Raw genomic sequence first — 56,281 nt, forward strand, 5'->3', positions numbered from 1 at the left:
TGGCTGGCTGAAAGAAAGCCGAAGAATCGGCACCCGCTACGACAAGCTCGCCAGGAGTTTTAGTGCGATGGTCACGCTGGCCTGCGCACTACGATGTCTACGGCATTACTTTTCGTACAAAACCTAGAAGCCTCCGCTTGCTGTCGGTCATGGGCCGGTGTTTCACCTTGGGCCGGCTGAGACAATGGGGCCTGAACCATCACCGCAACTCGCGGTTACTCCAAATAGTCCGTTTTTGCGCCGACGCCCATTAGGGTCTGTTGACGTTTCACGCACGGCCGCGCCGGAGCCCGTTTTGCCGCGAGGCAAGGCATGAGCCGCGAAGTTTAGCGGGCTAAATGAGCCGGCGAGAAACGCAGCATTCGCGGCAAAACGGGCCCGGCCCTGCGGGTTGCGCGAAAAATCTCGCCATGCGTTGTTGGAGGACTTGGCAAGGGAACGCCATTCCCTGCGTCCTCCGCCTAGCCTGGCGAGATTTTGCGCGGCAACGCGGCTCGCGCTGAAACGTCAACAGACCCTAGGGTCTGTTGACGTTTCAGCGCAAATTCCGCGTTCTTGCCGACCGTTCCAGTCCCTCCGTGATGGTCAAACACATGCGGCGTGTGCACCGCTTCGCTGCGCTGCTTGATTCAAGCGTTGAATACTTCGTCCCACCACCCGGCATCCGCGCTTGCCGCAGCGAATACCATGTAATACATTGCATTCGACTGTATGGAGGATATCCACATGAGCGTTACGACCGTCCGGCTGCACCCTGAACTCGAAGAAAGCCTTGGAGCCATGGCCGAGAAGCTGCATCGCAGCAAGAGCTGGCTTATCAATCAAGCACTTAGAGAGTTTTTCGAGCGTCAGGATCTGGAACAGATTCGCTGGCAAGAAACGCTGCAGGCCATGGAGTCGGTGGCACAAGGCCGGATCGTGTCCAGCGAAGCAGTGAATACCTGGCTGCAGAGCTGGGGTAGTGCCGATGAGCAGTTACCACCCAAGGCAGGTCAATGAAGCTGGTCTACTCGGAGGAAGCCGTGGCAGATCTGCTTCGCCTGCGAACATTCATCGCCGAGAAAGATCCTCTCGCTGCTGCGCGCGTCGCAACAGAACTTCTTGCACGTATCGAAAACCTTCGCCTATTCCCGACCATGGGCCGTAGGGTTGAAGCCGCTCCGGATCCAAAAGCCATTCGCGACGCCATCTTCGGCAAGTACCTGATCCGCTACACAACGCATAGCGAAACCGTCGTCATTCTGCGCATATGGCATCACTATGAAGACCGGGTGCAAAGCACCTGAGCAGCGTCAAGAGCCGTCGCTGGACTCACCCGGCATGGGCTGAAGCACGCCCCCTCCCCCGTAGCCGGGAGAGGGGTGACCATCCCCATGACTGAACGGCATGACCGCACGAGCGGGGCCGAGGCCGGTCAGTGCCAGTTGCGCAGATCCCTGTCCTTGGTTTCCGGCATCAGGAACAGGCCGATGAAGAAGGTCATCACCGCCACGATGATCGGGTACCAGAGGCCGTAGTAGATATCGCCGGTCGCGGCCACCATGGCGAAGGCGGTGGTCGGCAGGAAGCCGCCGAACCAGCCGTTGCCGATGTGATAGGGCAGCGACATGGCCGTGTAGCGGATGCGCGTCGGGAACAGCTCGACCAGCAGCGCCGCGATGGGGCCATAGACCATGGTCACGAACAGCACCAGCACGGTCAGCAGCACCACCAGCATCGGCTTGTTGATGCGCTCCGGATCGGCCTTGGCCGGATAGCCGGCGTCACGGATCGCCTCGGTCATGCCGGCGTTGAAGGCATCGGTCTGCGCCTTGAACTGCTCGGCCGGCAGGCCGGCGCCGGAGAACGACTCGATGGTGCGCTCGCCGACCCTGATGCTGGCGACGGTGCCGGCCGCAGCGGCCTCGTTCGAGTAGTTAACCGAGTTGCGCGCCAGGAAGCTCTTGGCGATATCGCAGGAGCTGACGAATTGCGAGGTGCCGACCGGGTTGAACTGGAACGAGCATTCGCTCGGGTCCGCCACCACGGTCACCGGCGCCGAAGCCTGCGCCTGTTCCAGCGCCGGGTTGGCATAGTGGGTGAGCAGGCCGAACAGCGGGAAGTAGGTCAGCGCCGCGACCAGGCAGCCGCCGAGGATGATCGGCTTGCGCCCGATCTTGTCGGACAGCCAGCCGAACACGATGAAGAACGGCGTGCCGATCAGCAGCGAGAGGGCGATCAGGATATTCGCCGTCGCCCCGTCCACCTTCAGCGTCTGGGTCAGGAAGAACAGCGCATAGAACTGGCCGGTGTACCACACCACCGCCTGCCCGGCGGTACCGCCGAACAGCGCGATCAGCGCCACCTTGGCGTTATCCCAGCGGCCGAAGGCCTCGGTCAGCGGCGCCTTGGAGGTCTTGCCCTCCTCCTTCATGCGCTTGAACACCGGGCTCTCGTTCAGCGTCAGGCGGATCCACACCGAGATGCCCAGCAGGACGATGGACAGCAGGAAGGGAATCCGCCAGCCCCAGGCAGCGAAGGCTTCCTCGCCGAGCCAGGTGCGGGTGCCGAGGATCACCAGCAGCGAGAGGAACAGGCCGAGGGTCGCGGTGGTCTGGATCCACGAGGTGTAGAAACCCCGTCGGCCGTGCGGCGCATGTTCGGCGACGTAGGTCGCCGCGCCGCCGTACTCGCCACCGAGCGCCAGGCCCTGGAAGAGTCGCAGAATGATCAGGATGATCGGCGCGGCGATCCCCCATTGCGCGTAGGTGGGCAGGATGCCGACGATGAAGGTCGACAGGCCCATGATCAGGATGGTGATGAGGAAGGTGTACTTGCGTCCGACCAGATCGCCCAGCCGGCCGAAGAAGATCGCACCGAACGGACGCACCGCGAAACCGGCGGCGAAGGCCATGAGGGCGAAGATGAAACCGGCGGTGGGGTTGACCCCGGAGAAGAACTGCATCGCGATGATCGCCGACAGCGATCCGTACAGGTAGAAGTCATACCACTCGAAAACGGTACCGAGGGAAGAAGCGAAAATGACTTTTCGCTCCTCCGACGTCATGGGCCGGGCCGGTTCATGTCCGCCGTCTGTCGTTGCTACGCTCATGGCTGCCTCCATGACGCCCTGTCGGCAAGCGCGCTCATCGCCCTGTACCCGGACGTCTTTCTTGTGATTGTTGTGTCAGCAAGGCTAGACGGGCGGATGGCCGGCAGCATTAGACATTAGTCTAATGTCCCTTGAAATCATGGAAAGCGTCATAAGGAGGCTATGTCCCAGCGATGTATTGCAGGAGCCGTAGGGTGGGTGAGGCGCCTGTTACCGACCGCAAGCCAGGTACGATTTCCCGCTGCGCCGTAACCCACCATGGCCGCAATGCCGGCTATCGCCCGGCGGGTTACGCGACGTGCCAAGGGAGTAGTGCCTGAGATTGCGAGGCATGACACCGCTAACCTGCGCGCGCCCTGCGGTTTGGCCGATGAATGCAACACATGTGTGGGACATCGCCATGGAAAAGGCTCTGGAGCCGTTTCCGGATAAGCAAATGCCAAAGCGCTGACGAAAGCAGGCGCCCGCGAGCACTGGCGCTTCCCGCCTGCAAACGGAACCGCGTCTAATCGTCTTCGGACGACGCCATCAGGTAGTCCAGCAAACGCGCGGTCAGCCTCTGCCCCGGCACGTAGGCCGAAGCGTCGGCGGCCAGTTGCGCCGGGCTCTGTACCCAGGTGCCCGGACGCAGTTCGGCGGCGCATTCGTCGAGCAGGGCGGTGACGATTTCCGGGGTCATCTCCGGGTGGCATTGCACCCCGATCACCCGCCGCCCGAGCTGGAAAGCCTGATGCCGACAGGCTTCGCTGGAGGCCAGCAAGGTCGCCCCGGGAGGCAGTTCGAAGGTTTCGCCGTGCCAGTGCAGCAGCTCGATCCGTTCGGGAAAGGCGAAGCGATCTTCGGCCACGCCGTCCGCTCGCCAGAGCGGAAACCAGCCGATTTCCGCCTCGGCGTTCGGCTGCACACGGGCGCCCATGGCACTGGCGATCAGCTGTGCGCCGAGGCAGATGCCCAGCACCGCGATACCGGCCTCGACGGCCTCGCGCAGAAAGGCCTTTTCCGCCACCAGCCAGGGCAGGGAGGCCTCGTCGTTGACACTCATCGGCCCGCCCATGGCGACGATCAGGTCGCAATCCGCCACGGCGGGCAGCCGCGCATCGGGCAGAAAGAAGCGGGTGTAGCTCACCTCGGCAGCGCGCCGGGCGAACCACGACGCCATGCTGCCGACATCTTCGCAGGGAACGTGCTGCAGAACCCGTATACGCATGCCCATGCTCCTTCGCCGTCCGACACTCAGCCCTTGGCGGTGCGCTTGGTCTTCTGCGGGTCGTCGAACGGCAGGCTGTGGGCGATGGCGTTCAGCGCCAGGCTGCCCTTGACCTCCAGCTTCACCCCCTGCTCGGCATAGGGCACCTCGAGACGGGCGATGGCCATGGATCGGCCGCTGAGGCGCGAGTACATGGCGCAGGTGATCACACCGACCTGCCGGCCATCGGCCCACAGGGTGTCGCCGCCCGCGGCGGCCTTGTCGCCCTCCAGCAACACGCCGAAGATCTTGAAGCGCTCCTTGCCCGCGAGCCGGTAGTGCTCGCCCGCGCCGCGGAAATCCTTCTTGCCCGGCGACACGGTGAAGTCCAGGCCCAGTTCCCACAGGGTGTCGCCGGCCGGCTGGTCGGCGAAGGGATACATCTCGGAGTTGTCGTAGGGGAAGAACAGCAGGTAGCTCTCCACCCGCAGCCAGTCGAGGGCGGTGAAGGCGCAGGGGATGATGCCCAGGGCCTTGCCCTTGTCCAGGATGCTGTCCCAGATGAAGGGCGCGTCGGCGGCCTTGCAGAAGATCTCGTAGCCGCGCTCGCCGGTGTAGCCGGTGCGCGAGATCATCACCGGGCGCTCGAACAGCCGGGTCTGGATATGGTGGAAGTAAGGCAGCTCGCGGATGCCCGGCACGTGCTCGGCGAGGAAGTCCACCGCCAGCGGGCCCTGCAGCGACAGGTCGTGGAGGTCGTCGTCGAACAGCACGGCGACCTGGCGGCCCTGGGCCGAGCGCAGCAGCGACTCGTAGCCGCTGCCGGAACCGTGCACCACCATGAAGGCATTGGGGCCGGTGCGGTAGATCACGCAGTCGTCGATCAGCTTGCCGGCCTCGTTGAGGAAGGTGGCGTACACCGACTTGCCCGGATAGACCTTGGCGATGTCGCGGCTGGTGGCGTAGTCGAGCAGGCTTTCGGCATGGGGGCCGACGTAGTGCACCTTCTTCAACCCGGAGACGTCCATCAGGCCGGCCCGGGTACGGATCGCCTCGTGCTCGTCGGCGAGGTCGCTGGCATAGGTCCAGGCGGTGCCCATGCCGCTCCAGTCCTCGAGCAGGGAGCCCAGTGCGCGATGACGCTCGGCAAGGGCGGAAATGCGCCAGGAATTGGCCATGGTGATGCTCCTTTTCGCTGATTCGGTGGGCCCACGCAGGCGCGGGAGGGACGGACGGTTTCAGGCGGCGCAGGCCAGGGGATCGAACTGGCGCAACCAGTCGACGGCGGTCTGCCGGTAACGGCTCAGGCCCTTGTAGTCGGCGATGGCCTCGGGCAGGTCGCGCAGTACCCGGTGCAGGCGACAGGCCCAGGCCGGATTGCTGGCCAGCTCCTCGAGGCTGATCAGGTAGGTGCGGATGCCGAACAGCAGCGCGTTGCTGCGCGGCAGGCGCGGCATGAACTGCAGTTCGACGCGCAGGTGCACCAGGCGGGCGACGTTCTGCGCGGTCACCTGGCCGCGCTCGTGGCCCCATTCGTGGAAGGTTTCGGACGAGGTATCCATGCGCGGATTGACGGTCATGGTCCAGTTCAGCCGGCGCACCGGATGGCCGACCTGGATGTTCACCAGGTACTTCAGGGCACGCTCGAACACCCCGAGCTGGTGGGCCACGCCCGGCACCGGCGCATGCCACTGGCTGAAACTCATGCCGGCATCGAACTTGATCGACCAGTCCGCCGGACAGGTGACCATCCCCGCGTCCATGAACAGGTCGCCGTCGCGCTGGTCGAGCACGGCGAAGTCGCCCTGGACCTGGCGGGTGATGTATTCCAGCGGCTCACAGGGCAGCGTCGCGGCATCGCCGAAGGTGAAGCGCTGCTCGATGCCCAGCGCCCGGTTGCGCCACGTCCAGCGGTCGCCATCGCGCTGCAGGCCGAAGTGCTCGGGATAATCCGCCGCCAGGTGGCTCATCAGCATCTCCAGGGTGTCCCAGGCGGCCTGGGCCATGTGCGGCATCACCAGGCAGCGACCGGGATCGCGCTGCAGGACGTGGGCGCGTTCGGCCACTTCCGAGAGGTAATGCTCGTCGATGTCGAACCAGTGCTCGAACACCGAACCCGGCTGGCCGGCGCTGGCCGGCTCGATGTTCACCGAGTACATGTAGTTGTCCTCGGGGAACGGAAAGGGAAAGCGGGCGATGGCCTGCGCACTGTTGCTGTAGGTGAAATCGTCGCGGTAGCTTTCCAGCGCTTTGAAGGTGACGGGCATGGCAATCTCCGGGGTCTGTCGGTGTGTTCAACGGCCGGTCATAGATCCAGCAACAAGGGGCTCTCGCCAGCGCCGCGCGATACGCAGGGCATCAGCTCGCTGCAGCGCTGCTCGGCGTTGAGGAAGTGATCGCGGTGCTCCACCGCGCCGCCCAGGTAGCGCGTGACGCAGTGCCCGCATACGCCGCCACGGCACAGGTTGGGGACCTGCACGCCGGCCTGTTCCAGCGCCTCGAGCAGGCTGAAATCCCCTGGCACTTCGATGCGCCGGCCGCTGCCGAGCAGCTCGACCACGAACGGCAGGCCGGGCTCGGGCGCCGCGAAGGCCTCCCAGTGCACCCGCCTGGCGCCCCAGCCCAGCGCCGCGGCCTGGGCTCTGAGCGCATCCAGCAGGCCCTGCGGGCCACAGCCGTAGAGGTGCGCACCGAGCGGCTGCCGACGCAGCAGTTCGGCACAGTCCAGGCGTTGCCCCAGGGTCGCATCGTAGGTATGCAGACGCTGGCCAAGGCACTCGCGCAGCGTGTCGACATAGGCGTCGGTGAGTTGCCCACGGAAGGCGTAGTGCAACTCGAACGAGGCGTCGCGCGCCTGCAGTTCGGCGACATAGGAGAGAAACGGGGTGATGCCGATGCCGCCGGCCACCAGCACATGGTGGCGCGCCAGGGAATGCAGGGGAAACAGATTGCTCGGCGGCGACAATTGCAGCAGGTCGCCCGGCGCCAGCTGCTCGTGCATGAAGCGCGAGCCGCCACGCGAGTCGGCCTGCAGGCGCACGGCAATGCGGTAGCAGCCGGTGTCGGCCGGATCGCTCAGCAGCGAATAGGCATTGCGCAACACCCGCTCGCCAAGGGGCATGTGCACCTGCACGTGGCTGCCACAGGAAAAGCCCGGCAACTCGCCCTGCACGGCGGCGAAGGTGAACTCGCGCACCAGCGGCGTGAGCGGGCGGATCGCCGCGACCCGGACGGCCAGTGCCGCGCTCATGGCCGCGCCTCCCCATGGGGCGCGTCCGGATCGACGCATACGCCCATGTAGGCGCCGAGACGCTGGGAGAAATGCTCGCGCACGAAGAGCTGCACATGGCAACTGCGGCACGCCACCTCGTCGCGGCTGTCGATGGCCTGCAGGGTGCCGCAGTGCACGCAGTACAGCGTGCGCCCCTGGCCGAGGCGAACCAGCTCGATCTCCTCGCCGAGCAGGCCGGCACGCCGTCCAAGCGCCTGGATGCGCCAGAGGAAGGTCTCGTCGCCCAGCACGCACAGGCGGGTGCCGGCGCACGCCTGGTCGAGCAGCGAACGCAGATGCCGCTCCAGTTCAGGCAACTCGGCGAAGGCCTGGTGGGCCACCGCCGGCTCCAGCCCATCCCCCAGGCACAGCAGCACGTCCTGCGGTGCGAGCGCCCCGGACGGCAGCGCCTCCCCGGCACGCTGCGTGGCCTGCATCACCAGGATACGCGGGCCACCGCTGGGCGCCGCCAGTTCGCTGCGGTACACCGGTTTACTGAGCATCGCCGTGCGCTCCCGGCAGCATCGTCATGGTCGTTTTCATCCGCGCCCGCCTCCTGATAAAAATTACCCAAGGGAACTTTTTGTTCTTTTCAGGAAAGCACGGAACATGCCAGCGATTTGTCAAGAAGCTGATTTGGAAAGGATTAATTTTTTACCGGAGTCAGGCCTGCGCCCTAACGGATGAAGGCGCCCCGCCTGGTTGCACAATCGCTGAACACGGCGCTGCGGCAAGGCTCACTTTCGGAGCAGCGAGGGACTGCGCAAGGAGGGGAAAAGGTCGCCCGCCGTCTTGCACGACGGGGAAGCGTGCTCACCCCGGCCAGGATGAGCACGTTCGGCGATCAGAGCTCGTCGCCACGCAGACCGGCATAGAGACGGGTCATTTCGTTGAGCTGGCGGAACATGGAATCGGCGTTGACGGCGACGATGGTCGGCACGAATTCCTTGGAGGCGAAGGCCTTGCTGGCGAACTGCCATTGGGCGTCGGTCTTGCGCAGCGCAGCGGCGATTTCCGCGTTCGGTGCGCCAGCCGCCTGCAGCTCCCGCATGATGCTGTCGAACTCCTTGACCGCGGCCTCGAAGGTGGCATCCAGACCGGGGACGTCGACGCCCCAGGCGCGGGCCATGTAGAACATCGCGGTACGCTGGGTCAGCACGCGGTTCCAACCGCTGCGGTTGATCGCATGCGAGGCCTCGTCGCCATTGAACTGCTCGAACAGGTCGGTCACGTGCTGGCATTGCTTGACCAGTTCCTCGGCCTTGGCCAGCACGGCGGGCGCCTGGCTCTTGTCCGGGGTGGCCGCGATCATGCCGCGATAGTCGTGCCAGATGCGCTCGACCTCGGCCAGGGCGGCGCCGATCTCGGCGTTGCTCGGATAGGCCTTGAGTTGCTCGTGGTGATCCTCGAACAGGGCGATGCTTTCGTCACGCTGCTTGAGCGCCGCATCGACCTTCACGTCGGAGCCGATCATCATGTAGTCCTTGGCCAGGATCTGCCCCAGGCTGCGCTGCAGACCGGCCATGTTCATGGCTTCCAGAGGCGCCATCTGCCCCCAGCAGGCAAAGCTCAACAGGCTGCACCCCAGCAGGAGCGTACGCACACAACTTTTCATCAACACGATAATCCTTATTCGCTTCAGGGCCGACAGCCAAGGTAGGTCGCTCGCCAGCGCCGGCGGCGACAGAGCCGAGGTTCGGCCGCGGTGTAAAAACGGGCGTGCGCCGCTTGGCGGCCGCCTGCCAACATTCCGACGCCAGTGACTGGACGCCATTCTAATCGAAGCTGTCATAAATGACGCAGCGCAGCAGCAAGATAGTGGTACGTCCATCGGATCGCGACGGGAATCGGTGAATCTGGTCACACCTGTGACGTTTTTAACGTCGCGGCACCGGGCCTCTTCCCGTCACGCAAAAGACCGCTCGGGCTCACCCGCGCGGTCTTCTGGGTTCTTGCCTGGATATGTATCCGGTCTATGCCTCAGTAGCCGCCCTGCCCCGGCACCCAGTTGGTACCGGCCAGCGGCACCCGGGCCATGGCCGCGGACTCGACGGTCAGGGCCACCAGGTCCTCGGGATCGAGGTTGTGCAGGTGCGACTTGCCGCAGGCACGGGCCATGGTCTGCGCTTCCAGCACCAGCACGCGCAGGTAGTTGGCCAGGCGGCGGCCGGCGGCCACCGGATCGAGGCGCTTGGCCAGCTCCGGGTCCTGGGTGGTGATGCCGGCCGGGTCGCGGCCATTCTGCCAGTCGTCGTAGAAGCCGGCGGCCGAGCCGAGCTTCTTCAGCTCTTCGTCCAGGCGCGGGTGGTTGTCGCCCAGGGCGATCAGCGCCGCGGTGCCGATGGCCACCGCATCGGCGCCCAGGGCCATGGCCTTGGCCACGTCGGCGCCGTTACGGATGCCGCCGGAGACGATCAGTTGCACCTTGCGGTGCATGCCCATTTCCTGCAGCGCCTGCACGGCTTGCGGAATGGCCGGCAGGATCGGGATGCCGACGTGCTCGATGAACACTTCCTGGGTCGCCGCGGTGCCGCCCTGCATGCCGTCGAGCACGATCACGTCGGCACCGGCCTTCACCGCCAACTTGACGTCGTAGTACGGACGGCTGGCGCCGATCTTCACGTAGATGGGTTTTTCCCAGTCGGTGATCTCGCGCAGCTCGGCGATCTTGATCGCCAGGTCGTCCGGGCCGGTCCAGTCCGGGTGACGGCAGGCCGAACGCTGATCCACGCCGATCGGCAGGGTGCGCATGCCGGCCACGCGCTCGGTGACCTTCATGCCCAGCAGCATGCCGCCGCCGCCCGGCTTGGCGCCCTGACCGAGGACGATCTCGATGGCGTCGGCCTTGCGCAGGTCGTCCGGGTTCATGCCGTAGCGCGACGGCAGGTACTGGTAGACCAGGTGCTGCGACTGGCCGCGCTCTTCCGGGGTCATGCCGCCGTCCCCCGTCGTGGTGCTGGTGCCGGCGATGCTGGCGCCACGGCCCAGGGCTTCCTTGGCGTTGGCCGACAGCGCGCCGAAGCTCATGCCGGCGATGGTCACCGGGATCTTCAGGTGTAGCGGCTTCTTGGCGAAGCGGTTGCCGAGGATGACATCGGTGCCGCATTTCTCGCGGTAGCCTTCCAGCGGGTAACGCGACATCGAGGCGCCGAGCAGCAGTAGGTCGTCGAAGTGCGGCACCTTGCGCTTGGTGCCACCACCGCGGATGTCATAGATGCCGGTCTCGGCGGCGCGCTGGATCTCCTGGATGGTCAGGCGATCGAAGGTGGCGGACTCGCGCAGCACCGGGGGGTATTCGTTGCTCATGAGAAGCTCCTGTGGAACCGGCTATCGGTCGGTTCGGGCAATGCCTCCTGGGTATCGCGGCGCTCCACCCAGGCTACGGATAGGTAGGCCGGGTCGAGGGGCGAAGCGCCAATACCCGGCATGTCTGGATCAGTACGCCGACGCGTTGTCGACCTTGAAGTTGTACAGTTGGCGAGCCGAGCCATAGCGTTTGAAGCTGGCCGGGTCCTCGTCGAAGCCGGCGCGGTTGAGCAGTTCCCTGAGCTCGTCCAGGTGCTCGGCACGCATCTCTTTCTCGATGCAGTCCGAACCCAGGGACTCGACCTTGCCCTTGACGTAGATGCGCGTCTCGTAGAGCGAATCGCCCAGGGCGTCGCCGGCATCGCCGCACACCACCAAGCGGCCCGCCTGGCCCATGAAGCAGCTCATGTGGCCGATGCTGCCGCCGACCACGATGTCGACACCCTTCATGGAAATGCCGCAGCGCGCCCCGGCATCACCCTCGATCACCAGCAGCCCGCCGTGGGCGGTGGCGCCGGCGGCCTGGGAGGCGCTGCCCTTGACCCGCACGTAGCCGCTCATCATGTTTTCCGCGCAGCCGACGCCGACGTTGCCGTGCACGGTGATGTGGGCCTTCTGGTTCATGCCCGCGCAGTAGTAGCCGGCATGCCCCTGGATCTCGACGGCCAGGGCCTGGTCGAGGCCGACGGCGAGATTGTGCTTGCCGTTGGCATGGGTCACCCGCCACTCGCGTTCCTGCAGGTCGCGCGTCTGGTCGTGCAGCGCCTGGTTGAGGTCACGCACGCTGGCGCTGGAAAGATCGATGGTTTTCATGCGGCGTGCTCCTGCTGGCGTTCCCAGATGTACAGGGTGGCCGGCGCCGGCTCCCATACCTTGGCGTTCTCGATGCCCGGCAGCGTGGCCAGGGCCTGGTATTCCGAAGCCATGGCCACGTAGTCGTCGGTCTCGGCGAGGATCGCCGGCTTGCAGGCGATCGGGTCGCGGATCACCGCGAAGCCGTTGCGCGTGCCGATGGCGAAGGTGAAGAAGCCGTCCAGATCCTCCAGCGAGTGATCCAGGGCCTCCTTCAGAGTGTCGCCTTCCCGCAGGCGCCAGGTCAGGTAACCGGCGGCCACTTCGGTGTCGTTGTCGGTTTCGAAGGCGATGCCGTGGCGGCGCAGTTCCTGACGCAGGCGGAAGTGGTTGGACAGCGAGCCGTTGTGCACCAGGCACAGGTCCTGGCCGGTGGAGAACGGGTGGCTGCCCTCCATGGTCACCGCGCTCTCGGTGGCCATGCGGGTATGGCCGATGATGTGGCTGCCGGTCATGTTCGCCAGGCCGAAGCGCTGGGAAATCTCTTTCGGCAGGCCCATGCCCTTGAGGATCTCGATGCTCTGGCCGGCGCTCATGACGCGCACGGTCGGTGCGAACTCGGCGAGCGCGGCCCGCACCGCGGCCTCCTGCGCCTTGACCTTGAGGACCGCGGCGCTGGCATTCTGGAACCAGTCCAGGGAACAGGCCAGGCGGCCTTCCAGTTGCCCCATCAGGGCTTTCCAGTCGAAACCTTCGCTGCTGGCCTGCAGCGTCAGCTTGATCCAGCCATCGGCCACTTCATCGCCGTAGATGGCGAAGCCGGCGCTGTCCGGACCGCGGTCGGTCATGGACTCGAGCATCGGCTCGAACAGCTTGCCGAGCTGCGGCTCCAGCTGCGGGTTTTTCAGATACAGACCTACGATTCCACACATAAAAAACGTCCTCACTGCGTTCGGGGGCTGGAAGCTTGAGGCTGGACGAGAGGAGCGGACTTGCCTTGTCGTCCAGCCTCCAGCCTTTAGCCTTCAGCGGCTTCAAAAGAATTCGGTATAACGCTCGATTTCCCAGTCGCTGACATGGCGGCTGTACTCCACCCACTCCATGCGCTTGAGCTTGAGGAACTCGTCGACGATCTCGGTGCCGAGCATTTCGCGGAACAGCGGGTCGGCCTCCAGGGCGTCGCAGGCCTCCTTGAGCGATTGCGGCAGGGTGTCGATGCCGCGCGCGGCGATTTCCTCGAGGCTGAGGGTGTAGAGGTTCTCGTTGCAGGCCGTGCCCGGATCGAGCTGGCGGTCGATGCCGTCGAGGCCGGCGGCGATGATCGCGGCGCTGACCAGGTAGGGGTTGCAGCCGGCGTCCGGCAGGCGGAACTCGATGCGCCCGTAGGGGATGCGCAGCATGGCCGAGCGGTTGTTGTCGCCATAGGCGATGAACGCCGGCGCCCAGGTCGCCCCGGACAGCGAGCGCCCCACCACCAGGCGCTTGTAGGAGTTCACCGTCGGCGCGGCGAAGGCGCACAGCGCCGGGCCGTGGGCCAGCAGACCGGCGAGGAAGTGATAGGCCAGCTTCGACAGGCCCATGCCGCTCGGATCGCTGGCGTCATGGAACAGGTTCTTGTTGCTGGCGCTGGCGATGGACAGGTGGAAGTGCATGCCGTTGCCGGCGCGGCGCGGGTCGGGCTTGGGCATGAACGAGCAGATCATGCCCAGGTCGTTGGCGATCTCGCCGGCGGCCATGCGGAAGAAGGTGAAGCGGTCGGCCGACTCCAGCGCATCGCTGTAGGTGTAGTTGATCTCGAACTGGCCGCAGGCGTCTTCATGGTCGATCTGGTAGATATCGAAACCGACCGGCTGCAGCGCCTCGGTGAGTGTCTCCAGGAACACCCGCGAGCGCGACAGGCCCTTGTAGTCGTAGCAGGGCTTTTCCAGGCGATCGCTGCTGTCCACCGGCTTGAGCGTACCATCGGCGTCGCGACGGAACAGGCTGAACTCCGGCTCCAGGCCGGTGTTCAGCGTCCAGCCGCGCGCGCTCAGGCGCTGGACCTGCTGCTGCAGCACGTAGCGGGTATCGTAGGGCCAGGGCTCGCCATTGACATGACCGACGCAGACCACCCGACCATAGCCCGGCTGCCAGGGCACCGGGGTCAGCGTGGCTAGGTCGCCACGGGCCATGAAGTCGGGCCCGTGCGGCTCCATGCCCATGCCCCAGACAGCGAAACCGGCGAAACCGGCGCCTTCCTCGGCCACGGCCTGCAGGCCCGAAACCGGAACCGATTTGGTCTTGGCCGCGCCATGGATGTCGACGAACTGTGCCAGCACGTACTTGATGCCGTGCTCCTGAATGATTCGCTGGGTCTCGCTGGGCAACATGGGCGGGGGTCTCCTGTCGAGCTGCATATATTCCGCAAGGGAATTTTAATTTCCTAAAAAGAAATGCAAGCAGCTTGCCAACCCCGGCCATACCCCGACGGAGTCCTTGACGGCCCGGTTTCCTTCTATCTGTGCAGGAAAAATGCTTTCATACGGGGAAAGTGATAGCCGTCGATTGCACCAAAAAAACGCACCCTGCATTTTCCTGGTGCGAATTTTTTATTCATAAAAAGCACCCATACGAATGATCAAAAGCACCGATACCCCCCGCCTCAAGCTCGAGCAGTACCTGGGCATGCAAGTCCGCCGTCAGCGCCAGGCCCAGGAATTGAAGATCGCCGACGTGGCACGTATCGCCGGCATCAGCCAGGGCATGCTCAGCAAGATCGAGAACGCCCAGGTGTCGACCAGCCTGGATACCCTCAGCCGTCTGTGCGACGTGCTCGGCATGCCCATGTCCAAGCTGTTCAGCCAGTACGATCAGCAAGGCAGCGGCGCCCTGCTGGTCAAGGACGGCGAAGGCATGGAAGTCGTGCGCCGCGGTACCGACAAAGGCCACACCTATCACCTGCTCAACCACACCCGCGGGCCGAAGAAGAGCTTCGAGGCCTACATGGTCAGCATGGATGACGCCAGCGAGGAGTTCCCCACCTTCGCCCACCCGGGCACCGAGTTCCTGCACCTGCTCGAAGGCGAGCTGGTCTACCGCCACGGCAACCAGCTCTATCCCATGCAGGCCGGCGACAGCCTGACCTTCGACGGCGAAGTGCCCCACGGCCCGGAAAAACTGGTCAAGGTGCCGATCCGGCTGCTGTCGATCATGAACTACGGCAAGGACTGAGCGCCGGGCATGGGCTCGACCCGATATGGCCAGCGCCCGGTGGCCTGCGCCTAGCCGCCCGCCATGCCGCCTTCGAGCACCTCGGCCATCCACCGCTCCAGCTCCTCGGGGGCCAGCGGCCGGGAGAACAGGTAGCCCTGGGCCACCGGATAGCCCTGCTCGCGCAGCATCAGGTTCTGGGCTTCGGTTTCCACCCCTTCGGCGACCACGGTCAGGTGCAGGCTTTTACCGATGCCGAGAATGGCGCTGCTCAACGCCCGGGCCGCCTCGTCATGCTCGAGATCGGCGACGAAGCTACGGTCCAGCTTCAACTCGGTTACCGGCAGGCGCCGCAGGTAGCCGAGGCTGGAATAACCGGTGCCGAAGTCGTCCATCGACAGCCGTACCCCCTGTGCATGCACCTCCTCGATGGTCTTCATGGTACTGGGGTTGGTATCCAGCAGAACGTTCTCCGTCAGTTCCAGGGTCAGGTCCTCGGGCGCCAGGGCATGCCTGTGCAAGGTATCGGCGATCATCCGCGGCAGGTCGAGATTGTGGAAACTGGTGGGCGACAGGTTGACCGACACCGCCGGGATCGCCAGCCCCCTGGCCCGCCATTGCGCCAGTTGCCGACAGGCCTCGCGCACCGCCCAGCGCCCCAGTTCGGCAACCAGGCCACACTCCTCCGCCAGCGGGATGAAGCGTGCCGGCGATACCTCGCCCAGTTCCGGGTGCGTCCAGCGCGCCAGGGCCTCGACGCCATACAGGCGCCTGCCGGAAAGTTCGATCTGCGGCTGGTAATACAGCTGCAACTGACCGTTCTCCAGCGCCTGGCGCAGGGCGTTCTCCAGCGTCAGCCGCTCCTGGGCCAGCTGATTCATCTCGCTGCTGTAGAAGCTGAAACGCCCCCTGCCATGGCGCTTGGCCTGGTACATGGCCATGTCCGCCCGATGCAGCAGGGTCTCCATGTCGCGCCCATCCGCCGGGTACATGGCGACCCCGACGCTGCCGGAAACGGACACGCTGGTCCCGGCAATGGTCAGCGGTTCGGCCAGCAATGCCTGAATCCGTTCCACGCTCTCCATGACCCCTTCGCGCGCGCATTGGGGCAGCACCACGACGAACTCGTCGCCCGATTGCCGCCCGGCGATGTCCGAGGCCCGCAGCGTGCCCTCCAGGCGACTGGCGACCTGGCGCAGCAACTCGTCGCCGGCTGGATGGCCCAGGGAGTCATTGACCTGTTTGAAGCGATCCAGATCGATGAGCAGCACGGCCAGCGCCTCGTTGTGGCGGGCGGCGCCCGCGATCGCCTGATCGGCCCGGGCCTGCAGCAGACTGCGATTGGGCAGGCCGGTGAGGGCGTCGTAGAACGCCAGCTGACGTATGCGCCGGCGCGCATGTTCCTGCTCGAGCGCCAGCATGCACAGGTAGGTGCAGGCATCCACCAGGCGCTGGTGGAACAGGGTCGAGAACCTGTTGCGCGGGTGGCGGAAGTAAAACGCGAACGTGCCGATCACCCTGCCCTGGCCATTGCGCACCGGCGTGGACCAACAGCTGTTGTAGCCCAGTGGCAGAATCAGGTGACGGTAGTCCGCCCATAGCGGATCGTGGGCGATGTCATCGACCTGCACGGTTTCGTTGCGCCAGGCGGCCGTGCCACAGGAACCCACCGCGGGGCCGATGGCCACGCCCTCGAGTTTCTGGCTGTACTCGGCGGGAAGGTTGGGCGCCGCCAGTGGATGCAGCAGCCCCTGCTCGTCCACCTCGAGAATCGAGGCCGAGACATCCGGAGAGATGCGCTCCACCTCCTCGCAGATCAGCTCCAGCACTTCGCTCAGGGGGCGTTCCCGCGACATGGCCTCCAGCGCCCGTTGCTGCAGGACCTCGTACATCTTGGCGCGGGTGATGTCGGTGAGGATGGTGACCGTCAACTGCCATTGCCCGGCGCCATCCAGGATCGGATTGCTGATAGCCTTCACCCAGTAGCGCTGGCCATTCTTGCCTTCCACGATCTCCTCGCGCTCCACCGGCTGGCCGGCGCTCATGGCGTCCTTGTACGTCTGCAGGTAGGCCTCGTCCTTGCGGGCGAGCAGGGATATCGGTTTCCGCCCGCGCACCTGCTCGTCGCTCCAGCCGAACATGCGACTGAACCCGGCATTCACGTACACGATAGACGGGCTGGCATCGCTGATGATGACAGCCGAGTCGCTGGCATCCGCCACCAGCGACAGGCGTTGCAGGTGTTGCTGCCGGGCGTTTTCCCGCTGCAACCTGGCGGTGATATCCGTCGCGACCTTGAGAATCTGCAGCACCCGGCCGGACTCGTCCAGCACAGGCGCATAGGTGGCCTCCAGCCAGCAACTGCTGCCATCCTGCCGCTGCCGCTCGACCTGCCCCGAGTGGGCCCCTCCCGCGTACAGGCGCTGCCAGAACGCCTCATAGGCCTCGCTCTCGGCGAAGGCCTTCAGGCAAAAGCTGCGATGATGCCGCCCCAGCGCCTCTTCCCGGGCATAACCGAGCAGGGCCAGGTAATGGTCGTTCGCCCGGTCAAGCCGGCCATCCGGCGTGAATTCGGCGATGGCCATGACCCGCTCCAGGGCGGCTCGTTGCGCCGCCAGCGATACCGCCAAGAGAGTTTCCACGATTACCCCTCCTCCGACTCCAGAGGACACGATTGCCTGTTCGGGTTCACGCCGCCAGCATGAGCAACGCTCCCGGCCTGCAACGATCATCTACCCGCCCCATGACCACGCAATGGCATAGTGACAGCTTTCCGACAACTTTGAACCTGAACGGCATCGCCATCATCCCCGCTCCAGCCTGCCGGCGAGGCGCACCGCCTCCTCCTGCATCGCCTGCGCCAACAGCCGCCGCCGCGTCGCGCTCATGCGTGGCCGCGCCAGCGCGCAACTGAGGGCGCCGAGCGGCTGCCCGGCCACATCGAGGACAGGCACTGCCAGACCGGTATAGCCCGGTAAGCGCCGATCCACCAGGCCGCTGGCGTAACCCAGCCGCCGCACGCTGGCGAGGCTGGCGGCGAGCCGATCCGGCTCCAGCCCGTAGTCGAGGCGCAGACAGGCCGCATTGTGGCGCAGGATGTCGTTGCGCTCGGCCTTCGGCATCCACGCCAGCAGCACCTGGGAAGCCTGGCCCACGCCCATGGGAATGCGCCCGCCCACCGCGCGGCTGTAGCTCTGGACCGGCAGTTCACCCGCCAGCATGTCCAGGCACAGCACCTGGTAGCCGTCCGCCACCAGCAGGAAGAAGCTGTCGCCGAAGCCCTGCGCCAGGCGCAGCAGCACCGGGCGCGCATGCTCGCGCAGAGCGCTGGCGTTGCCGGCCTGGGCCCCCAGGGCGAACAGCTCGTAGCCCAGCACGTAATGCCCACGCCGGCGCGCCGGTCTGACGAAGCCTTCGCGGCGCAGGTACTGCAGCAGGCGGTAGGTGGTCGGCTGCGAGCAGTCGCAGAGCGCGCCCAACTGCGTCGGGGTGACGCCCTCGGCGCCGGCCGCCGCGACCCGTCGCAACAGTTGGAAGGCCCGCTCGAGGCTGTGGGTGCCGCGCAGGGTATCGGCCATTTTTCTCACCTGGTGATAAAGACTGCCCGGCGGTGACGATGCAAGTTGCGCGCCTCGACGGCACGGGCATGCTCGCCACGTGCCCAGCGAGGAACCCGCCATGTACCCACACATCGAAGCTGTCGCCAGCGCCGACCGACTGCCCGAAAGCACCGGAGTCGCCGTCATCGGCGGCGGCATCGTCGGCGTCAGTACCGCGTACTGGCTGGCCCGCCGGAACATCCCGGTGACCCTGCTGGAAAAGGGCCTGATCGGCGCCGAGCAGTCCTCGCGCAACTGGGGCTGGTGCCGCAGCATGGGCCGTGACCTCGGCGAGATCCCCCTGGCCCTGGCCAGCCTGGCTATCTGGGCGCGCTGGCAGCACGAGCTGGGCGAGGATCTCGGCTTTCGTCGCAGCGGCGTGCTCTACGCCTGCGAGAACCCACGCCAGTTGCAGCAGCAGGCCGACTGGCTGGAGGCGACCAGCGCCCATGGCGTACAGGCCCGGCTGCTGGAAGGCCAGGACCTGCGCCGCGTGCTGCCCGAAGGCGCGGCCGCCGGCTGGGCCGGCGCCCTGTACAGCCCCGGCGACGGCCGTGCCGAACCGCAGCGCGCCAGCGCCGCCATCGCCCGCGCCGCGCGCCGCCTGGGCGCGAACATCCTCACCGGCTGCGCCGTGCGTGGCCTGGATATCGAAGGCGGCCGCGTGCGCGGCCTGTACAGCGAGCGCGGGCACTTGCGCTGCAACAGCGTGGTGCTGGCCGGTGGCGCCTGGTCGACACTGTTCTGCGCCAACCTGGGTATCCGCCTGCCGCAACTCAAGGTGCTGGCCTCGGTACTGCGCACCGGCCCCATGCCCGGCGGCCCCGACATCGCGGTGGGGGCGAGCCGCTATGCCTTTCGCAAACGCCAGGATGGCGGCTACAACATCGCCCAGCGCAACGGCAACCTGGCGCCGCTCACCCCGGACAGCTTGCGCTACCTGCGCGACTTCCTGCCGGCCCTGGGCAAGCAGTTCGGCGAAGTGCGCCTGCGCCTGGATGGCCGCTTCCTGGAAGAGCTGCGCCAGCCCCGACGCTGGGCGCCCGACGCCACGAGCCCGTTCGAACGCTGCCGGGTACTCGACCCGCGGCCCAGCGCGGCGATCCTCGCCGAGGCACGCCAGGCACTGGCCGCCGCCTTCCCCTTCTTCCGCGATATCCAGGTCGAGCAGTGCTGGGCCGGGGTGATGGACGTCACCCCCGACGCCATCCCGGTGATCGGCCCGGTCGAACGCCTGCCGGGGCTGTACCTGTCCACCGGTTACTCCGGTCACGGCTTCGGCATCGCCCCCGGCGCCGGCCACCTGCTGGCCGACCTGATCGACGGCAGCACGCCACTGGTCGATCCCAGCCCCTTTCGCTTCTCCCGTCTATAGGCACGCTTGGCGCGCGCGGCAGCGGCCAGCCCAGCGTTTTTTCAAGGCGCCCCCGCTCCCCCAGCAGGCGCGCACCATGTTTCCCTTCAGGATAAAAAAATTCCCACAAGGCATAGACACGAACAATTCGTTCGCTTATAAAAATCACCAATGCGAAAGATACATTCCTGACCGTTAATTTTCTTCATTGATGAACGAAGCATTCATCGATGAACGACCGCCTGCCGCCGCCCCTCGCCGAGGACTCGACATGCAACACAGCCAGAACCAGTACGTGATCAAGATCAGCTGCCCGGCCACGTCGGGCATCGTCGCCGCGGTGGCGTCCTTTCTCGCCGAGCATCAGTGCTACATCAGCGAGATGTCGCAATTCGACGACGAGGTCAGCAGCACCTTCTTCATGCGCGCGGTGTTCCGCTTCAACACCGGCGTGGCGGATGACCTGGCGAAGGTCGAGCAAGGCTTTGCCGAAGTCGCCGACGCCTTCGCCATGAGCTGGGCGCTGTACAGCGTCAACCGACCGATGCGCGTGCTGTTGATGGTCAGCAGGTTCGACCATTGCCTGGCCGACCTGCTCTATCGCCACCAGAAGGGCGAGCTGAACATGCAGATCACCGCGCTGGTGTCCAACCACCTCGACCTGCGGCCGATGGCCGAGCGCGAGGGCATCCGCTTCATCTACCTGCCGGTGAGCAAGGACAACAAGGCCCGCCAGGAAGCCGAGCTGATGAGGATCGTCGAGGAAACCGGCACCGAGCTGGTGGTGCTGGCGCGCTACATGCAGATCCTCTCGGACGAGCTGTGCCAGCAACTGTCGGGCCGGGCGATCAACATCCACCACTCCTTCCTGCCCGGCTTCAAAGGGGCCAAGCCGTACCACCAGGCGTTCGAGCGCGGCGTGAAGCTGATCGGCGCCACCGCCCACTACGTCACCTCGGATCTCGACGAAGGCCCGATCATCGAGCAGGAAGTGCAGCGTGTGGATCACGCCCTGAGGCCCGACGACCTGGTCGCCATCGGCCGCGATACCGAAACCGTGGCCTTGTCCCGCGCGGTGCGCTACCACACGGAACACCGGGTCTTCCTCAACGGCGATCGCACGGTGATTTTCAAATGAACGGCAAATTGATCGACGGCAAGGCCGCGTCCGCGCGGGTGCTCGCCGAAGTCGCGGCGGATGTCGGCGCACTCAAGGCCCGGGGCATCGATCCGGCGCTGGCCGTGGTGCTGGTCGGCGACGACCCGGCCAGCCACGTCTACGTACGCAACAAGGTGCTGCGCGCCGGCGAGGTCGGCATTCGCTCCCTGGAATATCGCCTGCCGGCCGCAGCCAGTGCCGAGGCGGTGCTGGAGGTGGTGGCCGGGCTGAATGCCGATGCCTCGGTGCACGGCATCCTGGTGCAGCTGCCGCTGCCGGCGCATATCGACGAAGTGCGCGTGCTGCAGGCCATCGATCCGGCCAAGGACGTCGATGGCTTCCACAGCGAAAACGTCGGCGGTCTCAGCCAGGGCCGGCCGGTGCTGACGCCCTGCACCCCGGCCGGCTGCATGCGCCTGTTGCGCGACACCCTGGGCGACCTCAGCGGCAAGCACGCCGTGGTGGTCGGCCGCTCGAACATCGTCGGCAAGCCGATGGCGGCGCTGTTGCTGGCCGCCGACTGCAGCGTCAGCGTGCTGCATTCGCGCAGCGTCGAGCCGGAGAAACTCTGCGCCCTGGGCGATATCGTCATCGCCGCCGTCGGCCGGCCACGGCTGATCGGCGCCGACTGGCTCAAACCCGGCGCGGTGGTGATCGACGTCGGCATCAACCGCATCGAGGACAACGGCAGGAGCCGCCTGGTCGGCGACGTCGATTTCGACGCCGCGCTGCCACTGGTCTCGGCCATCACCCCGGTACCCGGCGGCGTCGGCCCCATGACCATCGCCATGCTCATGCACAACACCGTCCTCGCCGCCCGTCAGCAGACCGGGCAGGCCAGCCAGGAGGCGCACTGATGCCTTTCTCCCTGCTCAAGTACGGCCTGTCTTCGGAGTACCCCGTCGAGGTCGACCTGCCCGCGCCGAAGGAGCTGAAAGCCGCCTACGACGTGGTCATCATCGGCGCCGGCGGCCATGGCCTGGCCACCGCCTACTACCTGGCCAAGTACCACGGCATCAGCAATATCGCGGTGCTGGAGAAGGGCTACCTGGGCGGCGGCAACACCGCGCGCAATACCGCGGTGATCCGCTCCAACTACCTGACCAGCGAAGGCGTGAAGTTCTACATCGAGTCGGTGCGGCTGTTCGAGAACCTGTCCAACGAGTTCGACTTCAACATCATGTACTCGCACCGTGGCCAGCTGACCCTGGCCCACACCGACGCCACCGTGCGCGCCTTCCGCCAGCGCGCCGAAGTGAACAAGCACTTCGGCGGGCACACCGAGATGATCGACCGCCAGCAGATCCGCGAGCTGGTGCCGAGCCTCAACCTCGACCCCGGCCATATCCCGGTGCTCGCCGGCCTCTGGCACATCGATGGCGCTACCGCCCGCCACGACGCCGTGGCCTGGGGCTACGCCAAGGGCGCGGCCAAGCGCGGGGTGGAAATCCACCAGCTCACCGAAGTGCAGGACTTCGTCGTGGAGAACGGGCGCATCCGCGCGGTGCAGACCAACCGCGGCACCATCGCCTGCGGTTGCGTGGTGCAGGCGGTGGCCGGCACCAGCTCGCTGCTGCTGAACAAGCTGGGCATCCGCGCGCCGATCCACACCTACCCGCTGCAGGCCATGGTCACCCAGCCGTTCAAGCCGTTCCTCGACCCGCTGGTGAGCTCCTCGGCCCTGCACTGCTACGTGCAGCAGACCAGCCGTGGCGAGCTGGTGTTCGGCGGCGGCTCCGACCCCTACCCGCTGTACAACACGCGCTCGACCCTCGACCTCAAGGAAAGCCTGCTGGCCCACGCCATCGAGATGTTCCCGTTCATGGCCAACGCCAAGCTGATGCGCCAGTGGGCCGGGATCACCGACATGACCCCGGACTACAGCCCGATCATGGGCCTGTCGCCCATCGAGGGTTACTACCTCGACGCCGGCTGGGGCACCTGGGGCTTCAAGGCCACGCCGATCTGCGGCAAGACCATGGCCGAACTGGTGGCTAGCGGCGGCAAGGTGCCGGAGCTGATCGCACCGTTCGGCCTGGATCGCTTCAGCCGCTTCCAGCAGGTCAACGAAATGGGCGCCACGGCGGCCAGCCACTAAGACGGCTTGCCGGCGATCAATCCAATAGGCACTGCGCTCTTCAGACCTGATCGCCGGCAAGCCGGCTCCTACAGACAACGATCAGCTTCACCTTGCTCGCCAAGGAGTCCAGTTAAATGAAGATCATGACGTGCCCGCTCAACGGGCCACGCAACATCAGCGAATTCACCTACGGCGGCGAACTCAAGCACATGCCCGACCCGGCCACTTGCAGCGTCGCCGAATGGGCCGACTACGTGTTCAACAGCGAGAACCGCCTCGGTGTGGTCACCGAATGGTGGATGCACACACCGTCGAGCTACTGGTTCCTGGCCGAGCGCCACACCGGCAGCGACGAGATACTGCGCACCTTCGACCCCCGCGAACTGTTCGACCAGCGGGTCGATTTCGCCGCACCGGAGGCCGACCAATGAACCGCCTGCCCGCCCCCATGGGGCTGTTGATCGACCGCAACCAGCCGCTGACCTTCCGCTTCGACGGCAGCGCCTGCCAGGGTTTCGCCGGCGACACCGTCGCCAGCGCCCTGGCCGCCGATGGCCGCTGGCTGCTGTCGCGCTCGTTCAAGTACCACCGTCCGCGCGGCCCGCTGACCATGGCCGGCCAGGACGCCAACACCCTGGTGCAGTTGCCGGACGAGCCCAACGTGCTGGCCGACGAATGCCCGCTCGAAGCCGGACTCGAGGTCACCCCGCAGAACGTCAACGGCAGCCTGGAGAAGGATCGCGACGCCCTGCTCGGCAGGTTCTCCAAATTCATGCCGGTGGGCTTCTACTACCGCGCCTTCTACAAGCCCAAGGGCATGTGGAAGCGCTGGGAACCGCTGATCCGCAGGAAGGCCGGCCTCGGCGTGCTCGACCTGACGTTCGAGCCGACCTACCACGACAAGGCCTACCTGTTCTGCGACCTGGCGGTGATCGGCTCCGGCCCCGCCGGGCTGTCCGCCGCCCTGCATGCGGCCAACGGCGGTGCCAAGGTGCTGCTGATCGAACAGAACCCGGTGCTCGGCGGCTCGCTGACCTATGCCCGCTTCGGCGTGGACGGCAATGCCGCCCAGGGCCTGCGCGAAGAACTGGTCGCGGCGGTGAACGGCCACGGCAATATCCGCGTGCTCAATGAAGCGCTGTGCAACGCCTGGTTCGCCGACAACTACCTGCCGGTGATCCAGGGTAACCGCCTGTACAAGGTGCGCGCGAAACAGTGCATCGTCGCCAGCGGCTCCTTCGACCAGCCGGTGATCTTCCGCAACAACGACCTGCCGGGCGTGATGCTGACCAGCGCCGCCCAGCGCCTGATGCGCCTGTACGCGGTCAAGCCGGGCCAGCGCGCGGTGGTGCTGACCGGCAACGACGACGGCTACCTGGCCGCCCTCGACCTGTTTGACGCGGGCGTTGAAGTGGCCGCCGTGGTCGATATGCGCGAGCACGTCGACACGCCGGGCCTTGCCACCACCCTGCTGGCGCGCGGTATCGCCTGCCATGCCGGACACACCGTCTACGAAGCGCTGCCCGACAAGGGCGGGCGTCACCTGGCCCGGGTCGACGTGCGGCGCATCGTCGGCCGGGGCAAGGTCGCCGACGGCAGTATCCACATCGACTGCGACCTGCTGTGCATGTCCGCCGGCTACATGCCGGTCTACCAGTTGCTCTGCCAGGCCGGCGGCAGCCTGCGCTACGCCGACGAACACGCGGCGTTCTCGATCCAGAACCTGCCGAAGATCCTCCGCGTCGCCGGCTCGGTGAACGGTCGCCACGACCTGCAGCGGGTGCTCGCCGATGGCCGCAGCGCCGCCGCCGAAGCCCTGGCCGACCTCGGCCTGGACAGCGCCCCGGAGGAAGGCGCGGACAAGGACGACAGCCGGGTCAATTTCCCCTGGCCGATCTTCCCTCATCCGCAGGGCAAGGAATTCGTCGACTTCGACGAAGACCTGCAGATCAGGGACATCGTCAACGCCACCCGCCATGGCTACCGCGACGTACAGCTGGTCAAGCGCTTCTCCACCGTCGGCATGGGCCCGTCCCAGGGCCGCCACTCGGCGCTACCCACGGCGCGCCTGGTGGCCGACGCCACCGGGCGCAGCGTCAGCGAAACCGGGGTGACCACCGCGCGCCCGCCGTTCGCCGCGGAGAAGCTGGCCCATGTCGCCGGGCGCGCCTTCGACCCCTATCGGCAGACCGCCATGCATCGCCGCCATGTCGAGCTGGGCGCCAGGCTGATGCCCGCCGGCGCCTGGCAGCGTCCGGCCTTCTATGGCAAGGCCGAGGAGCGCGAAGCCTGCATGCAGGCCGAAGCCCGCCAGGTGCGCGAGAAGGTCGGCCTGATCGACGTATCCACCCTCGGCGGCCTCGACGTGCGCGGGCCGGATGCCGCCGAGCTGCTGGAGCGCATGTACACCTTCGGCTTCAAGAAGCTCGCCGTCGGCCGCACCCGCTATGCGCTGATGACCGCCGAGGATGGCGTGGTGATCGACGATGGCGTGGCCTGCCGCCTCGGAGAACAGCACTTCTACGTCTCGGCCACCACCAGCGGCGTGGACCGCGTCTACCGCAGCCTGCTCAAGTGGAACGCGCAGTGGCGCCTGAACGTCGACATCGCCAACGTCAGCGCCGCCTTCGCCGCGGTCAACCTGGCCGGGCCGCTGTCGCGCCAGGTGCTGGAAAAGGTCTGCACGGACGTCGACCTGTCCGCCGAGGGCTTCCCCTACCTCGGCGTACGCGAAGGCCGCGTTGCCGGTGTTCCGGCGCGGCTGCTGCGGGTCGGGTTCGTCGGTGAGCTGGGCTACGAAATCCACGTGCCGGCGCGCTTCGGCGAACACCTGTGGGACGCCCTGATGGCAGCCGGCGCAGCCTTCGGCATCCGCCCGTTCGGCGTGGAGACCCAACGCCTGCTGCGCCTGGAAAAAGGCCACGTGATCATCGGCCAGGACACCGACGGCATGACCCATCCGGTGGAGATCGACATGGGCTGGGCCATCGGCCGCAAGAAGCCGTTCTTCGTCGGCAAGCGCAGCATCGAGATCCTCGAAGCGCAGCCGCTCAAACGCAAACTGGTCGGTTTCACCCTGCCCAAGGGCAGCCGCCAGCCGCTGGAAGGCCACCTGGTGCTCAAGGGGCCGGATATCAGCGGCAACGTGACTTCCTGCGAGTACTCCGAGACCCTGGGCGCGATCATCGGCCTGGCCTATGCCGGCGCCGACCAGGCCGAGCCGGGCATGCGGATTCCGATTCGCGTGGAAGGCGGCGAGGTGGTGCAGGCCACCGTGGTGAAACTGCCATTCTTCGATCCAGAAACCCGGCGCCAGGAGCTGTGACCATGAACCTGACCCTTCGCGACCATGCCGAGCGCAGCCCGATCCACGACCTCTACGGCAACGCCGCGCTGACCCGGATCGGCGAGCGTGTGTTCGTCGCCCGTCATGCCAGCGGCGATGAAACCGAACAACTGCAACGCTGCGCGCTGATCGACCTGAGCAACCTGCCCCGCGTGGGTTTTCGCGGGGCGGACAGTGCCGGCTACCTGCAGGGCAAGGGCTACCAGTTGCCGGACGCGCCCAACCAGGCCAGCGTCCAGCCCGGCGGCGAGCTGGTGCTGCGCCTGTCGCAGAGCGAATACTGCCTGCTCGGCAGCCTGGCCGATGGCGGCGCGCGCATCGCCGCCGAGGAAACCGCCTGGCAAGCGAGCGACCAGGCCTGCTACCTGCTGCCGCGCCAGGACAGCCACGCCTGGCTGGCCCTGACCGGCGCGCACCTGCCGGAGCTGCTGGCCAAGGTCTGCGGCGTCGACCTGCGCGCCGAGGCCTTCCCGCCCGGCGCCGTGGCGCAGACCTCGGTGGCGCGCCTGAATGCCATCCTGGTCAACGCCGGCACGGACGCCCTGCCGATCTTCCACATCCTCTGCGACCGCGCCTCGGCCCACTACCTGTGGGGCGCGCTGCTGGATGCCATGGACGAGTTCGGCGGCAAGCCGGCGGGGGTCGAGGCGCTGGCCTGAAAAACATCTGTAGGAGCCCGCTTGCGGGCGATGCTTCGATGCCAGGATCGCCCGCAAGCGGGCTCCTACGGTAAACGCGCCACACAGGTGTTGTATGTAATGCGGGGGAGTCACCATGAGCGCCGACAAAGAAGAAAGCGACTACCGCGTGCCCGCGCTGCAGCGTGGCCTGAGCATCGTGCAGATGTTCAATGCCGGCGAACGCAGCCTGAGCAGCAACGTCATCGCCGAGCGCCTCGGCGTCAGCGTCTCGGCGATCTACCGCATCCTGGTGACCCTCACCGAGATGGGCTACCTGAACAAGCTCGGCAGCAACAGTTACGAGCTCGGCCCCCAGGTGCTCTGCGACGGCTTCGCCTACCTGGCCAGCCGCGACCTGGTGGACATCGCCATGCCCCACCTCAACGCCCTGCGCGACCGCACCTCGCTGTCCTGCCACCTGTCGATCCGCGAGCAGACCGACAGCCTGTACATCGGTCGCGCCTTCGCCGCCCAGCGTCTGTCGGTGAACATCCCCATCGGCACGCGCATCCCCTGCCACTGCACGGCCATGGGCCGCATGCTGCTCAGCGGCTTGATGCCCGGCGAGCTGGATGCGCTGTACCAGCATGTGCGCCTGGACGACTACCCGCCACCCGCGCCCAAGACCCTGCCGGAACTGCACCAGTTGCTCGAGCGTGACCGTGAGCGCGGCTGGGTGCTGCACCGCTCCGACTACTCCACCGCCATCGCCTGCGCGGTGTACGACCACCGCGGGGGCGTGGCCGCGGCGATCAACCTGTCCGGCCCGGAGGCGGTGATGGACAGCCCGGTGGCCCGCGAGCGCTACCGCGACAATCTGCAGCAGTGCGCCCGGGCCATCTCCCGCGAACTCGGCGCCCGGCAACCAGGCTGAGCCCCTGTGTCGCCCGCCCCGGCCTTGCAAACGGGGGGGCGGAGCCGGCCGCCAGACTTGTATTGGCAGGCTCACGGGCCTAAAGTCGCGCGCTTGTTTTCAACCAGAGAGAGCGGGAGAGGCGTGGATAGCCACGTGATCGCACCGCCGCTTCAGCACCCCATGCGGTGCTCTTCCTTCACGTCCAGAGATACGCTGCCCATGCCACACAAGCCGAACGCCTTCCTGCACCTGTTCGACCGCCTCACCCTGGTATCGCAGATCTTCATCGGCCTGGTCGCCGGCATCGCCCTGGCGGCCTTCGCGCCAGCGGCGGCGGCGGCCGTCGGTTTCCTCGGCGAAGCGTTCATTTCCGCGCTGAAGGCGGTCGCGCCGGTGCTGGTACTGGTGCTGGTGGCGGCGTCCATCGCCAACCACCGGCATGGCCAGCAGACCCATATCCGGCCGATACTGCTGCTGTATCTGATCGGCACCTTCAGCGCCGCGGTGGTCGCGGTGATCGCCAGCAGCCTGTTTCCCTCGACCCTGGTGCTGGCCACCGAGGGCGCCCAACTGGTGCCGCCGGGCGGCATCGCCGAAGTGCTCAAGAACCTGCTGCTGAGCGTGGTCGACAACCCGGTCAACGCCCTGCTCAGAGGCAACTTCATCGGCATCCTGGCCTGGGCCATCGCCCTGGGCCTGGCCTTCCGCCACGCCGCCGAGGGCAGCAAGCAGTTCCTCGGCGACCTCGCCGGCGCGGTCACCTCGGTGGTGCGCCTGGTGATTCGCCTGGCGCCGCTAGGCATCTTCGGCCTGGTCGCCGGCACCCTGGCCGCATCCGGCCTGGGCGTGCTGCTCGACTACCTGCACCTGCTCACGGTGCTGATCGGCTGCATGCTGCTGGTGGCGCTGGTGGTCAACCCGGCCATCGTCTACTGGAAGATCCGCCGTAACCCCTACCCGCTGACCCTGACCTGCCTGAAGGAAAGCGGCATCACCGCCTTCTTCACCCGCAGCTCGGCGGCCAACATTCCGGTCAACCTGCAACTGAGCCAGCGCCTGGGCCTGCATGAGGAGACCTACGCGGTATCCATCCCCCTGGGCGCGACCATCAACATGGCTGGCGCGGCGATTACCATCACCGTGCTGACCCTGGCGGCGGTGAACACCCTGGACATCCACGTCGACCTGGGCAGCGCCATCCTGCTCAGCGTGGTGGCGGCGGTCTGCGCCTGCGGGGCCTCGGGCGTGGCCGGCGGCTCGCTGCTGCTGATCCCGCTGGCCTGCGCCATGTTCGGCATCCCCAACGACATCGCCATGCAGGTGGTGGGCGTCGGCTTCATCATCGGCATCCTCCAGGACTCGGCGGAAACCGCGCTGAACTCCTCCACCGACGTGCTGTTCACCGCCGCGGCCTGCGAGGCCCAGGGCGACCTTCGCCAACCGCTGGTCTGACGCGCCAGCCGTGGCGCTCAGCGCCATGCCTTCCAGGTCTTGTCGGCGCTTGCACTGTCGCAATACAGCCTGGTAGCCCGGGTCGAGCGCAGCGATACCCGGGAGCCGTGGCCGCTTGCGGTCCCGGGTATCGCCGGCGTCCAACCCAGGCTACGGGCGGGAGGTCCTGGCCCGTCTTCGAGCCTCGCCATGGGCGGCGTTGCCAGGATTCCCTGGCTGAAATCGGCCAACCTGTTGAAAGGCATGGTGCTCAGCGCGCCACGGCGATTTCCACGGTGTCGCCATTGAGGCGCGCCGGCCACACCCGCAGGCGCTGCTCGGGGTACTCCAGGCAGGTGCCGTCGTTCAAGCGGAAATGCTGCTTGTAGAGGGGCGAGGCGACCACCAGATCGCCCTTGATCTGGCCGACGATGCCCCGCCCGATGACGTTGGCGCCGGACTTCGGGTCGCGGTTGTCGATGGCGAAGATCCGCTCGCCCGCCTCGCCGTGCGGCAGGTGGAACAGGGCGACCTGCGCGCCGTCGAGCCAGGCCACCACGCCCGAGTTGGCGATCAGATCCTGGCGGCGGCACAACGGCCGCCAGTGATGGGCGGCAGGCGCCTGGGCAGGCACGGCGCTGGACTGGCTCATCAGAGCACCTCCTCGGCAACGGCAATCAGCGGTAACTCACTGGCGGACAGGGGCCGACGCTGGCCACGCTCCCTGACGAACTGGATGTCCGGGTCGGCGCGCTGGTCGTTGACGAAGGTGCGGAAGCGCTTGAGCTTCTCCGGGTCCTTGAGCGCGCCGGCCCACTCACACTCGTAGCGGTCGACCACCCGTTGCATCTGCGCTTCCAGCTCAGTGCCGAGGCCAAGGCTGTCGTCGAGGATCACCGCCTTGAGGTAGTCCAGGCCGCCTTCCAGGGACTCGCGCCACACCGAGGTGCGCTGCAGCTTGTCGGCGGTGCGGATGTAGAACATCAGCACGCGGTCGATGGTGCGGATCAGCGCCGCGTCGTCCAGGTCGGTGGCGAACAGCTCGGCGTGCCGCGGGCGCATGCCGCCGTTGCCACACACATACAGGTTCCAACCCTTGTCGGTGGCGATCACGCCGATGTCTTTGCTCTGCGCTTCGGCGCACTCACGGGTGCAGCCGCTGACCGCGAACTTGATCTTGTGCGGCGCGCGCAGGCCCTTGTAGCGACTCTCCAGGCGCAGCGCCATGCCGACGCTGTCCTGCACGCCGTAGCGGCACCAGGTGCTGCCCACGCAGGACTTCACCGTGCGCAGCGACTTGCCGTAGGCATGGCCGGTCTCGAAGCCGGCTTCGATCAGCTCGCTCCAGATGTCCGGCAGTTCGTGCAACTGGGCGCCGAACAGGTCGATGCGCTGGCCGCCGGTGATCTTGGTGTAGAGGTCGTATTTCTTCGCCACCGCGCCGATGGCGATCAGCCCGTCCGGGGTGATCTCGCCACCGGGAATACGCGGCACCACCGAATAGGTGCCGTTCTTCTGCATGTTGGCCATGAAGGTGTCGTTGGTGTCCTGCAGCGGGATCAGCGCCGGGTCGGTGATCGGCTGGTTCCAGCACGAGGCGAGGATCGAGGCCACCGCCGGCTTGCAGATATCGCAGCCGGTATGGCCACGGCCATGCTTGGCCAGCAGCTCCTCGAAACTGAGCACGCCTTCCACCCGGACGATGGCGTAGAGCTCCTGACGGGTGTGGGCGAAGTGCTCGCACAGGCTCTTGTCCACCACCACGCCGCGGGCAGCCAGCTCATGCTCGAAGACCTGCTTGAGCAGGGCGCTGCACCCCCCGCAGCCGGTGCCGGCCTTGGTCGCGGCCTTCAGCTCGCCGAGGTCGGTGATGCCGGCGTCGACCTGGCAGCACAGCGCGCCCTTGCTGACGTTGTGGCAGGAACAGAGGGTCGCGCTGTCCGGCAGCGCATCGACGCCCAGGGTCGGCGCGCCCGAGGACAGCGGCAGGATCAGGCTCGACGGATCGGCCGGCAGCTTGATGCCGTTCTGCGCGTACTGCAGCAGGGTGTCGTAGTAGCTGTTGTCGCCGACCAGCACCGCGCCGAGCACCTGCTGGCCGTCGGCCGAGACCACCAGGCGGCGGTAGCTGGCGCTGGCTTCGTCGATATAGCGGTAGCTCTTGGCGCCCGGCGTGGCGGCCTGGGCGTCGCCGATGGAGCCGACGTCGACGCCGAGCAGCTTGAGCTTGGTCGACATATCGGCGCCGGTGAACGGCTCGTGGGCCTGGCCGGCCAGCTGCGCGGCGACATTACGGGCCATCGAGTAGCCCGGTGCGACCAGGCCGAAAACCATGCCATTCCAGGACGCGCATTCGCCAATGGCATAAATGGCAGGGTCACTGCTGCGGCAATCGTTGTCGACCACCACACCACCGCGCGGCGCTATCTCCAGGCCGGCGGCGCGGCCAAGGGCGTCCTGCGGGCGGATGCCGGCGGAAAACACGATCAGATCGGTTTCCAGGAATTCGCCGTCGGTGAAGGTCATGCGGTAGGCGTATTCCTCGCCGCTGCCGATCTGCTGGGTAGCGCGCGACAGGTGCACGGCCACGCCCAGGGCCTCGATGCGGGCCCGCAGGGCTTCGCCGCCCTCGGCGTCCAGCTGCACCGGCATCAGCCGCGGCGCGAACTCCACCACATGGGCCTCGAGGCCCAGGGACTTGAGGGCGTTGGCCGCTTCGAGACCGAGCAGGCCGCCGCCGACCACCACCCCACGGCGGGCGCTGGCCGCCGCCTCGCGGATCGCGTCGAGGTCATCCAGGGTGCGGTAGACCAGGCGCGAATGGCCCTCGGCGCCGGGAATCGGCGGCACGAAGGGATAGGAGCCGGTGGCCAGCACCAGGCGGTCGTAGGCGCTACGCCCCTTGGTGGTGACGACTTCCCGGTTCTCGCGGTCGATCGCCAGCACCGGCTCGCCGAGGTGCAGCTGCACGCCATGGCGGGCGTACAGACCGGCATCGCCCAGCGCCAGCGCTTCGGCATCCTTGCCGGCGAAGTACTCGGACAGGTGCACGCGGTCATAGGCACGCTGGCGCTCCTCGCCATACACATGCAACTGATAACGCTGCAGGGCGCCGAGCTCGATCAACTGTTCGACACAGTGATGGCCGACCATGCCGTTGCCGATGACGATCAGGGTTTCGCGCTTGATCGGAGTGACGCTGGAGTTCATAGCCTGCCCTCGGTCTTCGCTGCTGTTGCCAGGGTTTGAAAAACGCAAAAAAAAACGCCTGGAGCTGGCGAGCAGCTTCAGGCGTCTTTGCCTTGGATTCAGTGATGTGTGATGAGCACGGCCCCGGGGCCTGGCGCATCGGCCCCATGGGAGCCCATGACGGCTCGGGGCGCCTGCGCGACGGTGCGACAGGCTGTGCGGTGGTAATTAGCAGATTGCATGCCAGGGTCCGAGCAGAACGGTCAAGGCCGCGACGGCTCTGGGTTTGCGGGTAAACGGCGGGCCTTTTCAGCAGGCGCGCAATGAACCCAAACAGCGCACGACCACGATCGGCTCACCATTTCAAGGCATCAAAGTCCCGAGCACGACGATGCTGGAACGGACCAGGGCTCGGCACGGAAGAAGCCCCATAGCGGCTGGGGACGACCATCAACCGCGGGCCCTCTCCCCCGGCCCCTCTCCCGGAGGGCGAGGGGAGCAAAGCAGACCTTGCCTGAACCCGACCGGCGAGGGCACACAGAAGACTTGAGGCTGACACAAGCCCTGGAGCCACCACGGATCGGCCCCTCCCGGCGGACGCGAGGAGCAAAGCAGGCCCTGCCTGAATCCGGTCAGCGAGAGTACGCCGAAGACTCGAGGCTGACACACCCCCGGAACCACCACGGATCGGCCCCCTCTCCCGGAGGGCGCGAGGAGCAAAGCAGGCCCTGCCTGAATCCGACCGACGAGGGCGCGGAAAACTCGAGGCTGACACAAGCCCATGAACCACCACGGATCGGCCCCCTCCCGGCGGACGCGGGGAGCAAAGCAGGCCCTGCCTGAATCCGACTGGCGAGGGCGCACGGAAAACTCGAGGCTGACACAAGCCCTGGAGCCACCACGGATCGGCCCCTTCTCCCGGAGGGCGCGAGGAGCAAAGCAGGCCCTGCCTGAATCCGACCGGCGAGGGCGCACGGAAAACTCGAGGCTGACACAAGCCCTGGAGCCACCACGGATCGGCCCCCTCTCCCTCCGGGAGAGGGCTGGGGAGAGGGGCTTCGGAACGATCGGCGGCCTACCGCTCCCAGGGCGGAGGCGGCTCCTGATCCTTGGGCTCGTCGTCGGCGTTGAGCAGCGCCTGGCGGCGCGCCTCCTCGGCCAGGGCGGCCTTGATCTCGCGCATCACCGCATCGACGTCGGCGCTTTCCTCGGGGTCGTCGAACTCGCCGGTCAGCACGCTATCGGGGGTCAGCTTGCCGTCCTCGTAGAGCGCCCACATTTCCTTGGCGTACTTGCTGAACTTGAGCTCCGGGGCGAACTGGCCGAAGTAGGCGGCCATGTTGCCGACGTCGCGTTCGAGCATCTTGAACGCGTGGTTGTTGCCCGCCGCATCCACCGCCTGGGGCAGGTCGATGATCACCGGACCGTCCGGGCCGAGCAGCACGTTGAACTCCGAGAGGTCGCCATGCACCAGGCCGGCGCAGAGCATCTTGACGATCTCGTCGATCATGAAGGCGTGGAATTCGCGGGCGTCCTCGGGCAGCAGGTCGACGTCGTTGAGACGCGGCGCCACGTTCCCCTCGCCGTCGGTGACCAGTTCCATGAGCAGCACGCCTTCGAGAAAGTCATAGGGCTTGGGCACCCGTACCCCGGCGTTGGCCAGGCGGAACAGGGCCGCCACCTCGGCGTTCTGCCAGGCGTCTTCCTGTCCCTTGCGACCGTACTTGGAACCCTTGGCCATGGCCCGGGCATCGCGGCTGTTGCGTACCTTGCGTCCCTCCTGATACTCGGCCGCCTGGCGGAAACCGCGCTTGTTGGCTTCCTTGTAGACCTTGGCGCAGCGCAGTTCGGCCCCGCAACGCACCACATAGACCGCTGCTTCCTTGCCGCTCATCAAAGGGCGTATCACCTCGTCCACCAGGCCGTCCTCGACCAGGGGCTCAATGCGTTTTGGCGTCTTCATCAGGTTTTATTAGGGTCCTCAATGGGCTATGCGGCCCTTTTATACGGCAATCCTCGGGCAGCGCACAGCCTCTATGGCAAATGTACCGACTCATGGACTTTGAAAGCGTGATTGGCACTGGCGCAAAACCGGGCGGATATCGACAATCGACGTACGCCTACAGGAGATCGACATGTCGGAAGAACGCCGCTGGCAGGCCGTGTGCGAGCGCGATGCCACGCAGGACGGTCAGTTCGTCTTCGCCGTGCGCTCCACCGGCATCTACTGCCGGCCCAGTTGCCCGGCCCGCCGGCCGCGCCGCGAGAACGTCACCTACTACGCCGACCCGGCGGCGGCCGAGGCCGCCGGTTATCGCCCTTGCAAACGCTGTACCCCGCAGGGCGCCAGCCCGGGCGAACAGCTCGACGCGCTGGTCGTCGCCGCCTGTCGCCTGCTCGACGTGGCCGACAAACCACCGTCCCTGCAGCAACTCGCCGCACGCATCGGCCTGTCGCCGTCGCACCTGGCGCGGGCGTTCAAGGCCCGCACCGGTCTGACCCCGAAGGCCTGGGCCAGCGCCCGCCAGCGCGAACGCCTCGAGGCCGCCCTGCCCCGGGCCGGATCGGTGCTGGAGGCGGCCCTGGCCAGCGGCTACTCGGGTACCCGCGCGCTCTATGAGGAGCGCGGCAGCCTCAGCCCGGCGCGGCGTCGGCAGCGTGGCGCCGGGGAAGTGCTGCGCGTCGCCGTGGCGCCCTGCGCCCTCGGCTACCTGCTGCTGGCCGGCAGCGAGAAAGGCCTGTGCGCGCTGTGGTTCGGTGATTCGCCGGCGCAACTGGAAGAACAGCTGCGCCAACGCTTCGCCGCCGCCACCCTGCTGCGCGATGACCCGACGCTGCATGACTGGCTGCTGCAGGTGCTGCAACAGCTCGAGGCGCCCGCCCGTGCCGCCCACCTGCCGCTGGATCTGCGCGGTACGGCCTTCCAGCGACAGGTGTGGCAAGCCCTGCAAGGCATCCCGCCGGGCCAGACGCGCAGCTACGGCCAGCTGGCCGCCAGCCTCGGCAGCCACCCACGGGCCGTGGCCCGGGCCTGCGCCAGCAATCCCCTGGGCCTGCTGGTGCCCTGCCACCGGGTGACCGCCACCGATGGCAGCCTCGGCGGCTACCGCTGGGGCGTGGCGCGCAAGGCCGCATTGCTCGAGGCCGAAACAGCTAGTCGCGAAAATTGATCGCGTCCTGACCGGGGCTACCTTCGCTGGCCATTGGTGGAACGATGAAGCGTGAGCCAAATCCGTAGCCTGGGTCGAGCGCAGCGATACCCAGGGGCAGCTTCCCGGGTGTCGCTGCGCTCGACCCGGGCTACTTTTGGGATCGGGGCGCATGGCTGACGCTCTTCTCGGCCACCTTCAACCTAACCAGCGGATGACTACTGCTGGAACGATAAAGCGTGTTCCACCCTACGCAGCCAAATCCGTAGCCTGGCGTTGAGCGAAGCGATACCCAGGGCAACTTCCCGGGTGTCGCTGCGCTCGACCCGGCTACTTTTGGGATCGGGGCGCATGGCTGACGCTCTTCTCGGCCACCTTCAACCTAACCAGCGGATGACTACTGCTGGAACGATCAAGCGTGTTCCACCCTACGCAGCCAAATCCGTAGCCTGGGTTGAGCGCAGCGATACCCAGGGCAGCTTCCCGGGTGTCGCTGCGCTCGACCCGGGCTACTTTGGGATCGGGGCGCATGGCTGACGCTCTTCTCGGCCACCTTCAACCTAACCAGCGGATGACTACTGCTGGAACGATCAAGCGTGTTCCACCCTACGCAGCCAAATCCGTAGCCTGGGTTGAGCGAAGCGATACCCAGGGCAACTTCCCGGGTGTCGCTACGCTCGACCCGGGCTACTTTGGGGCCGGTGCAGCCTCAGCGCTCGAGAATCGCGGTAACGCCCTGGCCGCCCGCGGCGCAGATGGAAATCAGCCCGCGCCCCTCGCCTGCCACCGCCAGCAGCTTGGCCAGGTTGGCGACGATGCGCCCGCCGGTGGCGGCGAAGGGGTGGCCGGCCGCCAGGGAGCTGCCCTTGACGTTCATGCGCTCGCGGTCGATGGCGCCCAGCGGCTGCTCCAGGCCCAGCCGCGTGCGGCAGTATTCGGCGTCTTCCCAGGCCTTGAGGGTGCACAGCACCTGGGCGGCGAAGGCCTCGTGGATCTCGTAGTAGTCGAAGTCCTGCAGCCTCAGGCCATTGCGCGCCAGCAGGCGCGGTACGGCATAGACCGGCGCCATCAGCAGGCCCTCGGCGCCCTTGACGAAATCCACCGCCGCCGCTTCGCCATCGCGCCAGTAGGCGAGAATCGGCAGGCCGCGGGCCTTGGCCCAGTCCTCGCTGGCCAGCAGCACCAGCGAGGCGCCATCGGTCAGTGGCGTGGAGTTGCCCGCGGTCAGGGTGCCACGGGCGCCACGCTCGAACACCGGCTTGAGGCCGGCGAGCTTTTCCAGGTCGATATCGGGGCGCAGGTTCTGGTCACGGGTCAGGCCGAGGAACGGCGTCAGCAGGTCGTCCTGCCAGCCCTCGGCATAGGCGGCGGCGAGTTTGCGATGGCTCTCCACCGCCAACTGATCCTGTTCGTCACGGGGAATGGCCCAGTGCTGCGCCATCAGCTCGCAATGCTGGCCCATGGACAAACCGGTGCGTGGCTCGCCATTGCGCGGCAGCGACGGCGCCAGGTGCCGGGGGCGGATCTGCAGCAGCGCCTTGAGCTTGTCGCCGGTGCTCTTGCCACGGTTGGCTTGCAGCAGGATCTTGCGCAGCCCCTCGTTGACCCCGATCGGTGCGTCGGAAGTGGTGTCGACGCCGCCGGCGATGCCGCACTCGATCTGCCCCAGGGCGATCTTGTTGGCCACCAGCAAGGCCGCTTCCAGGCCAGTGCCGCAGGCCTGCTGCAGGTCGTAGGCCGGCGTCTCGGGCGCCAGGCGCGAGCCGAGCACGCATTCGCGGGTCAGGTTGAAATCCCGCGAGTGCTTGAGCACCGCGCCGGCCACCACCTCGCCGAGGCGCTCGCCATGCAGGTTGTAGCGCTCGATCAGGCCTTCCAGGGCACTGGTCAGCATGGCCTGGTTGCTCGCCGTGGCATAGACGGTATTGGAGCGGGCGAAGGGGATACGGTTGCCGCCAACGATGGCGACCCGGCGTGGCGGGGTCATGGACAGCTCCTTACAGGATAGGATAAGCAGCACTGTAGCCTGGCGGCCTTGCACCTCGACACAGCCTGATGCCGGACAGCCGGCCCGTGGTCGATGCATGAAACGAGTGACGGCGTACAGTGGTCAACCTCTTTGAGTTTCAGCCCTGGAGTCTGTTCCATGTCCGATCGCTACCTCAACTTCGCCAATACGCCTACCGGACGCCGCCTGGTCGGCGCGCTCGGCCTTCCCGCGCCGCTGCCCCTGGAACGCTGGGTGGCCGGACGCACGCGGGCGCTGGAAGGCGCCTTGCTGATCGGCGGCGACGGCGCGCTGGCGGCGAGCGTGGCGGACTTCGCCAAGCGCCTGACCGACGAAACCTTCAGCGACCGCGACGAGCAGCCCGGCCGGCCACGCTGGACGGCCGAGCACGGGCCGAAGCTCAAGGCGCTGGTGTTCGATGCCAGCACCCTGAGCCGCTTCGATGAACTCAACGCCCTGCGCCTGTTCTTCCAGCCGGCGCTCAAGGGCCTTGGCCATTGCCCCCACGTCGTGGTGCTCGGGCGCCCCCCGGAAACCCTGCAGGACCCACAGGCCTCCAGTGTCCAGCGTGCGCTGGAAGGCTTCACCCGTTCCCTGGCCAAGGAGATCCGTCGCGGCGGCACCGTGCAACTGGTGTATGTCGGCGCAGGTGCCGAACCCCAGCTCGAAGGAGCGCTGCGTTTCCTGCTCTCGCCCAAGAGCGCCTATGTATCCGCCCAGGTGCTGCGCCTGGCACCCTGCGCCGAGCAGGTGCGTGACTGGACGCGGCCGCTGGCCGACAAGAAGGCCCTGGTCACCGGCGCCAGCCGTGGCATCGGCGCGGCCATCGCCGAAACCCTGGCCCGCGACGGCGCCGAGGTGGTGCTGCTCGACGTGCCGCCGGCCAAGGACGCCCTCGATGCCCTGGCCGCACGTCTGGGCGGGCGCGGCCTGGCCCTGGACATCGGCGACAACGACGCCCCCGGCAAACTGGTCGAAGCGCTGCCCGAGGGCATCGATATCGTCGTGCACAACGCCGGCATCACCCGCGACAAGACCCTGGCCAAGATGAGCGAGGCGCTGTGGGAGTCGGTGATCGACGTCAACGTGCGGGCGCCGTTGCTGCTGACCGAGGCGCTGCTGCAGGCCGGCACCCTGCGCGACAACGGCCGCGTGGTGCTGATCGCCTCGCTCAGCGGCATCGCCGGTAACGTCGGCCAGACCAACTACGCCACCAGCAAGGCCGGGGTGATCGGCCTGGCGCAGAGTTGGGCGCCGCTGCTGGCCGAGCGCGGCATCAGCATCAACGCCCTGGCGCCCGGCTTCATCGAAACCCGGATGACCGCGGCCATGCCCCTGACCCTCCGGGAAGCCGGCCGGCGCATGAACGCCATGAGCCAGGGCGGCCTGCCCCAGGATGTCGCCGAAGCCGTGGCCTGGTTCGCCCAGCCCGGCTCCGGGGCGATCAGCGGGCAGGTCATGCGCGTGTGCGGCCAGAGCCTGCTCGGCGCGTGACCGTCGGACGGCCGGCCTGGACGCACGGCTGTCCCGGACGTCGCGGCTGAGGCCGCGCCCACGGCCAGCGGCCGATCCGATCCATGGCCGGGCACCAATGCAGCCTGGCCAATGTCCTATCCCCAGTACGCTGGCAATCATCTGTACAGGAGCGCGCAATGGCCACTGACTGGCTCGATCTGCACACCTCACCGTCACTGCCCGGCCTGTTCCTGCGCGCGGCGCTGCGCCGCGGCATCAGCGGCAAGAGCCTGCCGCACCGCGGGATGCGCTGTCCGGTCAGCGTCGACCCCGACAACCTGGCCCGTTACCGCAGCCTGTGCGGCTTTCGCGACGATGGACGGCTGCCGGCCACCTACCCGCACCTGCTGGCCTTCGCCCTGCTGATGAAACTGCTCACCGAGCCGGGTTTCCCCTTTCCCCTGCTCGGCCTGGTGCACCTGGAAAACCGCATCCGCGTGATTCGCCAGCTCGGCGGCCTGGGCCCGTTCACCGTCAGCGTCGAAGCGACCAGCCTGACGCCCCACGACAAGGGCGCGGTGTTCAGCGTCATCACCCGCCTGGAGGATCAGCTCGGCCTGCTCTGGGAGGGCGACAGCCGGCTGCTGTGCCGCGGGGTCAGGCTCGACGGCCCGGTGGTCGGCCGCAGCGAGCAGCCACGCCTGCCGCGCGAAGAGATCGACCGCTGGCAGGCGCCGGCGAACATCGGCCGGCGCTATGCCCGTATCGCCAGTGACTACAACCCGATCCACCTGTCGGCGCTCAGTGCGCGCCTGTTCGGCTTTCCCCGCGCCATCGCCCATGGCCTGTGGAGCAAGGCCCGCGCCGTGGCCGCCCTGCAGGATCACCTGCCGGCGTCCGGCTACAGCATCGAGGCGCGCTTCCAGAAACCCGTGCTGTTGCCGAGCCAGGTGCGCCTGCTGGCCAGCGCGGTGGCCGCCCAGGGGCAGTTCGACCTGCTCGGCAAGGACGACATCGCGCATATGGCCGGGCACTGGCAGGTGATCTGAGGCACCGTTCACGATCGGCTGCGCGCCGACTCGCGGGCGCGCCTGGCTCCAGGCTGGCGAACCTTTGAACTGGATCCGGACGTCGTGAAACAATGCGCGCCCACCGTCTGCTCCCCCGGGGAAGCGCATGAACCTGCCCGAACTTATCGCCCGCATGCACGTCATTCGCGATCACAACGATTGGCGTCGTTTCCAGAGCCCGAAGAACCTGGCTATGGCCGCCAGCGTGGAAATGGCCGAGCTGGTGGAAATATTCCAGTGGCTGAGCGAAGAGCAGTCCCGCCAGTTGCCACCAGAAAAGCTCGCCCACGCCGGACAGGAAGTGGCCGACGTGGTTCTCTATCTCCTGCAAATGTGCAGTGAGCTGGGCATCGACATGAATCAAGCGGTACTCGACAAGCTCGCCGACAACGAACGGCGTTTCCTCAAATGAGCGACCGCCATTTCGACGAGTTGGCCAGCCGTTTCGCCGAAAAGATCTATGGCGGCGCCAAGGGCGCCATCCGTCTCGCGGTGCTGCAGGCCGACCTGGCCGAAACCCTGCCCGGGCGACCGCTGCGGGTGCTCGACGTCGGTGCCGGCCTCGGCCATATGGCGCTGTGGCTGGCGCAGCAGGGCCATGCCGTGACCCTGGCCGAGCCCGCCGAAGCGATGCTGGCCAGCGCCCGCGAACGCTTCGCCCAGGCAGGCTTGCCGGCCACCTTCATCCAGGCGCCCTGGCAGGCGCTGCCCGGGCGACTCGAGCAACCCTTCGACCTGGTCATCTGCCATGCCGTGCTCGAGTGGCTGGCCGAACCCGCCGCCATCCTGCCCGCCCTGCACCGCCTGACCCGCGCCGATGGCTGGCTGTCGCTGGCGTTCTACAATAAGGATGCCTTGATCTACCGCAACCTGCTCAAGGGCCACCTGCGCAAACTGCGCAAGGCCGAGTTCGCCGGCGAGAAACACAGCCTGACCCCGCAACGGCCACTCGACCCGCGCGAACTGGCGGCGCAACTTGCCACGCACTGGCAGGTCGAAACACAAAGTGGCGTGCGCGTATTCCACGACTACATGCCACGGGAATTCCAGGCCAGGGCCGAACTCGTCGACCTGCTGGAAATGGAGTTGGCGCACCGACGGCATCCTGCCTTCGCCGGGCTCGGCCGTTACCTGCACTGGATCTGTCGGCCACGCTCAGAGCCTGTATGAAGAGACAGGAGAGCTAACATGAAACGCGTTACCCTGCTGCTGCTCGCCACCGCCCTGGCCGCCTGCCAGAGCCAGAACCCCTATACCGCCAGTTCGTTGCCGTTGCCACCGGCCCCTGCGGCAGCGGCCGACCACCTCGACCTCAGCGCCTACCCCGCGCCGTCCAGGGACTATGGCGCCTACCGCAGCTGGAGCTGGCAACGGCAGCCGGCCGGCAGCGCCTGGGCCAGTTCCGAGCTGGTACAGGAAGCGCTGACCAACGCCCTCGACCAGCGCGGCCTGCGCCCCGCGCAGAACAGCGCGGCAACCGACCTCAAGGTCAGCGCCGACACCCGCCTGGAACGCCGCGTACGCCAGGTGGCCGACCGCTACGATCCCTACTACGGCGGCTATGGCGGTGCCTACGGCCACCGCGGCTACTACGGCAGCGGGGTCGGCCTGGGCGCCCGGGTGCCGTTGACCCGCACCTATGAAGAAGAGGTGGTGGTGGTGCGTATCGACCTGATCGACGCCCGCGACGGCCAGCCGGTGTGGAGCGGCCACGCCGAAATGCGCAGCAGCGGCAGCCAGTCGGAACGCGCCGACGCCCTGCGCAAGGCCGTACAGAACGCCCTGAGCAACTATCCGCCGGCCTGACCACGCCCACTACCCCGGCCTGCCACCGAATCCAGGAGAACCACCATGCGCCTTCCTCTGCTGCTGATCCCCTTGCTGCTGGTGCTCAGCGCCTGCCAGAGCATCCAGGTGAACCGCGATTTCGACGCCAACCGCGACTTCGCCGCCTACCGTACCTGGAGCTGGAAAGAACCGGCCATGCAGTACAAACCCGACGATCCGCGCATCAGAAGCGACCTGACCGAACAACGCATGCGCACCGCCGTGGCGCAACAGCTCGACCAGCGCGGCCTGCGTCCCGCCGCAGCCGGCGCCAGGGGCGACCTCGGCGTGCAGGTATGGCTGGTGGTCGACGAGCGCCAGCAGCAGATCAGCACCGGCTACGGCGGAGGCTGGGGTGGCTACTGGGGCAATTACTGGGGCGGCCCGGTCTACAACGAAACGCGCACCATCGATTACAAGGTGTCGACCGTGCAGATCGACCTGTTCGACGGCCGGGACGGCAAACTGGTCTGGCGCGGCAGCGCCGAAGAGGCGAGGCGTAGCGACCTGTCCACCCCGGCCGCACGGGAAGCGGCGATCCGCGAAACGGTCGGCAAGGTGCTCGGCCAGTACCCACCGCACTGACACGCGGGGAGCACGCTGCCCAAGACCAAACCGGGCGACCGAAGCCCATCGCGCCGGTCGCCGCCCCTGCCCGGGCGCTGGCTTGCCACGCTCCCGTGGGAGCCGCGACCCTGCGGCGAATAGCGGCCACGATGCGGATTCTGTGGGATGGCTGCAATCGCATCGCGCCGAGGTCGACGCTCCTACACGGCCGCTGGCTTGCCACGAACCTGTGGGAGCCGCGACCCTGCGGCGAATAGCGGCCACGATGCGGATTCTGTGGGATGGCTGCAATCGCATCGCGCCGAGGTCGACGCTCCTACACGGCCGCTGGCTTGCCACAAACCTGTGGGAGCCGCGACCCCGCGGCGAATAGCGGCCACGCCGCGGATTCTGCGCGATGGCCGCAATCGCATCGCGCCGAGGGCGACGCTCCTACCCGAGCCGTGGCTTGCCACGAACCTGTGGGAGCCGCGACCCCGCGGCGAATAGCGGCCACGATGCGGATCGGCGAAATGGCCACCATCGCATCGCGCCGAGGGCGACGCTCCTACACGGCCGCTGGCTTGCCACGATCCCGTAGGAGCCGCGACCCCGCGGCGAATAGCGGCCACGCCGCGGATTCTGCGGGATGGCCGCAATCGCATCGCGCCGAGGTCGGCGCTCCTACCCGTACGCGGGCTTGTCAGGCCGCCTGCGAAAGACCCTCGCTCAACCGCGCCCGAAACGGTAGAACAGGTTCGGCTCGCTGACGATATACAGGTTGCCCTGATCATCGAAGGTCATGCCTTCGCCCTGCGGCACGCCGTCCGCCAGGTCGGCGAAACCGCGACTCAGGTTACGCATGGCGACCAGCTCGCCGCTGTCGCCATCGAGCTCCATGAGCCGCTGCGACTCGTCGCTGAGCAGCACCAGGTGGCCGGTCTTTTCGTCGAAATGCACGGACGACAGATCGCTGGCGAACACCGAATCGCGGATCCAGTCGTCATGGTCGATGATCTCCAGACCGAAACGGCCCTGCACGCTGGCCTTCAGCCCGCGGATCTCGTAGAGCTTCATCGGTGAATGCTCCTTGACCACGAACAAGCGGTCGCGGGCGCGATCGTAGCCGACCCCTTCGAAGCCCTGATTGCCCTCGCGCTGGATACCCAGCGTCAATGCGCGGTAGTCCTCGCGAAACAGCGCGCCCGAGGCTGCGGGCACCGGCACCACGACCAGCGCATGGGTACGCTCCTCGGCCAGCACCAGCAAGCCATCACCCAGGTAGGTGACACCCTCGACGTCGCCGAAACCGCTCAGTGGGTAGCGCGCCAGCACCTCGCCCTCCTTGCTCATGGCCAGCAGCTCTTCGGGGTTGTTGAGCACGGCCCAGAGTTGGTCGCGCTGCTCGTCGTAGCTCAGCCCGGACAGGTTGGCGTCGACACCGACCACCGCCTTGGCGTCGATCTGCACCCGGTAGCCGGGCAGCAACAGGCTGTCCGGCGCCCACCCGGTCTCGGTGGGCGCGGTCAGCCAGTGGTACAGGCGGTCATCCAGATGCAGGGCGCGCACCTGATAACCCGTGACCAGCATGATCAGCAACAGCACCCAGACCCATGGGCGCATGGCAGGCAGGCAGGCGGGCGAGCGTCTCCTTGGCAGCAGATGGCATAACGGCATTCTCGGGCTTTACGGGAAGGCAAACAGTCTGCCTGGCGAATATTGCACTTCATCGCGACGATGGCCCCGTCAAGGGAGCGGCTTTCAGAGGGGACGAATCGGGCGAAGTTCCCCAACGCCCCCAATTACGGGTACTTGCCCCCGCGCGACTCGGCTACACTGGCGCGCCGCCTGGCCAGCCGGCCCTCGCCCAGCCGCGTCGAAAGCGGATACCCCGTGGGCGGACACGCGGATGGATAGGATTTCACCGCACCGTTGTCATAGCCTTTATCGTTCCTGCCATTCGTAGACGAATGCCCGTCACCCAGCCCGAATCCACTCATGGAGAGTTGGCTCGAACTGAAGGAGAATCCCTTGGCCTCGAGCGAAGCCCTTACATCGCTGAATCACGCGATCGACAACTGCGCCAAAGAGGCCATCCATACCCCCGGCAGCATCCAGCCGCAGGGTTTCCTCATGGTATTCGACGAGCCGAGCCTGCGGCTCCTCCAGGTCAGCGAGAACGTCAACACCTGGCTCGAGCTGCCAGCCGATGCCTGGCTCGGCCAGCACCTCGAAGCCTTGCTCGAGGACGGCGACCTGCTGGCCAGGCGCCTGGACCAGTTGTCCCACGAAGAGACCACGCCGTTCCACATCGGCGACGTGCGCTTTCGCCGCGGCAGCCGGGCCGGGCAAACGATCGCCATGATGGTGCACCGCCACGACGGCGTGCTGATCGCCGAGTTCGAGCCGGCCAGCAACGTGATCGCCGCCTACAGCAACCTCTACCCGCTGGTGCGCACCTTCATCGGCCAGTTGCAGGATGCCGAGAGCGTCGATGAACTGTGTCGCCTGTCTGTGGACGAGGTCAAACGCATCACCGGCTTCGGTCGGGTCAAGGCCTACAGCTTCGATGGCGAAGGCAATGGCCTGGTCCTCGCCGAGCGTACCGACCCCGGCTACCCGAGCTACCTGGGCCTGAGTTTCCCGGCCTCCGACATCCCCGCTCAGGCCCGCGCCCTGTACGTGGCCAACCGCATCCGCGTGATCGAAGACGCCAACTACCAGCCTTCGCCGCTCTGCCCCGCGCTCAACCCGAACAGCGGACGGCCGCTGGATCTCAGCTATGCGGCGCTGCGCAGCGTGTCGCCGGTGCACCTGCAATACATGCGCAACATGCAGACCATGGCCTCGATGTCGATCTCCATCGTCGTGCGCGGCCAGCTCTGGGGGCTGATCTCCTGCCATCACGCCGAGGCCCGCTCGGTGGGCTTCCAGACCCGCACCGCCTGCGAGCTGCTGGGACGCATGCTGTCGCTGCAGATAGAAGCCAGGCAGGCCCAAGCCCGTACCCAGCGCCTGCTCGGCCTGCGCCGGCATATCGTGCAGATGCTCTCGGCCATGGCCGACCGCGACAGCGTCAGCGAAGGCCTGCTGGCCCTGCCGCAGACCTTCATCGATTTCACCCGGGCCAGCGGCGCGGCAATCATCTCCGCCGCGCGCTGCGACCTGCTCGGGCAGACCCCGCCCCAGCAGGAAGTCGACGCCCTGGTGCAATGGCTGGCCAGACGACAGAGCGACGAGGTGTTCGTCACCGACAACGTCGGCCGCGACATCCCCGAACTGCCGGCACTGGCCCGGCATGTGGCCGGCGTGCTGGCCGTGGCGATTTCCGAACTGCACTCGCACTACCTGATCTGGTTCAAACCCGAGCAGACGCGCATCGTCAACTGGGCCGGCAAACCGGAAAAATCGATCAGCGCCAGCGGGACGCTCAATCCGCGCAACAGCTTCGAACGCTGGCAGGAAAACATCGGCGGTTTCTCCACGCCCTGGGACGCCGAGGAACCGGAAAGCGCCCTGGAACTGCGCAACGCGGTACTCGGCATCGTGCTGCGCAAGGCCGAGGAAATGGCGCAACTGGCCGGCGAACTGAAAAAGACCAACAAGGAGCTCGAGGCCTTTTCCTACAGCGTGTCCCACGACTTGCGCGCCCCGTTGCGGCACATCGCCGGCTACGCCGAGCTGCTCGGCGACTTCGAAGGCAGCAAGCTGTCGGAACGCGGCCTGCGCTTTCTCGACCATATCGGCGAGTCGGCACGCTTCGCCGGCACGCTGGTGGACAACCTGCTGAGCTTCTCGCAGATGGGCCGCTCGGCGCTGCGCCTGTCCGACGTCAACCTGCAGGCGCTGGTCGAGGCGATCCAGCGCGAGATGAAGCCGGATTACGAGGGGCGCAACCTGCAGTGGCACATCCAGGCGCTGCCGGCGATCATCGCCGACGCGGCCTTCATCCACCTGGCCCTGCGTAACCTGCTGTCCAATGCCATCAAGTACAGCCGCGGGCGCGATCCGGCGATCATCGTCGTCGGCGCCTACGAGCGCGATGACGAAGTGGTGGTGTTCGTCCGCGACAACGGCGTCGGCTTCGACATGGAATACGCCGGCAAGCTGTTCGGCGTGTTCCAGCGCCTGCACCGCATGGAAGAGTTCGAGGGCACCGGCATCGGTCTGGCCAGTGTGCGGCGTATAATCGAGCGCCATGACGGCCGCGTCTGGGCCGAAGGCGCACTCGACGAAGGCGCCACCTTCTACTTCTCCCTGCCCAAACGCCATCACCCCGCTGTCTCTTGAACCCGGGACGAGGACATACATGCTCAAACCCATTTTGCTGATCGAAGACAATCCCCACGACCTGGAACTGACCCTGATCGCCCTCGAACGCAGCCAACTGGCCAACGACGTCATCGTCCTGCGCGACGGTGCCGAAGCCCTCGACTACCTGTTCCGCCGCGGCAACCACGCCGAGCGCCTGGAAGGCAATCCGACGGTCATGTTGCTCGATCTCAAGCTGCCCAAGGTGGACGGGCTCGAAGTGCTCAAGATCGTGCGCGAATCGGAGCAGCTGCGCAGCATCCCCATCGTCATGCTGACCTCCTCGCGGGAAGGGCCGGATCTGCAAAGCGCCTACGAACTGGGGGTGAACGCTTACGTGGTCAAACCAGTCGAATTCAAGGAATTCGTATCGGCCATTTCCGATCTCGGCATATTCTGGGCCTTGCTCAACGAGCCGCCACCCGGCTCCCTGCGCCTGCAACGGCGCCCTATCGCCCCTGATTCCCACTGAAACACGGGTATTTCATGGTTTCATCCGCACCTGCGCGGCGGAACCCGACAGTGACCGACGACAGCCACTTATGCCGCCAAAGCCGTTGAAAATTCTCCTCATCGAAGACAGTCCCCACGACGCGGAACTGGCCCTGCTGACGCTCGAGCGCAGCGGCCTGAACGTCCACGCCACCCTGGTGCAGCACCACCAGGGCGCCGATGAGGCATTGCTCAACGACAGCTTCGACCTGATTCTTTCCGACTACCTGCTGCCCGGCTCCTCCGGCGCCCAGGCGCTGCAGGTGGCCCGGCGCCTGGCGCCGCATACGCCGTTCATCTTCCTGTCCGGCATGTTCGGCGAAGAGCATGCCGTGGAAATGATGCGCCTGGGCGCCGTCGACTACGTGCTCAAGCAGAACCTGGCCTTCCTGCCCAAGGCCGTCGAACGCGCCATCGCCGAGGTCAACGAGCGCCGTGAACGGCGCCGCGCCGAAGACGCCCTGCAGGAAGTCGAAGTACGCGCCCGCCTGGCCATCGGCGCCGCGCGCATGGGCATGTGGGATTACGTCCCGGCGAGCGACACGCTGATCTGGGACGAACGCTGCCGGGCACTCTACGAACTGGACGCCGATGCCAGCGTCGACATGCGCCTGTTCCTCGAACACTGTCACCCCGACGACCGCCAGGCGCTCGAACAGCGCGTGCGCGAAGCGCTGTCGCTGGACACCGGCAACGAGTTCCAGGCCGAATACCGCCTGCCCCAGCCCAGCGGCCGTGAACGCTGGCTTTCGGCCCGTGGCCGGGCCTTCTTCGAAGACGGCCGGTGCACCCGCTTTCTCGGCGTGCTGCACGACATCACCGAACAGAAGCAGGCCAACGAAGCGCTGCGCCGGCTCAACGACATGCTCGGTGAGCGCGTCGAGAAACGCACCCGCGAGCGCGACCGCACCTGGGAACTGTCCCGCGATCTGCTGGCCGTGCTGCGCTTCGACATGCTGCCCACCGCGCTCAATCCGGCCTGGGAGGAAACCCTGGGCTGGTCGCGCCAGCAACTGAGCCTCGGCCCGCTGTGGGAGCTGGTACACCCCGACGACCAGGCCAACACCCTGGGCCAGGTCGAGCAGATCACCAGCAGCAACGTATCGGTGCGCTTCGTCAACCGTATGCGCCATGCCAACGGCGAATACCACTGGCTGTCCTGGATCCTGGTGGCCGATGACGGCCTGCTGTACGCCGCCGTGCGCGACATCACCCACGAGCGCAGCGTGGTCGACGAACTGGCCGCCACCAACCAGCGCCTGCGCGAGCAGATCGAGGAACGCGAACGGGTCGAGGCCACCCTGCAGCAGATGCAGCGCCTGGAAGCCGTCGGCCAGCTCACCGCCGGGGTCGCCCACGACTTCAACAACCTGCTGACCGTGATCCTGACCAGCACCAGCTTCCTCATTCGCGATCTGGAACGGGGCAACCTGGACAAGGCCCGCGGCCGCCTGCAGAACATCAGCGATGCCGGCGAGCGCGGCGCCAAGCTCACCGGCCAGTTGCTGGCCTTCTCGCGGCGCCAGCGCCTGGCGCCGGAAGCGGTCAACCTCGGCGAGACCGTGCTCGGCATGCTCGAGCTGCTGCAGAGCACCCTGGGCGGCAGCGTGCTGATCGAAACCGCCACCGAACCGGGCCTGTGGCATGCGCGGGTCGACCCGACGCAGATCGAACTGATCATCCTCAACCTGGCGATCAATGCCCGCGACGCCATGGCGGTGGGCGGCACCCTGCGCCTGAGCACCGCCAACGAGGTCGTCAGCCTGCCACCGCAGCGACCGGAAGAACCCGAACCCGGCGACTACGTGGTGCTGTCCGTGCAGGACTCCGGTAGCGGCATGAGCGAAACGGTGCTGGCCAAGGCCTTCGAGCCGTTCTTCACCACCAAGGAAATCGGCAAGGGCTCGGGCCTGGGCCTGGCCCAGGTATTCGGTTTCGCCAAGCAGTCCGGCGGCGGCGCCAGCATCCATACGGAAATGGGCGTCGGCACCACGGTCAAGGTGTTCCTGCCCGGCCTGCGCAACATCGTCGAACCGGCAGGCGAGTTCCCCCACCTGCCGCCGCCGGCCACCGAAGGCGGGCAACAGCGTCATATCCTGCTGGTGGACGACGATGCCCGCGTGCGCGAAGTGACCGCGCTGATGCTCGATGCCCTCGGTTACCAGGTGATCGAAGCCGACAGCGGCAGCGACGCCCTGGCCAAGATCGATGACAGCATCGACCTGCTGCTGGCCGACTTCGCCATGCCCGGCATGAATGGCGCCGAGTTGGCCCGCGCCGTACGCCAGCGCCATCCGACGCTGCCAGTGGTCTTCGTCACCGGCTACGCCGAACTCGGCGGGCTGGATGCCGATGAAGCCTTCATCGTGCAGAAACCCTATCGCGGCGACGAACTGGCGGAGAAGCTGCAACACGCCTTCGCCAACAGCGCCAGCCTGCACGAAACGAAAAAAACCTGAGCGTACGCAGCCTGGCGGCTCACGCACGCGCGCTGTTTCTCGCCGCTGCCAACACCGAGGATGCCCGGCACGCCTGATCCACCGCAGGCGGGGTGAGCGCCGCCGGATACGCGCGAAATGACCCGCCGCGTAAAAAGGATGGATCCACGGCCTTTGCCGATCATGCAAGCCGACCGCAGTTACGGTAGCCTTCCCCTCTCATTGCCCGCGACCTTTGCCATGCCTCCAGAACCCTGCCTGTTTGCCGGCCAGTCCGGCGAAGCCGTCGACCTCATCCGCGGTTTCGATTGGGCCAGCACCTCACTCGGGGCCGTCGCGCAATGGCCGAGCGTGCTGCTCGGCAGCGCCCGTCTGATCCTCTCCTCACCGACGCCCATCGTGCTGCTGTGCGGCCAGGAGGGCCGGCTGATCTACAACGATGCCTACGCCACCTTCGCCGGCCAGCGGCACCCGCGGATCTTCGGCCAGCCGGTGGAAGCGGCCTGGCCGGAAATCGCCGAATGGAACCGTCAGGTGCTCGACCTGGGCCTGAGCGGACAGTCCCTGTCGCGGGAAAACCTGTACATGCCCCTGCACCGCCCCGGCCTGCCCGACGGCGCGTGGATAAACCTCTACTACAATCCGCTGCTCGACGAGCACGGACGTTCGCACGGCATGATGTGCATCGCCGTGGAAACCACCCACCAGATACTCGCCATCCAGCAACGTACCAAGGTCGAAGCCGAACTGCGCAGCGCCAACGAGCGTATCGAACTGGCGCTCGATGCCGGCGCCGTGATCGGTACCTGGGTATGGGACATTCCCAACGACAGCTTCACCGCAGACGAACGCTTCGCCCGCACCTTCTCCATCGATCCCCGGGACGTGGCCGCGGGCAACGGCCTGTCGCTGGCAAGCATCACCAGCGCCATCCACCCCGAGGACCGGCTGAGCGTCGATGCCATGATCCAGCAGACCATGGCCAACGGCGGCCCCTACCGGGCCGAATACCGTGTCCAGCAGGCGGACGGCAGCTACCGCTGGCTCGAAGCCAATGGCCGCTGCGAACTGGCCGAAGACGGCACGCCGCTGCGCTTTCCCGGCGTGCTGATCGATATCGACGAACACAAACAGACGGAAATGGCCCTGCGCCAACTGATGCAGACCCTCGAGGAACGGGTCTGCGAAGCCGTATCGCAACGCGTACAGGCCGAAGAACAACTGCGCCAGGCGCAGAAAATGGAAGCCATCGGCCAATTGACCGGCGGCATCGCCCACGACTTCAACAACCTGCTCGCCGGCATACTCGGCAGCCTGGAGCTGATCCAGCGCAAACTGCCGGCCGGACAGGACGCCAGCCTGGCCAGATTCATCGACGCGGCCATCGCCTCGGCCAAGCGCGGCGCGTCCCTGACCCACCGCTTACTGGCCTTCGCCCGCCGCCAGTCGCTGGATATGCGTCCCACCGAAGTCAACGCCCTGGTGCGTGCCATCGAGGAACTGCTGGTGCGTACCCTGGGCGAGCACATCACCCTGGAAACCCGCCTGGCCGACGACCTGTGGCCGACCCGCACCGATGGCCACCAACTGGAAAACGCCCTGCTCAACCTGGCGATCAACGCCCGCGACGCCATGCCCGCTGGCGGCACATTGCGTATCGAAACGCGCAACATGCAGCTCCTGGAGTCCGCCGCCCATGACCACCAGGTGCCGCCGGGCGACTACCTGCACATCGCGGTGGGCGACAACGGCTGCGGCATGGCCCCGGAAACCACCCGCCACGCCTTCGAGCCGTTCTTCACCACCAAACCCATCGGCCAGGGCACCGGCCTGGGCCTGTCGATGGTCTACGGCTTCATCAAGCAGACCGGCGGCTACCTGCACCTGGACAGCCAACAAGGCAAGGGCACCACCCTGCACCTGTATCTTCCGCGTCTGGAAACCATCCCTACCGTGACGGCACAAGCCCCATTGCGACAAGCGCCTCGCGGCACGGGAGAAACCATCCTGGTGGTCGAGGATGACAGCGTGGTGCGCATGCTGATCGTCGAAGCGCTCGAAGAACTCGGCTACCAGTTGATCCAGGTCGCCGATGCCCAGGCCGCTCTGGCCCTGCTCGACCGCCACCCCGACATCGACCTGCTGCTGACCGATGTCGGCCTGCCCGGCATGAACGGCCGCCAGTTGGCCGAAGCCGCGCGACAACGCCGGCCCGACCTGAAGGTCCTGTTCGCCACCGGCTACGCCGAAGGCGCAGAAGTGCGCAACGGCTACCTCGGCACGGACATGCACATGATCGCCAAACCCTTCTCGCTGGAAGCGCTGGGCAGCAAGATCAAGGCGATGCTCGACGGCTGATGGCCAGTGGCGGCGCTGCAGCCATTCAGCGAACCGGCTTCGCCGCCGCCCGCCAGTGCACGACCATCCCCATCAGGGCGACCACGATGGCAGCCGCACCGGTCGAGATAACCAGCACCTGATACTCCTCGACAAAGGCCATGGTCACCAGACAGACCACGATGAAGGCGATCACCAGGTAGGTCAGCCAGGGGAACAGCCACATCTTCAGGCGGATATCCTTGCCTTCGGCTTCCAGCTTGCGGCGCATCTTCAACTGCGAGAAGGCGATCACCAGATACACCAGCAGGGCGATCATGCCGGTGGTGTTCATCAGCGTATCGAGTACATCCTTCGGCCGCAGGGTTTCGCTGAAATTGATCAGCGCGACGAAAATCGCCACCGCGCAGGAGCCGATGATGGCGAACACCGGTACGCCAGTACCGGCACGGGTGATCTTCAGGAACGACGGCGCATCACCGCGGGCGGACAGGGAAAACAGCATGCGCGACGCGGTGTAATGCGCCGAGATCATGCAACTGCTCACCGAAGTCAGCACCACGAAATTCATCAGCAACTCGGCGCCCGGAATGCCCAGCAACTCCAGGGTACGGCGGTAGGAGCCATAGCCCGACTGAGCCATCAGCGGGTCGTTCCAGGGCACCAGGCAGACGATCAGGAAGATCGAGCCGATGTAGAACAGACACACGCGCCAGACCACCGAGTTGGTCGCCTTGACGATCTGCGTCGACGGGTCCTTGGCTTCCGAGGCGGCGATGGTGACGATCTCGGCGCCGAGGAAGGCGAACATCACCCCGAGGATGGCCACCACCACGGCTTCGATACCGTTGGGCATGAAACCCTGGGCGGTCAGGTTGCTGAAGCCACGCACTTCGCCGGTCGGCCACAGGCTGAGCACAGCCATGCTGCAGACCACCAGGAAGCAGATGATCGCCACCACCTTGATCAGCGCGAACCAGAACTCGAACTCCCCGTAGTGCTTGACGTTGAAGAAGTTGATGCTGATCAGCAGCAGGGTCGTGGCCAGCACGAAGACATTGACGCTGACCTCGGGAAACCAGCCATTGAGGATGGTGCCCGCCACGTAGGCCTCCCAGGCCATGAGGATGACCCAGAACCACCAGTACAGCCAGCCGATGGTGAAACCGGCCCAGCGACCGATGGCGCGCTCGGCGTAGGTGGAAAAGGAGCCGGTGTCCGGCGAGGAAGTGGCCATTTCGCCGAGCATGCGCATGATCAGCACCACCAGGATGCCACCGGCCAGATAGGCCAGCACTGCAGCCGGACCGGCGCTGTTGATGACACTGCCGGAACCGACGAACAGCGCGCCGCCGATGACGCCGGCGATCGACATCATGGTCAGGTGCCGGGACTTCAATGACGCACTGAGCTTGCTCTCGTGCTCCTGCCGTGCCTTATCGGCCGCTACTGCATCCATAGATGGACTACCTCGTTTATTTTGCTGAAAACCGTTGGAGCCGGGCCGCCGTCGGACCGATCGATGCAGGAAACACGGCAACAGGATGACCACTGCAGGCCATCCTCCTGAAGGGTTGCCCTATGAACGTTCCCCGAACCGGGTTGGCCTGCTCTCGTGCAATAGCCCTTGCCGAGATCCATCCGGGGATCAGAGGACAACCCGGCACCACTCAAGCGGCGTTCCGGGCCATTACCACAGCGGCGCGACCTGAAAGCGCCATGCGCGCCGGATCGAATGTTCGATTTACTCCACAAAGGGCTTCGCTCGAACAGAGCCTATCCACCCCCGCACCGAAGGCTCTATGCGCCATGCTAGAGAGCTCCACATCAAAAAAACCGATAACCGGAAGGAGCCAGCAGCGGCGACGCAGGCGAATGAAACCCGTTCATAAAATTAAACGCGGCGGATGGTAACGGAAAATGGCCTTCCGGGAATACTCCCCAGGCCGGGCATCGACAAAAGGCATGGGAAATCAGGTAGCGACCACCCGGCTCGAGCCGTTGGGCGTGGCGGGATTCGGCTGGGCCTCATCCCAGGCCAGCGCCTGCTCGATGGAGGCGAACCAGTTCTCCGGCCTATGCCGGGAACCAGTGGTTCGGATGGCTGTGCAGGATGGCGTCGGCCCCCTGGGCTTCGCTCACCTCGCTGAACAGGGCGTCGAGGCGCTCGTCCTCGTTGCGACGGTGGTCGGCCAGTATCTGCCGGAAACCGTCGAACTCGAAGAAGTTGGATCCCACGCCCCACATGAAATAGAGGAACTTCGCCTGGTTGGAGGCCTTCTCGATGTGCAGGCGTCGAGCGATGCCGCGGCCATTGCGGCACATTTGATGAAGTTCTTCCTCCCCCATGCCCCGCATGTGTTCCGGCAGGACGCTCGGCATGACGCTGCGCACGAACCAGTGGGCGAACGCCTGATCGTCCATCTCGGCGCACGTGTCGATATCGAATACGCCGGGTGCCGGCAGGCCGCTGGCGTCGAATGCTTCGAGCTCCTGCTCGGTCATCAGCGAATGGAGGAAGGCTTTCAATGAACCCGCGAGCAGGCCGAGGCCCTGCCCGGGCACCAGATCGTCGCCGTAGTAGCGCCAGTGGAACAGGTGTCCGTAGGTCGGTGAGTCCACGCGCACATCGTAGATGATGTAGGCATCGCCGTCGTCGTCATAGTCGCTGCCCAGAGCGATCAGGCCATTGGGCAGCAGGGTTCGGTGGTCGTAGATGGACTCCTGCAACAGGAGCGTGTAGTTGACGATCGACGCACAGCAGTGCAGGACGCTGACGAGTATGCCGCGGTTGAACCCGGCATAACGCGCCAGCATGTTTTCGCGTGTGTCGAGTAGACCGAGCGCTCGATCGTTGGTCAGCGCAAGGAGCTCTTTCAGTTCATCCGGCAGGCGGATGCCAAGAGTCGCCTCGGTGGTTTCGATGGCCCGGCGCACCCGCTCCGGGTCCGGTGTGAAGTCCGGCTCACTCAGCGTCCAGTGGACGAGGTCGGCTGCATCGATAGGCATGTCAGTATCCAGAAAAGGGGACAGACTCCGAGGAATCCTCAGGAGGTTTCCGTTCAGATCGGCAGGATGGCTTGAAGCTGCCTGAATGAGCCAGCAGTCTGGTAGTCGCCGAACCGACCCACTGTCCGATACTCATGCAGGCCGTACGATTCGTGGAATGGGGACTCCTCAGGTACAGACCACGATTTACTGAAAATTGATCGTGGTCAGTCCCTTTAATACTGAAAGCCGCGCAGTGCGCGGCTTTCGTCTTTCCGGCCATTGGTGCTGGACTGAGTGCGAAGGCGTAAGTGGTATTCAGCCTGGTACTCGACACAGCATCGACCATGCTCAGTTCAGGTTGCCTCCTCCACCTGCTGGCGGTGATTCAGCGGGTTGCTGGACGAACACCGTCGAGTCACGATCCTCCTTGGCATTGGACCAGCCTGCGCCCAGCGCGAAGTTGACTGATTGAGTTTTCATTGTATAGCCCACGTTGGCATCCCCAAAGTAATCAGAACCCTGGTAGGCGACACCGACATTAGGTCGGAGCGACTGTTTGGAAAACACATAATCTAACCCCAAGGACAAGGCACCTCTTTTCTCCTCATCACTGGAAAAAGCCTTGACTCCCAAAGCTGGACCTTCCCCGAAGACGTAGCTGACACCAATGCCAAACCCAATGTCATCAGCGTCGGCACCCAATGAAAGCGAGGCAAGAACTGCGACTGCCGCCACCTTCCCTGATACATGATGCAATTTTTTCTTCATGATATAGCTCCATTGATTACGACCGTGACAGTACTTGAGAGCAGGAGATCACCGGGTGGGTTCAAGCAAAAAAATGGCGATTCAGAGGAATTCCCAAAAGACATAAGGGGACAGATTTGAATGGCACTTACTTAGCCCTTCTTGGATGACCGCTTCTCCTGATTTTGGCGCGTTCAGATTGGCGTGCTTGGGTCAGCAATGGATAAGGTTTCGGTCTTCGCTTGAGAGCCCGAGGCTCAACCCGCCCAGGCCGCCTGCCAACACGCTGCTGGGCGATTAGCATGAGCAACCTCTGAAGGCTTTCGTCCATATCCGAACCATCGAACTGTCGCCACGCCAGCCATAGCTGCAGACTGTGCT

General features: G+C 66.2%; 44 protein-coding genes and 2 pseudogenes. 24 read left to right on the forward strand and 22 right to left on the reverse strand.

Going from position 1 to position 56,281, the window contains the following annotated elements:
- From DNK34_RS22630 to DNK34_RS22640, 3 genes and pseudogenes are all read left to right on the forward strand, one after another.
- Positions 1-127 (forward strand): annotated as a pseudogene (locus DNK34_RS22630) (IS5/IS1182 family transposase); the annotation flags it as partial.
- A gap of 599 nt (positions 128-726) precedes the next feature.
- Positions 727-999, forward strand: a complete 273-nt coding sequence (locus DNK34_RS22635; protein WP_131177555.1) for a CopG family ribbon-helix-helix protein — start codon at positions 727-729, stop codon at positions 997-999.
- Positions 996-1,286: a type II toxin-antitoxin system RelE/ParE family toxin gene (locus DNK34_RS22640; protein ID WP_131177556.1), complete on the forward strand. Its 291-nt coding sequence runs from the start codon at positions 996-998 to the stop codon at positions 1,284-1,286. Before DNK34_RS22635 ends, DNK34_RS22640 begins: the two co-directional genes overlap by 4 nt.
- Positions 1,287-1,414: 128 nt before the next feature.
- Here the strand turns inward: DNK34_RS22640 and DNK34_RS22645 are convergent, their stop codons facing one another.
- From DNK34_RS22645 to glnT, 11 genes are all read right to left on the reverse strand, one after another.
- A complete protein-coding gene (locus DNK34_RS22645) occupies positions 1,415-3,091 on the reverse strand; it encodes an MFS transporter (protein WP_131177557.1) in 1,677 nt (558 codons plus the stop codon).
- A 505-nt stretch (positions 3,092-3,596) separates the two neighbouring features.
- Positions 3,597-4,298, reverse strand: coding sequence for a type 1 glutamine amidotransferase (locus tag DNK34_RS22650; protein WP_131177558.1), 702 nt, complete (start codon positions 4,296-4,298; stop codon positions 3,597-3,599).
- A gap of 26 nt (positions 4,299-4,324) precedes the next feature.
- Positions 4,325-5,455, reverse strand: coding sequence for an aminomethyl transferase family protein (locus DNK34_RS22655; protein ID WP_131177559.1), 1,131 nt, complete (start codon positions 5,453-5,455; stop codon positions 4,325-4,327).
- A 60-nt stretch (positions 5,456-5,515) separates the two neighbouring features.
- Entirely contained in the window at positions 5,516-6,544 is a 1,029-nt protein-coding gene (locus tag DNK34_RS22660; RefSeq protein WP_131177560.1) for a heme-dependent oxidative N-demethylase family protein, read from the reverse strand.
- Positions 6,545-6,582: 38 nt separating this feature from the next.
- The gene (locus DNK34_RS22665; RefSeq protein ID WP_131177561.1) at positions 6,583-7,527 is read right to left on the reverse strand and encodes a PDR/VanB family oxidoreductase; all 945 of its coding nucleotides are present in this window, start codon (positions 7,525-7,527) and stop codon (positions 6,583-6,585) included.
- The gene (locus tag DNK34_RS22670) at positions 7,524-8,051 is read right to left on the reverse strand and encodes a dimethylamine monooxygenase subunit DmmA family protein (RefSeq protein ID WP_131177562.1); all 528 of its coding nucleotides are present in this window, start codon (positions 8,049-8,051) and stop codon (positions 7,524-7,526) included. The genes DNK34_RS22665 and DNK34_RS22670 overlap by 4 nt, the downstream gene beginning before the upstream one ends.
- A gap of 341 nt (positions 8,052-8,392) precedes the next feature.
- Positions 8,393-9,151 (reverse strand): hypothetical protein, encoded by a 759-nt coding sequence (locus DNK34_RS22675; protein WP_242675380.1) that lies wholly within the window; start codon positions 9,149-9,151, stop codon positions 8,393-8,395.
- Positions 9,152-9,528: 377 nt separating this feature from the next.
- The gene (locus DNK34_RS22680; protein ID WP_131177564.1) at positions 9,529-10,854 is read right to left on the reverse strand and encodes an FMN-binding glutamate synthase family protein; all 1,326 of its coding nucleotides are present in this window, start codon (positions 10,852-10,854) and stop codon (positions 9,529-9,531) included.
- Between the two features lie 129 nt (positions 10,855-10,983).
- Positions 10,984-11,667: a GltB/FmdC/FwdC-like GXGXG domain-containing protein gene (locus DNK34_RS22685; protein WP_131177565.1), complete on the reverse strand. Its 684-nt coding sequence runs from the start codon at positions 11,665-11,667 to the stop codon at positions 10,984-10,986.
- A complete protein-coding gene (locus tag DNK34_RS22690; RefSeq protein WP_131177566.1) occupies positions 11,664-12,578 on the reverse strand; it encodes a class II glutamine amidotransferase in 915 nt (304 codons plus the stop codon). The genes DNK34_RS22685 and DNK34_RS22690 overlap by 4 nt, the downstream gene beginning before the upstream one ends.
- A 102-nt stretch (positions 12,579-12,680) precedes the next feature.
- Positions 12,681-14,015, reverse strand: coding sequence for a type III glutamate--ammonia ligase (glnT, locus tag DNK34_RS22695; protein ID WP_131177567.1), 1,335 nt, complete (start codon positions 14,013-14,015; stop codon positions 12,681-12,683).
- A gap of 244 nt (positions 14,016-14,259) precedes the next feature.
- On the opposite strand from glnT, the gene DNK34_RS22700 reads away from it, so the two are divergent.
- The gene (locus DNK34_RS22700) at positions 14,260-14,856 is read left to right on the forward strand and encodes a helix-turn-helix domain-containing protein (RefSeq protein WP_131177568.1); all 597 of its coding nucleotides are present in this window, start codon (positions 14,260-14,262) and stop codon (positions 14,854-14,856) included.
- 50 nt (positions 14,857-14,906) lie between these two features.
- On the opposite strand, the gene DNK34_RS22705 is transcribed toward DNK34_RS22700, so the two are convergent.
- Both DNK34_RS22705 and DNK34_RS22710 read right to left on the reverse strand, forming a co-directional pair.
- Entirely contained in the window at positions 14,907-17,477 is a 2,571-nt protein-coding gene (locus DNK34_RS22705; protein WP_242675381.1) for a sensor domain-containing protein, read from the reverse strand.
- Between the two features lie 162 nt (positions 17,478-17,639).
- Positions 17,640-18,413, reverse strand: a complete 774-nt coding sequence (locus tag DNK34_RS22710; protein ID WP_165496951.1) for an IclR family transcriptional regulator — start codon at positions 18,411-18,413, stop codon at positions 17,640-17,642.
- A 100-nt stretch (positions 18,414-18,513) separates the two neighbouring features.
- Here DNK34_RS22710 and DNK34_RS22715 point away from each other — a divergent pair, with 100 nt between their 5' ends.
- From DNK34_RS22715 to sstT, 9 genes are all read left to right on the forward strand, one after another.
- Entirely contained in the window at positions 18,514-19,809 is a 1,296-nt protein-coding gene (locus DNK34_RS22715) for an NAD(P)/FAD-dependent oxidoreductase (protein ID WP_131177571.1), read from the forward strand.
- A gap of 250 nt (positions 19,810-20,059) precedes the next feature.
- The gene (gene purU / locus DNK34_RS22720) at positions 20,060-20,926 is read left to right on the forward strand and encodes a formyltetrahydrofolate deformylase (protein WP_131177572.1); all 867 of its coding nucleotides are present in this window, start codon (positions 20,060-20,062) and stop codon (positions 20,924-20,926) included.
- A complete protein-coding gene (folD, locus tag DNK34_RS22725) occupies positions 20,923-21,804 on the forward strand; it encodes a bifunctional methylenetetrahydrofolate dehydrogenase/methenyltetrahydrofolate cyclohydrolase FolD (RefSeq protein WP_131177573.1) in 882 nt (293 codons plus the stop codon). Before purU ends, folD begins: the two co-directional genes overlap by 4 nt.
- The gene (locus DNK34_RS22730) at positions 21,804-23,045 is read left to right on the forward strand and encodes an FAD-dependent oxidoreductase (RefSeq protein ID WP_131177574.1); all 1,242 of its coding nucleotides are present in this window, start codon (positions 21,804-21,806) and stop codon (positions 23,043-23,045) included. The genes folD and DNK34_RS22730 overlap by 1 nt, the downstream gene beginning before the upstream one ends.
- A 116-nt stretch (positions 23,046-23,161) precedes the next feature.
- Positions 23,162-23,458, forward strand: coding sequence for a sarcosine oxidase subunit delta (locus DNK34_RS22735; RefSeq protein ID WP_131177575.1), 297 nt, complete (start codon positions 23,162-23,164; stop codon positions 23,456-23,458).
- The gene (locus DNK34_RS22740; protein ID WP_131177576.1) at positions 23,455-26,352 is read left to right on the forward strand and encodes a 2Fe-2S iron-sulfur cluster-binding protein; all 2,898 of its coding nucleotides are present in this window, start codon (positions 23,455-23,457) and stop codon (positions 26,350-26,352) included. The genes DNK34_RS22735 and DNK34_RS22740 overlap by 4 nt, the downstream gene beginning before the upstream one ends.
- Before the next feature lie 68 nt (positions 26,353-26,420).
- On the forward strand, positions 26,421-27,032 hold the full coding sequence (locus tag DNK34_RS22745; protein ID WP_411269334.1) for a sarcosine oxidase subunit gamma: 612 nt from the start codon (positions 26,421-26,423) through the stop codon (positions 27,030-27,032).
- A gap of 115 nt (positions 27,033-27,147) precedes the next feature.
- Entirely contained in the window at positions 27,148-27,927 is a 780-nt protein-coding gene (locus tag DNK34_RS22750; protein ID WP_131177578.1) for an IclR family transcriptional regulator, read from the forward strand.
- Between the two features lie 201 nt (positions 27,928-28,128).
- Positions 28,129-29,361: a serine/threonine transporter SstT gene (sstT, locus tag DNK34_RS22755; protein ID WP_131177579.1), complete on the forward strand. Its 1,233-nt coding sequence runs from the start codon at positions 28,129-28,131 to the stop codon at positions 29,359-29,361.
- Between the two features lie 250 nt (positions 29,362-29,611).
- Here the strand turns inward: sstT and nirD are convergent, their stop codons facing one another.
- The 3 genes from nirD to DNK34_RS22770 form a co-directional block, all read right to left on the reverse strand.
- Entirely contained in the window at positions 29,612-29,992 is a 381-nt protein-coding gene (nirD, locus tag DNK34_RS22760; RefSeq protein ID WP_131177580.1) for a nitrite reductase small subunit NirD, read from the reverse strand.
- On the reverse strand, positions 29,992-32,550 hold the full coding sequence (gene nirB / locus DNK34_RS22765; RefSeq protein WP_131177581.1) for a nitrite reductase large subunit NirB: 2,559 nt from the start codon (positions 32,548-32,550) through the stop codon (positions 29,992-29,994). Before nirB ends, nirD begins: the two co-directional genes overlap by 1 nt.
- Before the next feature lie 1,054 nt (positions 32,551-33,604).
- Complete coding sequence (locus DNK34_RS22770) at positions 33,605-34,492, reverse strand: PA4780 family RIO1-like protein kinase (RefSeq protein ID WP_131177582.1); 888 nt, start codon at positions 34,490-34,492, stop codon at positions 33,605-33,607.
- A 172-nt stretch (positions 34,493-34,664) separates the two neighbouring features.
- On the opposite strand from DNK34_RS22770, the gene ada reads away from it, so the two are divergent.
- Complete coding sequence (gene ada, locus DNK34_RS22775; protein ID WP_131177583.1) at positions 34,665-35,699, forward strand: bifunctional DNA-binding transcriptional regulator/O6-methylguanine-DNA methyltransferase Ada; 1,035 nt, start codon at positions 34,665-34,667, stop codon at positions 35,697-35,699.
- Between the two features lie 688 nt (positions 35,700-36,387).
- Here ada and DNK34_RS22780 read toward each other — a convergent pair.
- Positions 36,388-37,665: an acetyl-CoA C-acetyltransferase gene (locus tag DNK34_RS22780; protein ID WP_131177584.1), complete on the reverse strand. Its 1,278-nt coding sequence runs from the start codon at positions 37,663-37,665 to the stop codon at positions 36,388-36,390.
- A gap of 159 nt (positions 37,666-37,824) precedes the next feature.
- On the opposite strand from DNK34_RS22780, the gene DNK34_RS22785 reads away from it, so the two are divergent.
- From DNK34_RS22785 to DNK34_RS22810, 6 genes are all read left to right on the forward strand, one after another.
- Entirely contained in the window at positions 37,825-39,180 is a 1,356-nt protein-coding gene (locus tag DNK34_RS22785) for a 3-oxoacyl-ACP reductase (RefSeq protein WP_131177585.1), read from the forward strand.
- 158 nt (positions 39,181-39,338) lie between these two features.
- Complete coding sequence (locus tag DNK34_RS22790; RefSeq protein ID WP_131177586.1) at positions 39,339-40,190, forward strand: MaoC family dehydratase; 852 nt, start codon at positions 39,339-39,341, stop codon at positions 40,188-40,190.
- Positions 40,191-40,317: 127 nt separating this feature from the next.
- Positions 40,318-40,623, forward strand: coding sequence for a nucleotide pyrophosphohydrolase (locus DNK34_RS22795; protein WP_131177587.1), 306 nt, complete (start codon positions 40,318-40,320; stop codon positions 40,621-40,623).
- A complete protein-coding gene (locus DNK34_RS22800) occupies positions 40,620-41,381 on the forward strand; it encodes a methyltransferase domain-containing protein (RefSeq protein WP_131177588.1) in 762 nt (253 codons plus the stop codon). Before DNK34_RS22795 ends, DNK34_RS22800 begins: the two co-directional genes overlap by 4 nt.
- Before the next feature lie 18 nt (positions 41,382-41,399).
- Positions 41,400-42,017: a DUF4136 domain-containing protein gene (locus DNK34_RS22805; protein WP_131177589.1), complete on the forward strand. Its 618-nt coding sequence runs from the start codon at positions 41,400-41,402 to the stop codon at positions 42,015-42,017.
- A gap of 45 nt (positions 42,018-42,062) precedes the next feature.
- Positions 42,063-42,623, forward strand: coding sequence for a DUF4136 domain-containing protein (locus DNK34_RS22810; RefSeq protein ID WP_131177590.1), 561 nt, complete (start codon positions 42,063-42,065; stop codon positions 42,621-42,623).
- Positions 42,624-43,313: 690 nt separating this feature from the next.
- Here DNK34_RS22810 and DNK34_RS22815 read toward each other — a convergent pair.
- Complete coding sequence (locus DNK34_RS22815; protein WP_131177591.1) at positions 43,314-44,207, reverse strand: SdiA-regulated domain-containing protein; 894 nt, start codon at positions 44,205-44,207, stop codon at positions 43,314-43,316.
- A gap of 375 nt (positions 44,208-44,582) precedes the next feature.
- Between DNK34_RS22815 and DNK34_RS22820 the strand changes: the two genes are divergently transcribed.
- From DNK34_RS22820 to DNK34_RS22835, 4 genes are all read left to right on the forward strand, one after another.
- Complete coding sequence (locus tag DNK34_RS22820; RefSeq protein WP_242675382.1) at positions 44,583-46,874, forward strand: ATP-binding protein; 2,292 nt, start codon at positions 44,583-44,585, stop codon at positions 46,872-46,874.
- Positions 46,875-46,893: 19 nt separating this feature from the next.
- A complete protein-coding gene (locus DNK34_RS22825) occupies positions 46,894-47,367 on the forward strand; it encodes a response regulator (RefSeq protein ID WP_131177592.1) in 474 nt (157 codons plus the stop codon).
- A gap of 70 nt (positions 47,368-47,437) precedes the next feature.
- Positions 47,438-49,846, forward strand: a complete 2,409-nt coding sequence (locus DNK34_RS22830) for a response regulator (RefSeq protein ID WP_131177593.1) — start codon at positions 47,438-47,440, stop codon at positions 49,844-49,846.
- A gap of 219 nt (positions 49,847-50,065) precedes the next feature.
- A complete protein-coding gene (locus tag DNK34_RS22835; protein WP_165497347.1) occupies positions 50,066-52,183 on the forward strand; it encodes an ATP-binding protein in 2,118 nt (705 codons plus the stop codon).
- Between the two features lie 25 nt (positions 52,184-52,208).
- On the opposite strand, the gene DNK34_RS22840 is transcribed toward DNK34_RS22835, so the two are convergent.
- The 4 genes and pseudogenes from DNK34_RS22840 to DNK34_RS25800 all read right to left on the reverse strand — a co-directional run.
- On the reverse strand, positions 52,209-53,621 hold the full coding sequence (locus tag DNK34_RS22840; protein ID WP_131177595.1) for an amino acid permease: 1,413 nt from the start codon (positions 53,619-53,621) through the stop codon (positions 52,209-52,211).
- Positions 53,622-54,238: 617 nt separating this feature from the next.
- Positions 54,239-55,171 carry an SMI1/KNR4 family protein gene (locus tag DNK34_RS25605; RefSeq protein WP_207401628.1) on the reverse strand — a complete coding sequence of 311 codons (933 nt, stop codon included), beginning with the start codon at positions 55,169-55,171 and terminating at the stop codon, positions 54,239-54,241.
- Positions 55,172-55,501: 330 nt separating this feature from the next.
- The gene (locus DNK34_RS22855; protein ID WP_131177596.1) at positions 55,502-55,921 is read right to left on the reverse strand and encodes a hypothetical protein; all 420 of its coding nucleotides are present in this window, start codon (positions 55,919-55,921) and stop codon (positions 55,502-55,504) included.
- A gap of 127 nt (positions 55,922-56,048) precedes the next feature.
- Positions 56,049-56,281 (reverse strand): annotated as a pseudogene (locus DNK34_RS25800) (IS4 family transposase); the annotation flags it as partial.

This window comes from Phytopseudomonas dryadis, from assembly GCF_004327355.1.
Lineage (GTDB): Bacteria > Pseudomonadota > Gammaproteobacteria > Pseudomonadales > Pseudomonadaceae > Aquipseudomonas > Aquipseudomonas dryadis.

What these genes read in the sequence shown, in the direction of transcription:
- DNK34_RS22635 (WP_131177555.1), top strand. Translation starts at nt 727, where the DNA reads ATGAGCGTTACGACCGTCCGGCTGCACCCTGAACTCGAAGAAAGCCTT.
- DNK34_RS22640 (WP_131177556.1), top strand. Translation starts at nt 996, where the DNA reads ATGAAGCTGGTCTACTCGGAGGAAGCCGTGGCAGATCTGCTTCGCCTG.
- DNK34_RS22645 (WP_131177557.1), bottom strand. Translation starts at nt 3,091, where the DNA reads ATGAGCGTAGCAACGACAGACGGCGGACATGAACCGGCCCGGCCCATG.
- DNK34_RS22650 (WP_131177558.1), bottom strand. Translation starts at nt 4,298, where the DNA reads ATGCGTATACGGGTTCTGCAGCACGTTCCCTGCGAAGATGTCGGCAGC.
- DNK34_RS22655 (WP_131177559.1), bottom strand. Translation starts at nt 5,455, where the DNA reads ATGGCCAATTCCTGGCGCATTTCCGCCCTTGCCGAGCGTCATCGCGCA.
- DNK34_RS22660 (WP_131177560.1), bottom strand. Translation starts at nt 6,544, where the DNA reads ATGCCCGTCACCTTCAAAGCGCTGGAAAGCTACCGCGACGATTTCACC.
- DNK34_RS22665 (WP_131177561.1), bottom strand. Translation starts at nt 7,527, where the DNA reads ATGAGCGCGGCACTGGCCGTCCGGGTCGCGGCGATCCGCCCGCTCACG.
- DNK34_RS22670 (WP_131177562.1), bottom strand. Translation starts at nt 8,051, where the DNA reads ATGCTCAGTAAACCGGTGTACCGCAGCGAACTGGCGGCGCCCAGCGGT.
- DNK34_RS22680 (WP_131177564.1), bottom strand. Translation starts at nt 10,854, where the DNA reads ATGAGCAACGAATACCCCCCGGTGCTGCGCGAGTCCGCCACCTTCGAT.
- DNK34_RS22685 (WP_131177565.1), bottom strand. Translation starts at nt 11,667, where the DNA reads ATGAAAACCATCGATCTTTCCAGCGCCAGCGTGCGTGACCTCAACCAG.
- DNK34_RS22690 (WP_131177566.1), bottom strand. Translation starts at nt 12,578, where the DNA reads ATGTGTGGAATCGTAGGTCTGTATCTGAAAAACCCGCAGCTGGAGCCG.
- glnT (WP_131177567.1), bottom strand. Translation starts at nt 14,015, where the DNA reads ATGTTGCCCAGCGAGACCCAGCGAATCATTCAGGAGCACGGCATCAAG.
- DNK34_RS22700 (WP_131177568.1), top strand. Translation starts at nt 14,260, where the DNA reads ATGATCAAAAGCACCGATACCCCCCGCCTCAAGCTCGAGCAGTACCTG.
- DNK34_RS22710 (WP_165496951.1), bottom strand. Translation starts at nt 18,413, where the DNA reads ATGGCCGATACCCTGCGCGGCACCCACAGCCTCGAGCGGGCCTTCCAA.
- DNK34_RS22715 (WP_131177571.1), top strand. Translation starts at nt 18,514, where the DNA reads ATGTACCCACACATCGAAGCTGTCGCCAGCGCCGACCGACTGCCCGAA.
- purU (WP_131177572.1), top strand. Translation starts at nt 20,060, where the DNA reads ATGCAACACAGCCAGAACCAGTACGTGATCAAGATCAGCTGCCCGGCC.
- folD (WP_131177573.1), top strand. Translation starts at nt 20,923, where the DNA reads ATGAACGGCAAATTGATCGACGGCAAGGCCGCGTCCGCGCGGGTGCTC.
- DNK34_RS22730 (WP_131177574.1), top strand. Translation starts at nt 21,804, where the DNA reads ATGCCTTTCTCCCTGCTCAAGTACGGCCTGTCTTCGGAGTACCCCGTC.
- DNK34_RS22735 (WP_131177575.1), top strand. Translation starts at nt 23,162, where the DNA reads ATGAAGATCATGACGTGCCCGCTCAACGGGCCACGCAACATCAGCGAA.
- DNK34_RS22740 (WP_131177576.1), top strand. Translation starts at nt 23,455, where the DNA reads ATGAACCGCCTGCCCGCCCCCATGGGGCTGTTGATCGACCGCAACCAG.
- DNK34_RS22750 (WP_131177578.1), top strand. Translation starts at nt 27,148, where the DNA reads ATGAGCGCCGACAAAGAAGAAAGCGACTACCGCGTGCCCGCGCTGCAG.
- sstT (WP_131177579.1), top strand. Translation starts at nt 28,129, where the DNA reads ATGCCACACAAGCCGAACGCCTTCCTGCACCTGTTCGACCGCCTCACC.
- nirD (WP_131177580.1), bottom strand. Translation starts at nt 29,992, where the DNA reads ATGAGCCAGTCCAGCGCCGTGCCTGCCCAGGCGCCTGCCGCCCATCAC.
- nirB (WP_131177581.1), bottom strand. Translation starts at nt 32,550, where the DNA reads ATGAACTCCAGCGTCACTCCGATCAAGCGCGAAACCCTGATCGTCATC.
- DNK34_RS22770 (WP_131177582.1), bottom strand. Translation starts at nt 34,492, where the DNA reads ATGAAGACGCCAAAACGCATTGAGCCCCTGGTCGAGGACGGCCTGGTG.
- ada (WP_131177583.1), top strand. Translation starts at nt 34,665, where the DNA reads ATGTCGGAAGAACGCCGCTGGCAGGCCGTGTGCGAGCGCGATGCCACG.
- DNK34_RS22780 (WP_131177584.1), bottom strand. Translation starts at nt 37,665, where the DNA reads ATGACCCCGCCACGCCGGGTCGCCATCGTTGGCGGCAACCGTATCCCC.
- DNK34_RS22785 (WP_131177585.1), top strand. Translation starts at nt 37,825, where the DNA reads ATGTCCGATCGCTACCTCAACTTCGCCAATACGCCTACCGGACGCCGC.
- DNK34_RS22790 (WP_131177586.1), top strand. Translation starts at nt 39,339, where the DNA reads ATGGCCACTGACTGGCTCGATCTGCACACCTCACCGTCACTGCCCGGC.
- DNK34_RS22795 (WP_131177587.1), top strand. Translation starts at nt 40,318, where the DNA reads ATGAACCTGCCCGAACTTATCGCCCGCATGCACGTCATTCGCGATCAC.
- DNK34_RS22800 (WP_131177588.1), top strand. Translation starts at nt 40,620, where the DNA reads ATGAGCGACCGCCATTTCGACGAGTTGGCCAGCCGTTTCGCCGAAAAG.
- DNK34_RS22805 (WP_131177589.1), top strand. Translation starts at nt 41,400, where the DNA reads ATGAAACGCGTTACCCTGCTGCTGCTCGCCACCGCCCTGGCCGCCTGC.
- DNK34_RS22810 (WP_131177590.1), top strand. Translation starts at nt 42,063, where the DNA reads ATGCGCCTTCCTCTGCTGCTGATCCCCTTGCTGCTGGTGCTCAGCGCC.
- DNK34_RS22815 (WP_131177591.1), bottom strand. Translation starts at nt 44,207, where the DNA reads ATGCGCCCATGGGTCTGGGTGCTGTTGCTGATCATGCTGGTCACGGGT.
- DNK34_RS22820 (WP_242675382.1), top strand. Translation starts at nt 44,583, where the DNA reads ATGGAGAGTTGGCTCGAACTGAAGGAGAATCCCTTGGCCTCGAGCGAA.
- DNK34_RS22825 (WP_131177592.1), top strand. Translation starts at nt 46,894, where the DNA reads ATGCTCAAACCCATTTTGCTGATCGAAGACAATCCCCACGACCTGGAA.
- DNK34_RS22830 (WP_131177593.1), top strand. Translation starts at nt 47,438, where the DNA reads ATGCCGCCAAAGCCGTTGAAAATTCTCCTCATCGAAGACAGTCCCCAC.
- DNK34_RS22835 (WP_165497347.1), top strand. Translation starts at nt 50,066, where the DNA reads ATGCCTCCAGAACCCTGCCTGTTTGCCGGCCAGTCCGGCGAAGCCGTC.
- DNK34_RS22840 (WP_131177595.1), bottom strand. Translation starts at nt 53,621, where the DNA reads ATGGATGCAGTAGCGGCCGATAAGGCACGGCAGGAGCACGAGAGCAAG.
- DNK34_RS25605 (WP_207401628.1), bottom strand. Translation starts at nt 55,171, where the DNA reads ATGCCTATCGATGCAGCCGACCTCGTCCACTGGACGCTGAGTGAGCCG.
- DNK34_RS22855 (WP_131177596.1), bottom strand. Translation starts at nt 55,921, where the DNA reads ATGAAGAAAAAATTGCATCATGTATCAGGGAAGGTGGCGGCAGTCGCA.